This window comes from Streptomyces sp. NPDC090445 (assembly GCF_044769385.1).
Lineage (GTDB): Bacteria > Actinomycetota > Actinomycetes > Streptomycetales > Streptomycetaceae > Streptomyces.
Genome location: NZ_JBIVXV010000003.1, coordinates 54,716 through 110,117, shown reverse-complemented (window position 1 = coordinate 110,117; position 55,402 = coordinate 54,716). Strand labels below are relative to the sequence as shown.

Annotated in this window: 54 protein-coding genes (2 of these 54 cut by a window edge); 30 read left to right on the top strand and 24 right to left on the bottom strand. The window is 73.9% G+C overall.

Annotation, left to right across the window (positions count from 1 at the left end; all coding sequences use genetic code 11):
- From ACIQUT_RS08610 to ACIQUT_RS08595, 4 genes are all read right to left on the bottom strand, one after another.
- A protein-coding gene (locus ACIQUT_RS08610; protein WP_403561641.1) for an ABC transporter ATP-binding protein crosses the window boundary here: on the bottom strand, positions 1–315 show its start. The gene continues 669 nt to the left of window position 1, outside the view; the window shows 315 of its 984 coding nt (coding positions 1–315); its start codon is at positions 313–315; the stop codon falls past the left edge of the window.
- A gap of 134 nt (positions 316–449) precedes the next feature.
- Positions 450–1,406 carry an ABC transporter permease gene (locus ACIQUT_RS08605; protein WP_403560834.1) on the bottom strand — a complete coding sequence of 319 codons (957 nt, stop codon included), beginning with the start codon at positions 1,404–1,406 and terminating at the stop codon, positions 450–452.
- Entirely contained in the window at positions 1,399–2,364 is a 966-nt protein-coding gene (locus ACIQUT_RS08600) for an ABC transporter permease (protein WP_403560832.1), read from the bottom strand. Before ACIQUT_RS08600 ends, ACIQUT_RS08605 begins: the two co-directional genes overlap by 8 nt.
- 32 nt (positions 2,365–2,396) lie before the next feature.
- Positions 2,397–3,998 carry an ABC transporter substrate-binding protein gene (locus ACIQUT_RS08595; RefSeq protein WP_403560830.1) on the bottom strand — a complete coding sequence of 534 codons (1,602 nt, stop codon included), beginning with the start codon at positions 3,996–3,998 and terminating at the stop codon, positions 2,397–2,399.
- A gap of 241 nt (positions 3,999–4,239) precedes the next feature.
- Here ACIQUT_RS08595 and ACIQUT_RS08590 point away from each other — a divergent pair, with 241 nt between their 5' ends.
- Positions 4,240–5,208 (top strand): fibronectin type III domain-containing protein, encoded by a 969-nt coding sequence (locus ACIQUT_RS08590; protein ID WP_403560828.1) that lies wholly within the window; start codon positions 4,240–4,242, stop codon positions 5,206–5,208.
- A gap of 84 nt (positions 5,209–5,292) precedes the next feature.
- On the top strand, positions 5,293–7,392 hold the full coding sequence (locus ACIQUT_RS08585) for an ATP-binding protein (RefSeq protein WP_403560826.1): 2,100 nt from the start codon (positions 5,293–5,295) through the stop codon (positions 7,390–7,392).
- Between the two features lie 159 nt (positions 7,393–7,551).
- On the opposite strand, the gene ACIQUT_RS08580 is transcribed toward ACIQUT_RS08585, so the two are convergent.
- Positions 7,552–7,737, bottom strand: a complete 186-nt coding sequence (locus tag ACIQUT_RS08580; RefSeq protein ID WP_403560824.1) for a DUF5999 family protein — start codon at positions 7,735–7,737, stop codon at positions 7,552–7,554.
- 155 nt (positions 7,738–7,892) lie between these two features.
- On the opposite strand from ACIQUT_RS08580, the gene ACIQUT_RS08575 reads away from it, so the two are divergent.
- Together ACIQUT_RS08575 and ACIQUT_RS08570 are read left to right on the top strand one after the other, a co-directional pair.
- Positions 7,893–8,330, top strand: coding sequence for an SRPBCC family protein (locus ACIQUT_RS08575; RefSeq protein ID WP_403560822.1), 438 nt, complete (start codon positions 7,893–7,895; stop codon positions 8,328–8,330).
- 62 nt (positions 8,331–8,392) lie between these two features.
- A complete protein-coding gene (locus tag ACIQUT_RS08570; protein WP_403560820.1) occupies positions 8,393–9,256 on the top strand; it encodes a hypothetical protein in 864 nt (287 codons plus the stop codon).
- A gap of 69 nt (positions 9,257–9,325) precedes the next feature.
- On the opposite strand, the gene ACIQUT_RS08565 is transcribed toward ACIQUT_RS08570, so the two are convergent.
- Positions 9,326–10,555, bottom strand: a complete 1,230-nt coding sequence (locus ACIQUT_RS08565; RefSeq protein ID WP_403560818.1) for an acyl-CoA dehydrogenase family protein — start codon at positions 10,553–10,555, stop codon at positions 9,326–9,328.
- A gap of 191 nt (positions 10,556–10,746) precedes the next feature.
- Here ACIQUT_RS08565 and ACIQUT_RS08560 point away from each other — a divergent pair, with 191 nt between their 5' ends.
- Positions 10,747–11,391, top strand: a complete 645-nt coding sequence (locus ACIQUT_RS08560) for a TetR family transcriptional regulator (protein ID WP_403560816.1) — start codon at positions 10,747–10,749, stop codon at positions 11,389–11,391.
- Positions 11,392–11,453: 62 nt separating this feature from the next.
- Here the strand turns inward: ACIQUT_RS08560 and def are convergent, their stop codons facing one another.
- On the bottom strand, positions 11,454–12,017 hold the full coding sequence (def, locus tag ACIQUT_RS08555) for a peptide deformylase (protein WP_403560814.1): 564 nt from the start codon (positions 12,015–12,017) through the stop codon (positions 11,454–11,456).
- Between the two features lie 122 nt (positions 12,018–12,139).
- On the opposite strand from def, the gene ACIQUT_RS08550 reads away from it, so the two are divergent.
- From ACIQUT_RS08550 to ACIQUT_RS08525, 6 genes are all read left to right on the top strand, one after another.
- Positions 12,140–13,378 (top strand): MurT ligase domain-containing protein, encoded by a 1,239-nt coding sequence (locus ACIQUT_RS08550; RefSeq protein ID WP_403560812.1) that lies wholly within the window; start codon positions 12,140–12,142, stop codon positions 13,376–13,378.
- Positions 13,379–13,408: 30 nt separating this feature from the next.
- On the top strand, positions 13,409–14,137 hold the full coding sequence (locus tag ACIQUT_RS08545) for a type 1 glutamine amidotransferase (RefSeq protein ID WP_403560810.1): 729 nt from the start codon (positions 13,409–13,411) through the stop codon (positions 14,135–14,137).
- 226 nt (positions 14,138–14,363) lie between these two features.
- Complete coding sequence (locus ACIQUT_RS08540) at positions 14,364–15,389, top strand: 6-phosphofructokinase (protein WP_403560809.1); 1,026 nt, start codon at positions 14,364–14,366, stop codon at positions 15,387–15,389.
- 94 nt (positions 15,390–15,483) lie between these two features.
- On the top strand, positions 15,484–16,443 hold the full coding sequence (locus ACIQUT_RS08535) for a cytochrome c oxidase assembly protein (RefSeq protein WP_403560807.1): 960 nt from the start codon (positions 15,484–15,486) through the stop codon (positions 16,441–16,443).
- A 32-nt stretch (positions 16,444–16,475) separates the two neighbouring features.
- Complete coding sequence (locus tag ACIQUT_RS08530; protein WP_360633659.1) at positions 16,476–16,634, top strand: hypothetical protein; 159 nt, start codon at positions 16,476–16,478, stop codon at positions 16,632–16,634.
- A 117-nt stretch (positions 16,635–16,751) separates the two neighbouring features.
- Entirely contained in the window at positions 16,752–17,462 is a 711-nt protein-coding gene (locus ACIQUT_RS08525) for a lysophospholipid acyltransferase family protein (RefSeq protein WP_403560805.1), read from the top strand.
- A 78-nt stretch (positions 17,463–17,540) separates the two neighbouring features.
- Here ACIQUT_RS08525 and ACIQUT_RS08520 read toward each other — a convergent pair whose 3' ends face one another.
- The 7 genes from ACIQUT_RS08520 to ACIQUT_RS08490 all read right to left on the bottom strand — a co-directional run bounded on the left by ACIQUT_RS08520 (position 17,541) and on the right by ACIQUT_RS08490 (position 24,098).
- Positions 17,541–19,202 (bottom strand): alpha/beta hydrolase, encoded by a 1,662-nt coding sequence (locus ACIQUT_RS08520; protein WP_403560803.1) that lies wholly within the window; start codon positions 19,200–19,202, stop codon positions 17,541–17,543.
- Between the two features lie 205 nt (positions 19,203–19,407).
- A complete protein-coding gene (locus ACIQUT_RS08515; RefSeq protein WP_403561639.1) occupies positions 19,408–20,154 on the bottom strand; it encodes an urease accessory protein UreD in 747 nt (248 codons plus the stop codon).
- A gap of 101 nt (positions 20,155–20,255) precedes the next feature.
- Complete coding sequence (gene ureG, locus ACIQUT_RS08510; protein WP_403560801.1) at positions 20,256–20,951, bottom strand: urease accessory protein UreG; 696 nt, start codon at positions 20,949–20,951, stop codon at positions 20,256–20,258.
- A gap of 130 nt (positions 20,952–21,081) precedes the next feature.
- Positions 21,082–21,756 carry an urease accessory protein UreF gene (locus ACIQUT_RS08505; RefSeq protein ID WP_403560799.1) on the bottom strand — a complete coding sequence of 225 codons (675 nt, stop codon included), beginning with the start codon at positions 21,754–21,756 and terminating at the stop codon, positions 21,082–21,084.
- On the bottom strand, positions 21,756–23,477 hold the full coding sequence (locus tag ACIQUT_RS08500) for an urease subunit alpha (RefSeq protein WP_403560797.1): 1,722 nt from the start codon (positions 23,475–23,477) through the stop codon (positions 21,756–21,758). The genes ACIQUT_RS08505 and ACIQUT_RS08500 overlap by 1 nt, the downstream gene beginning before the upstream one ends.
- A complete protein-coding gene (locus ACIQUT_RS08495) occupies positions 23,470–23,781 on the bottom strand; it encodes an urease subunit beta (RefSeq protein WP_179177811.1) in 312 nt (103 codons plus the stop codon). The genes ACIQUT_RS08500 and ACIQUT_RS08495 overlap by 8 nt, the downstream gene beginning before the upstream one ends.
- Before the next feature lie 14 nt (positions 23,782–23,795).
- Positions 23,796–24,098 (bottom strand): urease subunit gamma, encoded by a 303-nt coding sequence (locus tag ACIQUT_RS08490; RefSeq protein ID WP_360637513.1) that lies wholly within the window; start codon positions 24,096–24,098, stop codon positions 23,796–23,798.
- 312 nt (positions 24,099–24,410) lie between these two features.
- On the opposite strand from ACIQUT_RS08490, the gene ACIQUT_RS08485 reads away from it, so the two are divergent.
- Positions 24,411–24,563, top strand: coding sequence for a hypothetical protein (locus ACIQUT_RS08485; protein WP_403560794.1), 153 nt, complete (start codon positions 24,411–24,413; stop codon positions 24,561–24,563).
- A 140-nt stretch (positions 24,564–24,703) separates the two neighbouring features.
- Here ACIQUT_RS08485 and ACIQUT_RS08480 read toward each other — a convergent pair whose 3' ends face one another.
- The gene (locus tag ACIQUT_RS08480; protein WP_403560792.1) at positions 24,704–25,153 is read right to left on the bottom strand and encodes an ATP-binding protein; all 450 of its coding nucleotides are present in this window, start codon (positions 25,151–25,153) and stop codon (positions 24,704–24,706) included.
- Positions 25,154–25,350: 197 nt separating this feature from the next.
- On the opposite strand from ACIQUT_RS08480, the gene ACIQUT_RS08475 reads away from it, so the two are divergent.
- Both ACIQUT_RS08475 and ACIQUT_RS08470 read left to right on the top strand, forming a co-directional pair.
- Complete coding sequence (locus tag ACIQUT_RS08475; protein WP_403560791.1) at positions 25,351–26,235, top strand: helix-turn-helix domain-containing protein; 885 nt, start codon at positions 25,351–25,353, stop codon at positions 26,233–26,235.
- Between the two features lie 12 nt (positions 26,236–26,247).
- Positions 26,248–26,469 (top strand): DUF397 domain-containing protein, encoded by a 222-nt coding sequence (locus tag ACIQUT_RS08470; protein ID WP_403560789.1) that lies wholly within the window; start codon positions 26,248–26,250, stop codon positions 26,467–26,469.
- 4 nt (positions 26,470–26,473) lie between these two features.
- On the opposite strand, the gene ACIQUT_RS08465 is transcribed toward ACIQUT_RS08470, so the two are convergent.
- A complete protein-coding gene (locus ACIQUT_RS08465) occupies positions 26,474–27,649 on the bottom strand; it encodes an 8-amino-7-oxononanoate synthase (protein WP_403560787.1) in 1,176 nt (391 codons plus the stop codon).
- Positions 27,650–27,803: 154 nt separating this feature from the next.
- Here ACIQUT_RS08465 and bioB point away from each other — a divergent pair, with 154 nt between their 5' ends.
- The 8 genes from bioB (at position 27,804) to mug (ending at position 36,718) form a co-directional block, all read left to right on the top strand.
- Complete coding sequence (bioB, locus tag ACIQUT_RS08460; RefSeq protein WP_403560785.1) at positions 27,804–29,090, top strand: biotin synthase BioB; 1,287 nt, start codon at positions 27,804–27,806, stop codon at positions 29,088–29,090.
- Positions 29,083–30,396, top strand: coding sequence for an adenosylmethionine--8-amino-7-oxononanoate transaminase (locus tag ACIQUT_RS08455; protein WP_403560783.1), 1,314 nt, complete (start codon positions 29,083–29,085; stop codon positions 30,394–30,396). The genes bioB and ACIQUT_RS08455 overlap by 8 nt, the downstream gene beginning before the upstream one ends.
- A 1-nt stretch (position 30,397) precedes the next feature.
- Positions 30,398–31,120 carry a dethiobiotin synthase gene (bioD, locus tag ACIQUT_RS08450; RefSeq protein ID WP_403560781.1) on the top strand — a complete coding sequence of 241 codons (723 nt, stop codon included), beginning with the start codon at positions 30,398–30,400 and terminating at the stop codon, positions 31,118–31,120.
- A gap of 340 nt (positions 31,121–31,460) precedes the next feature.
- Positions 31,461–32,801: a hemolysin family protein gene (locus tag ACIQUT_RS08445; protein ID WP_403560779.1), complete on the top strand. Its 1,341-nt coding sequence runs from the start codon at positions 31,461–31,463 to the stop codon at positions 32,799–32,801.
- The gene (locus ACIQUT_RS08440; RefSeq protein WP_403560777.1) at positions 32,798–33,823 is read left to right on the top strand and encodes a hemolysin family protein; all 1,026 of its coding nucleotides are present in this window, start codon (positions 32,798–32,800) and stop codon (positions 33,821–33,823) included. The genes ACIQUT_RS08445 and ACIQUT_RS08440 overlap by 4 nt, the downstream gene beginning before the upstream one ends.
- 29 nt (positions 33,824–33,852) lie before the next feature.
- Positions 33,853–34,644, top strand: a complete 792-nt coding sequence (locus ACIQUT_RS08435; protein ID WP_403560775.1) for an SGNH/GDSL hydrolase family protein — start codon at positions 33,853–33,855, stop codon at positions 34,642–34,644.
- 71 nt (positions 34,645–34,715) lie between these two features.
- Positions 34,716–36,149 carry an adenylosuccinate lyase gene (gene purB / locus ACIQUT_RS08430; RefSeq protein WP_403560773.1) on the top strand — a complete coding sequence of 478 codons (1,434 nt, stop codon included), beginning with the start codon at positions 34,716–34,718 and terminating at the stop codon, positions 36,147–36,149.
- Positions 36,146–36,718: a G/U mismatch-specific DNA glycosylase gene (gene mug, locus ACIQUT_RS08425; RefSeq protein WP_403561637.1), complete on the top strand. Its 573-nt coding sequence runs from the start codon at positions 36,146–36,148 to the stop codon at positions 36,716–36,718. The genes purB and mug overlap by 4 nt, the downstream gene beginning before the upstream one ends.
- Here mug and ACIQUT_RS08420 read toward each other — a convergent pair.
- Genes ACIQUT_RS08420 through ACIQUT_RS08410 form a run of 3 tightly spaced genes read right to left on the bottom strand, consistent with a single transcriptional unit; the run spans position 36,715 to position 38,889 of the window.
- A complete protein-coding gene (locus tag ACIQUT_RS08420; RefSeq protein WP_403560771.1) occupies positions 36,715–37,149 on the bottom strand; it encodes a hypothetical protein in 435 nt (144 codons plus the stop codon). The two genes, mug and ACIQUT_RS08420, sit on opposite strands and share 4 nt — an antisense overlap.
- Before the next feature lie 40 nt (positions 37,150–37,189).
- Positions 37,190–37,939, bottom strand: coding sequence for an ABC transporter permease (locus ACIQUT_RS08415; RefSeq protein WP_403560769.1), 750 nt, complete (start codon positions 37,937–37,939; stop codon positions 37,190–37,192).
- 38 nt (positions 37,940–37,977) lie between these two features.
- The gene (locus ACIQUT_RS08410) at positions 37,978–38,889 is read right to left on the bottom strand and encodes an ABC transporter ATP-binding protein (protein ID WP_403560767.1); all 912 of its coding nucleotides are present in this window, start codon (positions 38,887–38,889) and stop codon (positions 37,978–37,980) included.
- Between the two features lie 108 nt (positions 38,890–38,997).
- Here ACIQUT_RS08410 and ACIQUT_RS08405 point away from each other — a divergent pair, with 108 nt between their 5' ends.
- The 3 genes from ACIQUT_RS08405 (at position 38,998) to ACIQUT_RS08395 (ending at position 42,122) form a co-directional block, all read left to right on the top strand.
- Positions 38,998–40,170, top strand: coding sequence for a sensor histidine kinase (locus ACIQUT_RS08405; protein ID WP_403560765.1), 1,173 nt, complete (start codon positions 38,998–39,000; stop codon positions 40,168–40,170).
- Positions 40,171–40,174: 4 nt separating this feature from the next.
- Positions 40,175–40,825 carry a response regulator gene (locus ACIQUT_RS08400; RefSeq protein ID WP_403560763.1) on the top strand — a complete coding sequence of 217 codons (651 nt, stop codon included), beginning with the start codon at positions 40,175–40,177 and terminating at the stop codon, positions 40,823–40,825.
- A gap of 136 nt (positions 40,826–40,961) precedes the next feature.
- Complete coding sequence (locus ACIQUT_RS08395; protein WP_403560761.1) at positions 40,962–42,122, top strand: ROK family transcriptional regulator; 1,161 nt, start codon at positions 40,962–40,964, stop codon at positions 42,120–42,122.
- 163 nt (positions 42,123–42,285) lie between these two features.
- Here the strand turns inward: ACIQUT_RS08395 and ACIQUT_RS08390 are convergent, their stop codons facing one another.
- Positions 42,286–43,044 carry a GntR family transcriptional regulator gene (locus ACIQUT_RS08390; RefSeq protein WP_403560759.1) on the bottom strand — a complete coding sequence of 253 codons (759 nt, stop codon included), beginning with the start codon at positions 43,042–43,044 and terminating at the stop codon, positions 42,286–42,288.
- Between the two features lie 342 nt (positions 43,045–43,386).
- Here ACIQUT_RS08390 and ACIQUT_RS08385 point away from each other — a divergent pair, with 342 nt between their 5' ends.
- From ACIQUT_RS08385 to ACIQUT_RS08370, 4 genes are all read left to right on the top strand, one after another.
- Complete coding sequence (locus tag ACIQUT_RS08385; RefSeq protein ID WP_403560758.1) at positions 43,387–44,241, top strand: alpha/beta fold hydrolase; 855 nt, start codon at positions 43,387–43,389, stop codon at positions 44,239–44,241.
- A gap of 106 nt (positions 44,242–44,347) precedes the next feature.
- Positions 44,348–45,982, top strand: coding sequence for an alkaline phosphatase D family protein (locus ACIQUT_RS08380; protein ID WP_403560756.1), 1,635 nt, complete (start codon positions 44,348–44,350; stop codon positions 45,980–45,982).
- 147 nt (positions 45,983–46,129) lie between these two features.
- Complete coding sequence (locus ACIQUT_RS08375; RefSeq protein ID WP_403560754.1) at positions 46,130–47,587, top strand: GNAT family N-acetyltransferase; 1,458 nt, start codon at positions 46,130–46,132, stop codon at positions 47,585–47,587.
- 35 nt (positions 47,588–47,622) lie between these two features.
- Positions 47,623–49,347, top strand: a complete 1,725-nt coding sequence (locus tag ACIQUT_RS08370; protein ID WP_403560752.1) for a DUF885 domain-containing protein — start codon at positions 47,623–47,625, stop codon at positions 49,345–49,347.
- A gap of 93 nt (positions 49,348–49,440) precedes the next feature.
- On the opposite strand, the gene ACIQUT_RS08365 is transcribed toward ACIQUT_RS08370, so the two are convergent.
- On the bottom strand, positions 49,441–49,992 hold the full coding sequence (locus ACIQUT_RS08365; protein WP_403560750.1) for a rhodanese-like domain-containing protein: 552 nt from the start codon (positions 49,990–49,992) through the stop codon (positions 49,441–49,443).
- A 94-nt stretch (positions 49,993–50,086) separates the two neighbouring features.
- On the opposite strand from ACIQUT_RS08365, the gene ACIQUT_RS08360 reads away from it, so the two are divergent.
- Positions 50,087–50,533, top strand: a complete 447-nt coding sequence (locus ACIQUT_RS08360) for an Lrp/AsnC family transcriptional regulator (protein WP_403560748.1) — start codon at positions 50,087–50,089, stop codon at positions 50,531–50,533.
- Here the strand turns inward: ACIQUT_RS08360 and ACIQUT_RS08355 are convergent.
- From ACIQUT_RS08355 to ACIQUT_RS08345, 3 genes are all read right to left on the bottom strand, one after another.
- Positions 50,523–53,534 (bottom strand): AAA family ATPase, encoded by a 3,012-nt coding sequence (locus ACIQUT_RS08355; RefSeq protein ID WP_403560746.1) that lies wholly within the window; start codon positions 53,532–53,534, stop codon positions 50,523–50,525. The two genes, ACIQUT_RS08360 and ACIQUT_RS08355, sit on opposite strands and share 11 nt — an antisense overlap.
- A complete protein-coding gene (locus ACIQUT_RS08350) occupies positions 53,531–54,703 on the bottom strand; it encodes an exonuclease SbcCD subunit D (protein ID WP_403560744.1) in 1,173 nt (390 codons plus the stop codon). Before ACIQUT_RS08350 ends, ACIQUT_RS08355 begins: the two co-directional genes overlap by 4 nt.
- A gap of 119 nt (positions 54,704–54,822) precedes the next feature.
- Positions 54,823–55,402 carry the 3' portion of a YigZ family protein gene (locus tag ACIQUT_RS08345; RefSeq protein ID WP_403560742.1) on the bottom strand. 47 nt of this gene lie beyond the right edge of the window, so only the last 580 of its 627 coding nucleotides appear in the window; the start codon falls outside the window, past its right edge; its stop codon occupies positions 54,823–54,825.

Here is a 55,402-nt window from a genome sequence, read left to right as displayed (position 1 = left end):
GCGGACGGTCTCCTCCAGGTGGGCGCGGACGGTGCGGACCGGGGTGAGGTGGGCGGCGGGGCTCTGCGGGACCAGGCCGATGCGGCGGCCGCGGACGGTGCGGGCGAGGACGGCCTCGTCGGCGGCGAGCAGGTCGAGCCCGTCGGGGAGCAGGGCGGATCCGGTGGTCTCGGCGTTGCCGGGGAGCAGTCCGAGCAGGGCGGAGGCGAGGACGGACTTGCCGCAGCCGCTCTCCCCCACCAGGGCCAGGCAGCTGCCGGGCGCCAGCCGGAACGAGACGTCGCTGACGGCGGCCACGTACCGCCCGCCGGGCATCCGGAAGCGGACGCCGAGGCCGCGCACGTCGAGCACGGGCACACCGGCGCCGTCCACGGCGTCGGCACCGGGAACGGCGGCGGGAGCAGCGCCGGCGGCGGGCGCGACCCCGGAGTCGGCGGTGGGGGCGGCGGTCACAGCATCAGCTCCGAGCGGCGGCGGGGGTTGAGGCGGTCGCGCCAGGCTCCGGCCAGCCCGGCGATCGCGAGGGTGGGCACGATCAGGAACAGGCCGGGGAACAGGGTGGGCCACCAGTCCCCGGCGAGCAGGGAGCCGCGGCCGCCCTGCACCAGGCTGCCCAGGCTGGCCTGGTGCGCGGGCAGGCCGAGGCCGAGGAAGGACAGCGCGGACTCGTGCCAGATGGCGTGCGGCACCATCAGCACGGCGGCCAGCCCGGCCTGCGGGAGCACCCCGGGCAGCAGGTGGCGGACGGCGACCCGCCACCGGGAGGCGCCGCCGGAGACGGCGGCGTCCAGATACGGCCGGGACTTCAGCGAGAGCACCTCGGCGCGCACGATCCGGGCGGTGGACAGCCAGTGGGTGAGCGCGACGGACACCACCACCGGCCACACCCCGGGCCGGAACAGGGCCACGACGAAGATGCCGAGGAGCAGGTGCGGGACGGAGGCGAAGCCGTCCACGACCCGCATGACCAGTCGGTCGGTCCACCCGCCGAGCGTGCCCGCGGCGGCCCCGACGGCGGTGCCGATGACGGTGGCGGCGAGTGCGGCGACGAGCCCGACGAGCAGCGAGACGCGCAGCCCGTGGACGCAGCGCAGCAGCAGGTCGCGGCCGACGTCGTCGGTGCCGAACGGGTGGGCGGGGGTGGGCGGCAGGAGCTTCGCGGACAGGTCGACGGCCTGCTGGTCGAACGGCACCAGCAGCGGGACGAGCAGCACGGCGAGGACGGCGGCGGCGGCCAGGGCGGCGCAGACGGCCGCGCGCAGGCGGCGGGCGGGTCGCGGTCCGGTCCGGCCGAGGCGGCCGAGGCGGCCGAGGCGGCCGAGGCGGCCGCGCGGGCCTCCCCCGGCCGGCCGCCAGACCACGGCGACGGCCTCCGCGGCCCCGTCGGCGGGGCGCGGGTCAGCCATCGAAGCCCACCCTCGGGTCGGCGAGCCCGTACAGCAGGTCGGAGAGCAGGTTGCCGGCGAGGACGGCGGCGGTGGCGAGCACGGTGAGCGCCGCGAGCAGCGGGAAGTCCACGGAGGTCGCGGCCTGCACGGTGGCGGCGGCGATGCCCGGCCAGCTGAACACGGTCTCCACGAGCAGTGCTCCGGTGATGAGCTCCGGTACGCGCGAGCCGATCAGGGTCAGCATGGGCAGCATTCCGGCGCGCAGGCCATGGCCCAGCAGGACCCGCCGCTCGCTCAGCCCCCGCGCCCGGGCCCCGCGTACGGGGTCCTCGGCGAGCGCGTCGGCCACGCCCTGGCGGACGTACAGGATGAACCAGGGGAGCTGGGACAGGCCGAGGACGAGTGCGGGCAGGACGAGGTGGCGGGCGACCTGTCCGGCGGTGACGACGTCGCTGTCCGCGTCGGTCAGGCCGCCGGAGGGGAGGACGCCGAGGCGTACCGAGAACAGCCAGACGGCGAGGAGGCCGAGCCAGAACGCCGGGGCCGCCTCCAGGGTGTAGGCGAGCGCGGAGACCGCCCGGTCCAGGGGGCCGCCCGGGCGGCGGGCCGCGAGGGCGCCGAGGACGGTCCCGGCCAGGACGGCCGCCGCGAAGGCGGTGGCGGCGAGCAGGGCGGACCAGCCGACGCGTTCGGCGATCACGTCGGTGACGGGCTGGCGCAGGGCGGCGGAGGTGCCGAGGTCGCCGGTGAGCGCCGAGGCGAGCCAGTCCCACCAGCGGTCGGCGAGCGGCCGGTCGGCGCCCAGGTTGGCGCGGAGCCGGTCGAGTTCGGCCTGGGTGGCGGTGAGGCCGGCGGTGCCGGCGTAGGCCTTGACGGGGTCGAACGGGGACAGTGCGGCGACGGCGAAGACGGCGAAGGTGACGGCGAGCAGGACGGGGGCGGCGAGCAGGAGCCGCCGCCCGGCCATGCGTGCCATCGGCGCCCAGGGGAGGCGGCCGGAGCGGGGGGTCACTGCTTCTTGGGCTTCCAGTGCTCGATGTTCCACCAGGGGCCGGCGCCGAGGCCGTGGTCGTGCGGCTCGACCTGGGTGCTCGGGCCCTCCCAGCGGTCGGCCACGACGTACAGGTGGTCGATGTGGGTGAGGAAGACGTAGCCGGGGTTGGCCACGAGTTCGCGCTGGACGGTGTCGTACGCGGCCTTGCGTGCTGCCGGGTCGCCGCTCCTGCGGGCGTCGTCGAGGGCGCGGTCGACGGCCGGGTTCGCGTAGCGGGCCATGTTGTTGAAGCCGTCGCCGGCGAGGGAGGAGTGCAGGAGGGGGTACTGGTCGAAGTCGGGGTCGGCCGGGGAGCCGCCGCCGGCGAGGACGGCGTCCGTCTTCATCCTCGGTTCGATGACCTCCCAGGTCCCGGCCTCGGTCTTGACCTCGATGCCGGCCTTCTTGGCGTCGGAGGCGAAGGCGAGCGCGTGGTCCTGGCGGATCTTGTCGCCGGAGGTGTACCAGAGGGGGAAGGAGGCGCGGACGCCGTCCTTGCTGCGGATGCCGTCGCCGCCGGGCTTCCAGCCGGCGTCGTCGAGGATCTTCTTCGCCTTGTCGGGGTCGTACGGGCGCTCGGTGCCGGCGGTGAACCAGGGGCTGTCGGCGGGGACGGGGCCGTAGGCGGGCTTGCCGGCGCCCTCCAGCAGCTTGTCGACCATGGCCGTGCGGTTCACGGCGGCGTCCAGGGCCCGGCGGACCGCGGGGTCGCCGGTGACGGGGTGGGCGGTGGGCAGGGTGACGCTGCGGTGGTCGAAGGACGTGGCGGCGTGGGTCCTGCGGGCCTTGTCGCGGGCGAAGCCCTTGGCGAGGTCGGGCGGCAGGATCGCTGCGTCCAGTTCGCCGGAGCGGAGCCGGGTGGCGCGTACGTCGTCGTCCTTGACGACGGCCATGGTGAGCTTCTTCACCGCCGGCTCGCCGCCCCAGTACGAGGGGTTGGCCCTGAAGGTGAGCTTCTCGCCCTTGGACCAGCCGGTGAGCACGTACGGGCCGGTGCCCACGGGCCGGGTGGCGAACTCGCCGCTGTTGACGTCCTGGCGGCCCGCGATGTGCTCGGGGGCGATGGGCAGCACGGTGCGCTCGGCGAACGGGGCGTAGGGGTACTTCAGGGTGAAGAGGACCGTGTCGTCGCCCTGCTGCGCCACGTCCGCGATCGCGTCGAGCTCGGTCCGGGAGGCGTTGTTCGTCTTCGGGTCGAGAATCGTCCGGTAGGTGAAGACGACGTCCTTGGCGGTGAAGGGCGTGCCGTCGCTGAACTTCACGCCGGGGCGGAGCCGGTAGGTGTAGGTGAGCCCGTCCGCGGAGACCTCCGGGAGGGAGCGGGCCAGGGCGGGCTGCAGCTTCATGTCCGCGTCGTGGGTGAGCAGCCCGTCGAAGACCTTGGAGTTGCCGTCCTTGCCGTAGCCGAGGAGGGGGCTGAGGGTCTCGGGTTCGGTGGCGATGCCGAGGACGGCGGAGTCTCCGCCACCGGGTCCGGCCGCCGGGTCCGCGGAGGGGTTGGTGCAGGCCGCCGTCCCTGCGATGAGTGCGGCGGCCAGCGTTGCCGCGGCCGCTCCCCGTGCTGTCCGGGCCGTCATGCCGTACACATCCCTGGTGTTGCCGTTTTCGTTGTTGCCGTTTGCGGGCAGCTCTAGGTCAGCCGCTATTGCAAAGCGATCGCAATAATGCCAGAGGTGATCAGAGGACGACGAACCGGGCAAGGCGGCAGCCTCCCGCGGACCGCCTGCCGCACGGGTCTTGCCCGGCCGCCCGCCCGCATGCCATATATGTCTAGACCTTTACGAGGACCACGAGGAAGCGGAAGCCGAGGAAGGCCCCGTGCGACGCCCCGCCCCCCTGCCCGCCCTCGGCCTGGCCGTCTGCGCGGCCGCCTGTGCCGCCGCCGGGCTCACCGCCTGCACCTCCGCCGACACCACGCCCCCGGCCGCCCCCGCCGGGATCACCGCGCAGGCCGGCAGCGCCACCTCCGTGCACGTGATGTGGCAGGCGGCCCCCGCGGCCGACGGGGTCACGAACTACCAGGTCTTCGAGGCCGGGCGGCTCATACGCGAACTCCCGGCGGACAGGACCATGGTGGACGTCACCGGCCTCGCCCCCCGGACCGCGTACGCGTTCACGGTCCGGGCCCGCGACGCCGCCGGGAACACCTCCGCCCCCAGCGCCGAGGCCGCGGCCACCACCCCCGCCGCCCGCGCCGAGGACCGCACGCCCCCCACCGCCCCGGACCGCACCACGGCCCGCGCCGACGGCCCCCGCTCGGCCGTGGTCTCCTGGTCCGCCGCCTCCGACGACACGGGCGTGACCGCGTACGACGTCCACCAGGGCGGCGTCCGCATCCACACCGCCGGGCCCGCCGAGACCTCCACCACCCTCACCGGCCTCCAGCCGGACACCGCCTACACCTTCACCGTCCGGGCCCGCGACGGCGCGGACAACTCCTCCCCCGACGGCCCGGCGGCCGAGGTCACCACCGCGCCCGCGCCCGGCCGCGGCCCCGGCACCGCACCCGCGGACTTCACGGCCGACGCCTCCCCCGGCACCGTCACCCTCGCCTGGACCGCCCCCGACACGGGCCGGCCGACCACGGAGTACGAGCTCCACGTCAACGGCAGGCCCGTCACCGTCATCCAATTCGGTGCCGGTGCCGTGGCCGGCGGCCGCATGGAACACCGGCTCGGCGTGGCCGAACCGCCCGGCACGGCCTGGGAGCTGAAACTGAGGGCCCGCCTGCCGGACGGCAATTGGGGGGCGTTCTCGGTGCAGCGGCACGTCGTGCTGGCCGGGTGAGAGCGGAAGCACCCGTACCGGTGACGTGACAGCGATACGGACGGAACGGCACGTCGGGTAAGGAAGATCACGCACAATACTTCCGTGTTCGGAGAGTACTCGTTCAACAACAGACGGGCGGATTCCGCGGACGGCGACCCCGGTCCAGCGGGAAACCAGGCACCGGGCAGGCTGCCGCCGGAACCGGCCGGCTTCATCGGCCGGGAGGACGAACTCGGCGGACTCCACGCCCTGTTGCGCACCCACCGGCTGATCACGCTCACCGGCGTGGGCGGCGTCGGCAAGTCCCGCCTCGCCCTGCGCGCCGTCGCCGACAGCGAACAGGCCCGGCCCGACGGGGTGTGGTGGGTGGACCTCTCGCCGCTGCACGACCCCTCCCTGCTCACCATGACCGTCGCCCACGCCGTCGGGCTGGCGGACCACTCGGTGCGCCCGCTCGACGAGGAACTGTGCGCGTGGATGGCCGACCGGGAGCTCCTCCTCGTCCTCGACACCTGTGAGCACATGGTGGCCGAGTGCCGCCACCTCGTCGGCGAACTCCTGCAGTCCGCACCGGGCCTGACGGTCCTGGTCACCTCCCGGGAACCCCTCGCCAGCCCCTGCGAGCAGGTCGTGGAGATCTGCCCGCTGCCCTGCGAGGGCCCCGACAGCGACGCCCTCGCCCTGTTCCGGGCAGCCGCCCTCGCCGCGACCCCGGATGCCGCGGCCGCCTTCGACGACCCCGGCCGGGCCGCCCTGGCCGCGCAGGTGTGCCGGCGCCTCGACGGGATCCCGCTCGCCCTGGAACTGGCCGGGGCCCGGCTGCGGATGTGGACGCTGGAGCAGATGGCGCAGCGCCTCGGCGCACGGTTCGACGTGCTCTCCGACAACCGGACGTCCACGCTGATGCCCCGCCACCGCACGATGCGCACCGCGATCGGCTGGAGCCACGAGCTGTGCGAGCCGGTGGAGCGGCTGCTGTGGGCCCGGCTGTCCGTCTTCACCGGCGACTTCGACGTGGCCGCGGCCCGGACGGTCTGCTCGGGCGGCCCGCTGTCGGCGGCCCGCGTGGAGCGGGTGCTGGCCGGGCTGGTGGCCAAGTCGGTGGTCCGGCGGACGCAGGAGCGGGGCGCCGGCGCCCGCTACCGGATGCTGGACACGATCCGCGAGTACGGCCACGACTGGCTGGCCGAGCTCGGCGAGGTGCGCGCGGTCGCCGACCGGCACGCCCACTGGTACGCGGCGCTCAGCCGGGCCGCGGACCGCGGCTGGATGGGCCCGCGCCAGGTGGACTGGTACCGCAGGATGACCATCGAGCACCCGCAGCTGCGGACGGCGCTGGAACACCTGCTCGGCACCGACCCGGGGGCCGCGCTGGAGACGGCGGGGGCCCTGTGGTTCTTCTGGTTCTCCTGCGGACACGTCCACGAGGGCCGGGGCTTCCTGGAACGGGCCCTGCGGGCCGCCCCGCAGCAGGCGCCCGGGTACGTCCAGGGGGTGTGGGCGCTCGGGCTGACCGCCGTCCTCCGGGGGGACATGGCCACCGCCCGCGAGCTCGGCGAGGAGTGCACCCGGATCGCGGAGGCGACGGCGGACCAGGAGGCGCGGCTGCGGGCCGCCCACCTGCTCTCGGTGTCCCTGCTGCTGCCGGGGGACCCCGCGCGGGCGCTGGAGGTGGCGGGCCCCCGGGGGCGGGCCCGGATCGGGGGCCGGGAGGACAGCCCCGGCCTGCTGATGTGCCGGCTCGTGTCCTGCTACGCCCTGTGCGACCTCCAGCGGTACGAGGAGGCGGCCGAGGAGGCCCGGGGGCTGCGCGAGGCGTGCGCGGACCTGGACGAGCGGTGGCTGCGCGCGTACGCGGACTACGTGCTGGCCGTGGCGGCGCTCGGGCTGGGCCATCACGAGGAGGCGTCCCGGCACGTGCGGGCCATGCTGTCGGGGAAACGGCTGCTCGGCGACCGTATCGGCATCGCGCTCGGCCTGGACCTGCTCGCGGCGGCGGTCGCGGCGCTGGGCGACGGGGAGCTGGCGGCCCGGCTGCTGGGCACGGGGCACGCCTGGTGGCGCACGGTGGGGCGGCCCCAGATGGGCTCACCCTCGCTGACGGCCGTACGGGAACTGGGCGAGCGGCAGGCCCGCGCGGCGATCGGCGACGCGGCGTTCGAGAGCGCCTTCCGGGGTGGTGCGGCGGCTCCCACCGGCTGACCGGCAGCCGGCGGGCCGCGGACGTCCTGTGCTGCTGCTGTCGTGGGCTCCCGTCAGTACGGGAGGGTTCTGCCCGACGGTGTGCGCAGGTCCAGGTCTCGGGGTGCGGGCTTGGGGACGGGCTTGCGGATCAGCTGTTGGCGCATGCGGCCTCCTCGCTCAGACCAGGGCCGGGCGGCGGGGTTCCACCACGCGGCCGTCGGGGAGCAGCTCGCCGGTGTCGTCGAAGATCACCAGGCCGTTGCAGAGCAGGCTCCAGCCCTGTTCGGGATGGGAGGCCACAATGCGGGCGGCGTCGTGGTCCGGACTGTCGGCGGACGGGCAGGGGGGCTGGTGGGAGCACATGGCGCACCTCCTCGCTGTGTGGTGCGGGAGGGCCGGTGGTCACCCGGTCGATTCCGCGATCCACGGTGGCCGTGAGTATTACTGATCGCCGCCCCCGGACGGAACCCATATCGGCGGTCCAGTTCAGGGTGTGTATGCCCGGCTACCATGCGCTCATGCCCGGTATCCGGATCATTCACCGTACGTGTTTGCCGGCGTCGGAGGCGTGGCGGCGGCTGACGGACTGGGAACGGCACGGCGCGCAGGTCCCGCTCACCCGGACGATCATGGAAACGGTGCCGCCCACGCACGTCGGAACGCGCTTCACGGCCCGGACGGGAGTGGGCAGGATCACGTTCGACGACCCCATGGAGGTCGTGGTCTGGCAGCCCCCGGCCGGGACGGCCGCGGGACGGGCCCGGCTGGTCAAGCACGGGCGCGCGGTCCTGGGCTGGGCGGAGATCGAGGTGCGCCCGCTGGCCGCGGGCGGTACGGAGGTCCGCTGGCGGGAGGAACTGCGGGTGCGGGGGCTGGGCCGGGCGTTCGACCCGCTGGTCGCGGCGGCGGCCCGGCTGCTGTTCGCGCGGGTCGTGGCGCGTCTGCTGCGTACCTGACCTTCCGGGCTAGGGTTCCGTGATCACCGAACCCGTGTCACCGCCAGTCCGAGGAGAACCCCGTGGCCACTCCGCCCCCGCAGCACGGCGCGGGCCCGTACCCCCCGTACGACCCCCGGCAGGGCTCCCCCTTCGGCCCGGCCGGCCCCGCCGGCCCGGCCGGCCCCGCCGGCCCGGCCGGCCCCGCCGCCGGACCGTACGGGGTGCCGCAGCAGCCGGGCCCGTACGGCGTTCCGCAGCCGGGCCCCTACGGGCCGGGGCAGCCCGTGGTCCACGACTGCCGGATCTGCGGGTCGATGCCCGCCGCCCCCGGCACGGTGCGCGGGCACCAGGGGATGGTCGTCCTGATGCGGTTCCTGCGGACGGAGGGACCGCTCTGCCGCGACTGCGGGCTCGCCACCTACAGGCGGATGCAGTCGGACACCCTCTGGCAGGGCTGGTGGGGTCCGCTGTCCCTGTTCGTCACGCCCGTGACGCTGCTGATGAACCTCGGCCCGCGGGCGGCCTACTACCGGCTGGCTCCCCCGGCGGGGGCCATCCTGCGCCCGCTGGACCCGGGCCGGCCGCTGTGGCGGCGGCCGCCGGCGCTGACCGTGATCGCCGCGGCCGTGCTGGTCTCCTTCGCCTTCCCGACCCTGGTGCTGCTCGGCATCCTGGCCGGGGACGGGGACGACAAGCCGACACCGCTGATCGTCGGCAGCTGCGTCCGCAACGAGGGAGGCGACCTCCGCCACCAGAAGCTGCTGGTCACGGACTGCGGCTCGCCCAACGCCGAGTACCGCGTCAGCAAGCAGCCCACGGACCAGGACTGGTGCGGCCCGCGGGACTTCCTCGCCATGCCCGAGTACAGCGCCGACGGCACCAAGCTCCACTGCCTGACGCCGCTGCGCGAGAACGCGGGCACCGTGCCCCGAGCGCGCCCGTAGGGGCGCGGGGAACTGTGCGAGCGGCCCCCACCACCGGCCCGAGGCCGCAGGACCGGTGGGGGCGGAGCGCTAGCGAATCGGCATGCCGGAGAGGGTGCGGGCGATCACCAGCCGCTGGATCTCGCTCGTCCCTTCGAAGATCGTGTAGATCGCCGCGTCGCGGTGCATGCGCTCCACCGGGTACTCGCGGGTGAAGCCGTTGCCGCCGAGGATCTGGACGGCCTGCGCCGTGACCTTCTTGGCCACCTCGCTCGCGAACAGCTTCGACATCGAGCCCTCGGCCGAGGTGAACGGCTTGCCCGCGACGGCCATCCAGGAGGCGCGCCACACCAGCAGCCGGGCCGCGTCGATCTGGGTGCGCATGTCGGCGAGTTGGAAGGCCACGCCCTGGTTGTCGATGATCGGGCGGCCGAACTGGGTCCGGGTCCGCGCGTAGTCGAGGGCCACCTCGTAGGCGGCGCGGGCCGTGCCCACCGCCATCGCGCCGACCGCCGGCCGGGAGGCCTCGAAGGTGGCCATGGCCGCGTTCTTCACCCGGTCGCCGCCGGCCGCCTTCGCCTTCTCCCGGGCCCGGGCGAGGCGCTCGTCCAGCTTCTCCTTGCCGCCGAGCAGGCAGGCCCCGGGGATCCGTACGTCCTCCAGCACCACCTCGGCGGTGTGCGAGGCGCGGATGCCGTGCTTCTTGAACTTCTGGCCCTGGGAGAGGCCGGGGGTGTTCGGCGGGACGATGAAGGAGGCGTGGCCCTTGGTGCCGAGCTCCGGGTCGACGACGGCGACGACGATGTGGACGTTCGCGATGCCGCCGTTGGTAGCCCAGGTCTTGGTGCCGTTGAGAACCCACTCGTCCGCGGCCTGGTCGTAGACGGCCCGGGTGCGCATCGCGCCGACGTCGGAGCCGGCGTCCGGCTCGGAGGAGCAGAACGCGGCGACCTTCACGTCGTCCGGGGTGCCGTACATCTGGGGGATCCAAGTGCCGATCTGCTCCTCGGTGCCGTTGGCGAGGACGCCGATGGCGGCGAGCCCGGTGCCGACGATCGACAGGGCGATGCCCGCGTCACCCCAGAACAGCTCCTCCATCGCCATGGGAACGCCGAGGCCGGTCGGGTCGAAGAACTGCTGGGCGTAGAAGTCGAGGGAGTAGATCCCGACCTTGGCGGCCTCCTGGATGACGGGCCACGGGGTCTCCTCACGCTCGTCCCACTCCGCGGCCGCTGGCCGGATGACATCGGCGGCGAAGCCGTGGATCCAGTCCCGGACCTGCTTCTGGTCGTCGTTGAGCTCCATGGTGAACTCCGCCATGTCCCCTCCAACTGTGCATCCACCAGTGCGTTACTGGCGGTAACCCCAACGGTGGCGACAGTCTGTTACCGGCGAGTAGCGACTGTCAAGCGAGGCGGCCCGCGGCGCGGCCGATTCGGTGGCCGAGGTGCGTGGGGTGTTACGTTGCGTGGGCGTCACGCACCATCGCAAGGGCGGGGAGAGAACACGTCATGGAGACCACGCAACAGGCCGGCGAACCGGGAACGGCCGAGCGCCGCCGGCGGGAGCTGCTCGAAGCGGCCGACCGGGTCGTCCTCAGGGACGGCCCCAAGGCATCCATGAATGCCATCGCGGCGGAGGCCGGCATCACCAAGCCGATCCTCTACCGGCACTTCGGCGACAAGGCCGGCCTCTACCAGGCCCTGGCCGTCCGGCACACGGACGGCCTGCTCGACTCGCTGCGGGCCGCACTCGACGCGCCCGCCGAGCGCCGGCGCCGGGTCGAGTCCACCCTCGACACCTACCTCGCGGCCATCGAGGCCCGGCCCCAGGTCTACCGGTTCCTGATGCACCCCACCGAGGACTCGCACAGCGCCGAGCCCGGCTTCGACGTCGGCCGGCACTCGGCGCCGCTGCTGCGGCGGCTCGGCGAGGAGCTGGCCGAGGTGATCAGCGAGCGCGTGGACCTCGGGCCCGACGGGGAGCGGCTGGCCCGCATCTGGGGGCACGGGATCGTCGGCATGATGCACGCGGCCGGGGACTGGTGGCTCGGCGAACGCCCTTGCGGGCGCGCCGAGTTGGTGTCCGGCCTGACCGACCTGCTCTGGGGCCGGCTGGCCACGGCGGGCGACCGGGCCGACGGGCCCGGCTTCTAGCCGCCGCGGCCGACCGGCCGACGGGCGGCCGGAACGGAACGGGACGAAACGGAACGAGCGGGTCAGGCGTCCAGGGCGTGCGCGCCCCGCGCACCCCACGGCGTCCTGCGGATCGCGCGGCGCAGCCGCCGGGCCCGCAGCCCGGTGACCCGCTCCGCGTAGACCGTGCCGTCGAGGTGGTCGCACTCGTGCTGGAGGCAGCGGGCGAAGAACCCGGTGCCGGTGATCCGCACCGGTGCGCCGTCCGAGGTGACGCCCTCGACGACGGCGCGGTCGAACCGGGCCGTGCCCGCCTCCAGGCCGGGCAGCGACAGGCAGCCCTCCGGGCCGAGGAACTCGTCCCCGTCGGCCTCCACCAGGCGCGGGTTGACGATGTGGCCGACGTGCCGGACGTCCTCGTCGTCGGGGCAGTCGTAGACGAAGACCCGTTGCCCGACCCCGACCTGGTTCGCGGCGAGGCCGACGCCCTGGGCCGCGTACATCGTGGCGAACATGTCCTCGATCAGCCGGTCGAGGGCGGGGCCGAAGTCGGTGACCTCCGCGCAGGCCGAATGGAGCACCGGCTCGCCCAGGAGGCTCATGGTGCGGACGTTTCCGGTGGTCCCGGGGATGACGCGCTGTCGCATGGCCGTAAGGGTACGACGGGCGAATATATGAGGAGATCCGCGGCGACCTGGGGCGCCGCGGTCAGGGCCCCCGCCGGTACTGGATAGGCTGGGGCCGGTCGACGCAAGGAGGACAAGGGACGATGGCAGGCAACACAGAGCCGCTTTCGCCGCGGGCCAAACTGGCCGTGACGGCAGGCAGGGCCGCGGCGGCGGTGTCGCGGGCCGCGGGACGCGGAAGCGGATCGGTGATCGGCGGCAAGGTCGCACTCAAACTCGACCCCGATCTCCTCGGAGCGCTCGCGCAGCATCTCGACGTCGTCCTCGTCTCCGCCACCAACGGCAAGACCACGACGACCCGCCTGATCGCCGAGGCCCTGCGGGCCAGCGGCCCGGTGGTCTCCAACGCCCTCGGCGCGAACATGCCGGCGGGCATCACCTCCGCCCTCGCGGGCGGCTCGGACTCCAAGTACGGCGTCATCGAGGTCGACGAGAAGTACCTGGCCGGAGTGGCCCGGGACGTCACCCCCAAGGTGATCGCCCTGCTGAACCTCTCCCGCGACCAGCTGGACCGCGCCGCCGAGACCCGCATGCTCGCGGAGAAGTGGCGCGAGGGCCTCACGGGCTCCAAGGCGGTCATCGTCGCGAACTGCGACGACCCGCTGATCGTGTGGGCGGCCTCGTCCTCGCAGAACGTGGTCTGGGTCGCCGCCGGCCAGGAGTGGAAGGACGACGCCTGGTCGTGCCCCTCCTGCGGCGGTGTGATGCAGCGCCCCGGCGACGACTGGTTCTGCGGCGAGTGCGGCTTCCGCCGCCCCACCCCGACCTGGGTGCTCTCCGGCGACCACGTCCTGGACCCGCACGGCTCGGCGTGGCCGATCCACCTCCAGCTGCCGGGCCGCGCCAACAAGGCGAACGCGGCCACCTCGGCCGCCGTGGCCGCCGTCTTCGGCGTGCCGCCGCAGGTCGCGCTGGAGCGGATGTACCAGGTGCAGGCCGTCGCCGGCCGCTACGACGTGGTCTCCTTCCAGGGCCGTGAGCTGCGGCTGCTGCTCGCGAAGAACCCGGCGGGCTGGCTCGAAACGTTTTCGCTGATCGACGGGCCCCCGGCCCCGGTGATCCTGTCGGTGAACGCGCGCGGCGCCGACGGCACCGACACCTCCTGGCTGTGGGACGTGGACTACCCGCGCCTCGCCGGCCACCCGATCTTCGTGATCGGCGACCGCAGGCTGGACCTGGCGGTCCGCCTGGAGGTCGCGGGCCTGGACTTCCGGGTCTGCGACACCCTCGACGAGGCCGTGCAGCTGGCGCCGCCCGGGCAGATCGAGCTGATCGCCAACTACACCGCCTTCCAGGACGTCCGCCGCCGGGTCGGCAACTAGCACCGGGATCGGAACCCAGAGGACATGAGCATGAGCGACAACAGCCTGCGTCTGGTGTGGGTCTACCCCGACCTGCTCAGCACGTACGGAGACCAGGGCAACGTTCTCGTCGTGGAGCGCCGGGCGCGCCAGCGCGGCCTGGACGTGCAGCGCGTGGACGTGCGCAGCGACCAGCCCATCCCGACGTCCGGCGACATCTACCTGATCGGCGGCGGTGAGGACCGCCCGCAGCGCCTGGCCGCGGAGCGCCTGGTGCGCGACGGCGGTCTGGAGCGGGCCGTCTCGAACGGGGCGATCGTCTTCTCCGTCTGCGCCGGGTACCAGATCCTGGGCAACGAGTTCGTCAACGACATGGGCGAGCGCCAGCAGGGCCTCGGCCTGCTGGACGTCGTCACCGTCCGCGGCGAGGGCGAGCGGTGCGTCGGCGACGTGCTGGCCGACATCGACCCGCAGCTGGGCCTGCCGCAGCTGACCGGCTTCGAGAACCACCAGGGCGTCACCCACCTCGGCCCGTCGGCCAAGCCGTTCGCCCGCACCCGGCTGGGCCGCGGCAACGGCACCGGCGACGGCACCGAGGGCGCGTACAACGACACGGTGTTCGGCACGTACATGCACGGCCCCGTCATGGCCCGCAACCCGCTGATCGCGGACCTGCTGCTGAAGCTGGCCCTCGACGTCAACGCGCTGCCGCCCATCGACGACCGGTGGTACGACGCGCTCCGCGCGGAGCGCATCGCGTCGGCCACGCAGCCCGCGTAGCCGGCGCAGTCCGCACAGCCCCTCCGCGGCCCGCGCAACCCGCGCGCGAGCCTGCGTTCGGCCCGGATTCCCTTGGGGGGTCCGGGCCGAGGTGCGTTTGTACGACGATCATGACCAGCATGTGGAGCTTGGTTCAGCGGGGTGCCGATCCGCTAGTAGGGTGACGGGTAGTTCCAACCGGACGACGTGGTCCGGTCGTCGGCCCACGTTGCAAAGGTTCCCTGCCATGCGCATCGGCGTGCTCACCTCCGGCGGCGACTGCCCCGGCCTCAATGCCGTCATCCGTTCCGTCGTCCACCGCGCCGTCGTCGACCACGACGACGAGGTGATCGGCTTCCACGACGGCTGGAAGGGCCTGCTGGAGGGCGACTACCGCAAGCTCGACCTCGACTCGGTCGCGGGCATCCTGGCCCGTGGCGGCACCGTCCTCGGCTCCTCCCGTGTCCAGCCCGCCCACCTGCGGGACGGCGTGGAGCGGGCCCGCGGCCACGTGGCCGACCTCGGCCTCGACGCGATCATCCCGATCGGCGGCGAGGGCACCCTGAAGGCCGCGAACCTGCTGTCGCAGGCCGGGCTGCCGATCGTCGGCGTCCCGAAGACCATCGACAACGACATCGCCTCGACCGACGTCACCTTCGGCTTCGACACGGCCGTCGGCGTCGCCACCGAGGCCCTGGACCGGCTGAAGACCACCGCCGAGTCGCACCAGCGCGTGATGGTCGTGGAGGTCATGGGCCGCCACACCGGCTGGATCGCCCTGCACTCGGGCATGGCCGCCGGCGCCCACGCGATCGTCGTGCCGGAGCGCCCCTTCGACATCGAGGAGCTGACGCGGATCGTCGGCGAGCGGTTCTCCGCGGGCAAGCGCTTCGCGATCGTCGTGGTCGCCGAGGGCGCCAAGCCGCGCCCCGGCAGCATGGACTTCACCGAGGGCGGCACCGACCAGTACGGCCACGAGCGCTTCGCCGGCATCGGCAACCTGCTCGCCGTCGAGCTGGAGCGGCGCCTGGGCAAGGAGGCCCGCCCGGTCATCCTGGGCCACGTCCAGCGCGGCGGCACCCCGACCGCGTACGACCGGGTCCTCGCCACCCGCTTCGGCTGGCACGCGGTGGAGGCCGCGCACCGCGGCGAGTTCGGGATGCTGACCGCGCTGCGCGGCACCGACATCGTGATGGTGCCGCTCTCCGAGGCCACGTCCACCCTCAAGACCGTGCCCGCGCAGCGGTACGACGAGGCGCAGACCGTTCTGTGACCTTTTCCCCTCTTGTGGAACCGCCCCCGGACGCAGCCGCGTCCGGGGGCGGCACTACTGTGGTGGGGCACCACAGGTCAAGAGGAGTGGACAGATGGATCACAGCGGTCACGGCATGGACATGCACAACATGGACCTGCCGCCGTTCACCCTCGGGCGGGGCCTGGAGTTCTCCTTCGACGCGTTCTTCCTGATCGGCTCGCTGCTGGGCCTCGGCCTGTACGTGTGGGGCGTGGTGCGGCTGCGCAGGCGCGGGGACGCGTGGCCGGTGGGCCGGACCGTGGCCTTCACCGCCGGCGTGCTGAGCGTGGCCCTGGTGATGTGCACCAAGCTGAACGACTACGGCATGGTCATGTTCAGCGTGCACATGGTCCAGCACATGGTGATCAGCATGCTCTCCCCCATCCTGCTGCTGCTGGGCGCGCCGATGACGCTCGCCCTGCGCGCGCTGCCGCCGGCCGGGCGCGGCCGCAAGGGGCCCCGTGAGCTGCTGCTGATGCTGCTGCACAGCCGCTACATGCGGATCATCACCCACCCGGCGTTCACCATCCCCATGTTCATCGCCAGCCTCTACGCCCTCTACTTCACCCCGCTCTTCGACTTCCTGATGGAGAGCAAGCCCGGGCACATCGGGATGATGGTGCACTTCCTGGCCGTCGGCCTGGTCTTCTTCTGGCCGATCATGGGCGTGGACCCGGGCCCGCACCGCCCCGGCTACGTGATGCGGATGCTGGAGCTCTTCGCCGGCATGCCCTTCCACGCCTTCTTCGGCATCGCGCTGATGATGGCGAGCGAGCCGATGATCGGCACGTACCGGAACCCGCCGGCCTCCCTGGGCATCGACCCGCTGCTCGACCAGCAGTGGGGCGGCGGCATCGCGTGGGCCTTCAGCGAGATCCCCTCGGTGCTGGTGCTGATCGCCCTGATGTACCAGTGGTACCACTCCGAGCAGCGGGCGGCGAAGCGCGCCGACCGGGCCGCGGAGCGCGACGGCGACCGGGAGCTGGAGGCGTACAACGCCTATCTCGCCTCGCTGCGCACGCGTGGCCAGTAGCGCCCGACCCGCTTTCGGGGCCACCATGGGGCATGACCGGTTCCGTCAAGGCGATGGCCGTGATGACCTTCGCCGCCCTGGTGGCCGTCGCGACGTACTCCGTGGCGCTCGGCAGCAATGGCTGGCTGTGGTTCGGCTGGGTGGTGCTGGGCGTCCTCACCGCCGGAATGGCAGCCGCCGGCAACAACTGACCTGAACGCGGCGCGGCGCGGTCCGCGCGGCGTGCCCACCCGCGCGCGACCCCTCCGGTCCGGCGACTGCTGTCCGTACGATGGCGGTGACAACCGGACAGCGACGGGAGCGGCCTGGTGTTCTACCACTTGCTCAAGTACGTGTTCCTCGGCCCGCTGCTGCGGCTGCTGTTCCGGCCGCGGATCGAGGGGCTGGAGAACGTCCCGGCCGAGGGGGCCGCGATCGTCGCCGGCAACCACCTGTCCTTCTCCGACCACTTCCTGATGCCCGCGATCCTGAAGCGGCGGATCACCTTCCTCGCCAAGGCGGAGTACTTCACCGGGCCGGGGCTGAAGGGCCGGCTGACCGCGTTCTTCTTCCGCAGCGCCGGGCAGATCCCGGTGGACCGGTCGGGCCGGGACGCCGGGCAGGCCGCGCTCCGCGAGGGGCTGGGCGTGCTGGCCCGGGGCGAGCTGCTGGGCATCTACCCGGAGGGCACCCGCTCGCACGACGGTCGGCTGTACAAGGGCAAGGTGGGGGTGGCGGCGATGGCGCTGGGCGCCGGGGTGCCGGTCGTCCCGTGCGCGATGCTCGGCACCTTCGAGATCCAGCCGCCCGGGAAGAAGATCCCGAAGGTCCGGCGGGTCACCATCCGCTTCGGCCGGCCCATGGACTTCTCGCGGTACGCCGGGATGGAGGGCGAGCGGGCGGTGCTGCGGGCGGTCACCGACGAGATCATGTACGCCGTCCTCGACCTGTCCGGCCAGGAGTACGTCGACCGGTACGCCGGCGAGGTCAAGGCCGAGGAGGAGGAAGCACGGAAGAAGGCCCGGCGCAGAACGCGCTGAGCCTTCTCCCGTCACACCTGTTGCGCCCCGCGGCGGCGGGGGGACCGCCGCCGCGGGCCGCAGTGCCGTCCGCCGGGGTTACCGGACGGCCGGCAGCTCCTCGCGCGCCGGGAAGTCCGACGCCGGGGCCTTCGTCAGCGACTTCGCGGCGGCCGGGGCCGGCGCGACCGGGGCGGCGTGCGGATCGCACACCACGTCCTTGGCGTCGACCTTGCCCTGCAGCAGGTAGGCGTCCACCCGGGTGTTGATGCAGGGGTTCACCAGGCTGGTGACACCGTGCGAGCCGGCGGCCTTCTCGGTGATCAGGCGCGAGCCGGCGAGGCGGCGGTGCAGCTCGACACCGCCCTTGTACGGGGTGGCGGCGTCACGCTCGGCCTGGACGATCAGCACCGGCGGCAGGCCGCGCTTGGCGCCGACCTCGATCGGGGTGTGCTGCTTGGACTTCCAGGTCGCGCAGGGCAGGTTCATCCACGCGTTCGACCAGGTCAGGAACGGGTACTTCTTGTGCAGCTCGGTGTTGTCCCGGTTCCACTTCGACCAGCTGGTCGGCCACTTGGCATCGGCGCACTCGACCGCAGTGTAGACCGCGTTGCTGTTCTCCGAGGCGGCGTTGCCGGCGGTGTCGGACAGGTCCGGGGTGACGGCCTCGATCAGCGGCTTCTCGTCACCGGCGGCCCAGGCACTGAAGGCCTGCGCGACCGGGACCCACGAGGAGTCGTAGTACGGGGCGCTCTGGAAGAAGCCGATCAGCTCGGCCGGGCCGGCGACGCCGCCGAGCGGCTTGGCCTTGGCCTGGGCGCGCAGCTGCTGCCACTTCGCCTCGACCTTGGCGGGGGTGTCGCCGAGGTGGAAGGTCGCGTCGTTCTTGGCGACCCACGCCTGCCAGTCGTTCCAGCGCATCTGGAAGGCGACGTCCTGGCCGAGGTTGGCCTCGTACCAGATGTTGTCCGTCGACGGGTCGACGACGCTGTCGACGATCATGCGGCGCACGTGCGTCGGGAACAGGGTCGCGTAGACCCCGCCGAGGTACGTGCCGTACGAGACGCCGAGGTAGTTCAGCTTCTTCTCGCCGAGCGCGGCGCGGATGACGTCCAGGTCGCGCGCGGTGTTCGGCGTGGTCATGTGCGGCAGCATCTCGCCGCTGCGCTCCTTGCAGCCGTCCGCGTACTCCGCGGCGAGCTTGCGCTGGGCGGTCTTGTCGGCCTCGGTGTCCGGGACCGGGTCGGCCTTCGGAACCTTGACGAACTCCTGCGGGTCGACGCACGAGATGGGCGTCGAGTGGCCCACACCGCGGGGGTCGAAGCCCACGAAGTCGTACGCCTTGGCGGTGTTCACCCACAGCGCGGAGCCGGTGGTGGACCGGCGCGGGAAGCGCATGCCGGAACCGCCGGGGCCGCCGGGGTTGTAGAGGAGCGCGCCCTGGCGCTCTTCCTTGGTGCCGGTGCTGACGGCACGGTCCACCGCGATGTCGATGGTCTTGCCGAACGGCTTCGCGTAGTCGAGCGGAACCTTGACCCAGCCGCACTGGATGGGGGCGGCGAGGCCCCAGTCGGCAGGACAGTCCTTCCACTCGATGCCGGCCCGGGCGGCCCGCGCAGCGGCGATCTGGACGCCGAGCGCCTCCGGGACCGCGCTGTTGCCCGTGGTCGCCGCGGCGGCCGGCGGGGCCAGCAGCAGGCCGGCGGCGAGTGCTCCGGTGATCAGAGTGGCAGCGCTCCCCAGCGCTGCATTGCGTATCACGTGGTCGTTCCCCCTGGATCAGGTCCGGCCGGAAGCGGCCGGGTCACGTCGGGTTGGTCGTGCGTAGGTCGTGCGCATCTACAGGGGATCTTTTCGCCTGACCTACACCTGACAACAGGTCAAGGTCATGTTCTTTGCCAACCCGATAACCGGCACGGCATGTACCGCTCAGCGGTGTCTGGTTCGTCCCAGCTTCGCCCCGCGGTCACCAGCCGTACGTGCGACACGCCGCGTCGAGGAGACCGCGCAGCCGCAGCGCGTCCGGCGCAAGTGCCGTGACCAGCACGGCGGGTCCGGCCAACGGGGTGACCGCGGCGAACTCCCCCAGCACCGCGGCGGCCGGCGCCTCCCGGGCGAACCGCGGGTCCACGACCAGGAGCTGACCGACCGACCGGTGCCCCGCGAGCCCCGCCGGGCCGTCCCAGCCGCCGGGCGCGCCCGGGCCGCAGGCCAGCTCCTGGTCCAGCAGCGGGCGCCCGTCCCGGACCACGGTGAGCCGGCTCCGCAGCAGGCCCGACTCCTCCCCCGTACGGCCCAGCACCTGCTCCTCGCGCAGCAGCAGCCGGGCGCCGGGGGCGAGTTCGGCGCGGGTCCGCACCCGCAGGTCGCTGCCGCGCACCGAGACGAGCGGCTCGGGCAGCCAGCGCACCGCCGCGTCCTCGGCCGCGGTGATGCGCACGTCGTACCGCGCGGGCTCGCCACCGCGGCCGGGCAGCGCCAGGGTGGCGGCGGCCGAGGCCAGGGCGAGCTGTGCCCCGGGTCCGGCGTCGGCCTCCACCGCGAGGTGGTCGCCGCCCAGCGGGGCGCTCATGGCGCCGACCAGCATGACGCCCGCCTCGGCTCCGGTGCCCCGGGTGCGGCGCAGCGCGAGCGGCCCCTCGCCGGTGAGCACGGGCAGGGCGGTGCCGCCGCGGCCGTCGGCGGCGGCACGGATCCGGGCGGTGGCCCGCAGCCCGGTCGCCGCGGGCGGGGCGGGGGCTGTGGCGGGGGCTGTGGCAGGCGGGGCGGGGGATGCCGGAGGTGCGGCGGGCGGGGCGGCGGGGGGCGCGCTGGTCACCGTACGGCCCAGGCGGCGAGCCGCTCCCGCACCCAGGCGGCCACCGGGGCGATCCCGTCAGCGCCCCGCAGGGACTGGAAGGTGACGGGCAGTCCGCCGCGCTGCTCGGCGGCGTCGCGGGCCATCCGGTCCAGGTCGGAGCCGACGTGGGGGGCGAGGTCGGTCTTGTTGACGACGAGCAGGTCGGCCGTGGTGACGCCGGGCCCGCCCTTGCGCGGGATGTCGTCGCCGCCCGCCACGTCGATGACGAAGACCTGGGCGTCGACGAGTCCGCGGGAGAAGGTGGCGGTCAGGTTGTCCCCGCCGGACTCGACGAGGATCAGGCCGAGCGGGGCGGTCTGCCGGTGGGCTTCCTCCAGTTCCTCCACCGCCTCCAGGTTGGCGGAGATGTCGTCGCGGATGGCGGTGTGCGGGCAGGCGCCGGTCTCCACGGCGGTGATCCGCTCCGGCGGCAGCACGGCCTCGCGCAGCAGGAACTCGGCGTCCTCACGGGTGTAGATGTCGTTGGTGACGACGGCCATGGACACTTCGGCGCGCAGGGCCCGGCAGAGGGCGGCGACGGTGGCCGTCTTGCCGGAGCCGACGGGTCCGCCGAGCCCGATGCGCAGGGCGCGGCGCGAGCCGTCCGCCCGGCGGGGCGCGGCGCTGTGGGTGTGGCGCTCGGGGTAGGCCGTGCCGTGGTCGAGGTGCATGGGTGGGTCTCCCGGTGGTCGTGGAGGTGGTCAGGTGGCGTGGGGGACGCCCGGGGCGGCCGGTGCGGCCGGGGCGTAGGAGCCGGTGGAGCCGGTGAAACCGATGGAGCCGTCGCAGCCGTCGGGTCCCTCAGGACGCGAAGAGCCGTACCGGCCAGCCGGCGTGGATCTCGGCCGCGATGTCCAGCAGCGGCGAGGAGGCCGCGGGCAGGGCGTCCGGTCCTTCGGCCCGGGCCCGGTGCGCGGCCCGCGCGGCCCGGTCGGCCACGTCGTCGAGCTCGGGGGTGAGGCGGGCCAGGACGCCGCTCGCCTCGAAGGGGTCCAGGCCGAGCAGCCGCACGGTGGCGGTGGCCGGCCCGCCGATGCTCTCGTACGCCGCCACGTGCGCGGCGTCCAGCGGCCCGAGCCCGGCCGCCCGGGCGGTGAGCCCGAGCACCACGGGCTGGTGCGCCCCGCGCGGGAACGCCGCGGCGAGGGATTCGAGTTCGGCGGCGGGCCAGGTGGCGCGGGCGGCCCGCAGCAACTGCCGGCCGAGCCGCCGGGCGGCGGTGCGCAGCGCGGGCGAGGGGGTGCGGGCGTCGGCGGCGGCGTCGAGCACGGCCGGGTCGAGCCCGAGGGCGGCGGCCGCGGCGAGGGCGGCGGCGGTGAGCCCGGCCGTGTGGAGGCGGCCGCGGCAGAAGTCCTCCAGGGAGGCGGCGTCGTGGATCCGGCCCGCCTTGCAGGCGGCCTCCGCCCCGCCGGAGTGGGCGTGCCCTCCGGCGGGGAAGCGGCCGTCGGCGAGGACGAGCAGTGCGGCGCGTCCCATCAGAAGAGGAAGTACCGCTGGGCCATGGGGAGTTCCGCGGCGGGCGCGGGCTCCACGGCCTCGCCGTCGATGGTGACGGTGAAGGTGTCGGCGTCGACCTCGACCCTCGGCATGGCGTCGTTGTTGCGCATGTCTGCCTTGGTCACCTTTCTGGTCGTCTCGATGGGGACGAACTCCTTGCCGAGTGCGAGCCGTTCGGGCAGGGCGTCGTCGAGGGCGGCCTGCGCGGTGAAGTTGACGGAGTTGCGTCCGGGCGCCAGGCCGCGGCCGCCGAACATCGGGCGGGGCAGCACCGGCTGCGGGGTGGGGATGGAGGCGTTGCCGTCGCCCATCTGCGCGTACGCGATCTGGCCGCCCTTGATGACGGTCTCGGGCCGGACCCCGAAGAAGGCCGGGTTCCACAGCACGAGGTCGGCGAGCTTGCCGGTCTCCACCGAGCCGATCTCGCGGGCGAGCCCCTGTGCCACGGCCGGGTTGATTGTGTACTTGGCGACGTAGCGGCGGGCCCGGTGGTTGTCGGCGGGCCCGTCGCCGGGCAGGAAGCCGCGCCGGCGCTTCATCACGTGGGCCGTCTGCCAGGTGCGCAGCACGACCTCGCCGACGCGGCCCATGGCCTGGGAGTCGGAGGAGATGATGGAGATCGCGCCGAGGTCGTGCAGGACGTCCTCCGCGGCGATGGTGGAGGGCCGGATCCGGGACTCGGCGAAGGCGAGGTCCTCGGGAACGGCCGGGTTGAGGTGGTGGCAGACCATCAGCATGTCGAGGTGCTCCTCGACGGTGTTGACGGTGTGCGGCCGGGTCGGGTTGGTGGAGCTGGGCAGCACGTTCGGCTCGGAGACCACGGTGATGATGTCGGGGGCGTGGCCGCCGCCGGCGCCCTCGGTGTGGTACGCGTGGATGGTCCGTCCGGCGACGGCGGCGAGGGTGTCGCCGACGAATCCGGCCTCGTTGAGGGTGTCGGTGTGGATCGCGACCTGGGCCCCGGTCTCCTCGCAGACGCCGAGGCAGGCGTCGATCGCGGCCGGGGTGGCCCCCCAGTCCTCGTGGATCTTGAAGCCGAGTGCGCCGCCGCGCAGTTGGGCGTGCATCGCCTCGCGGGAGGTGGTGTTGCCCTTGCCGAGCAGGCCGATGTTGACCGGGTAGGCCTCCAGCGCCGCGAACATGCGGGCAAGGTGCCAGGAGCCCGGGGTGACGGTCGTGGCCTTGGTGCCCTCGGCAGGTCCGGTGCCGCCGCCGACCAGGGTGGTGATGCCGGAGGAGAGGGCCTCCTCGACGACGGTCGGGGAAATGAAGTGGACGTGGGCGTCGATGGCCCCGGCCGTGACGATCTTCCCGTTGCCCGCGATGACCTCGGTCTCGGGGCCGATGACGAGGGCGGGGTCGATGCCGTCCATGGTGTCCGGGTTGCCGGCCTTGCCGATGCCGCAGATCCGGCCGTCGCGGATGCCGATGTCGGCCTTGACGATGCCCCCGTGGTCGAGGACCACGGCTCCCGTGATCACCGTGTCGGGGGCGCCCTCGGCCCGGGTGGTGCGGGCCTGCCCCATGGATTCGCGGATGACCTTGCCGCCACCGAAGACGGCCTCGTCGCCCGAGCGCCCCGGGCCGCCGCAGAGGTCCTCCTCGATCTCGACGAAGAGGTCGGTGTCGGCCAGCCGGATCCGGTCCCCGGTCGTGGGCCCGAAGAGGTCGGCGTACGCCCCGCGTTCCAGCTCAGCCATCGAGCGGCCCCCCGGTCTCCCCGCGCAGCCCCCACACGGCGCGCAGTCCGCCGAGCGGCACGAGTTCCACCTCGACCGGGATGCCCGGCTCGAAGCGGACGGCGGTGCCGGCGGCGATGTTCAGCCGGAGCCCGCGGGCGGCCGGGCGGTCGAAGTCGAGGCCGGGGTTGGCCTCGGCGAAGTGGTAGTGCGAGCCGACCTGGACGGGCCGGTCGGCGGAGTTGAGGACGGTCATGCGGGTGACGGGGCGGCCCTCGTTCAGGCGCACCGGGCCGTCCCCGTGGACGATCTCGCCGGGGATCATGCGGCTGCTGCCCTTCAGACGATCGGGTCGTGGACGGTGACGAGTTTGGTGCCGTCCGGGAAGGTCGCCTCGACCTGGACGTCGTGGATCATCTCGGGGATCCCCTCCATCACGTCGGCGCGGCCGAGCACGGTGCGGCCGGAGGCCATGAGCTCGGCCACGGTCCGCCCGTCCCGGGCCCCTTCGAGGATGTGCGAGGTGATCAGGGCCACCGCTTCGGGGTGGTTGAGGAGGACTCCGCGCGCCTTGCGCCGCGCGGCCACGTCCGCGGCCACGTGGATGAGCAGTCTCTCCTGCTCGTGCGGGGTGAGGTGCACGCGTATCACCAGCTTCCGGGAAGGGTCGGGCGAGGGGCCCAGGCGACCCTAACGGCCGTCAACTCTCTGTTGACCTGCACATTTCCGAGCCAAGCGGGTCTTGCCCCATACAGAGGAAGGCTTTCCGTCCCGAGTACCGGCTCTTTGCCGGCGGATGGGTGATCATTGACGGAAGGCCGCGGCCGCCCACGCTAGGCGGCGCGCTTTTCCGTCGCGTTAACCCACGTTTCGTGCAGGCACCCGGTTCGCCCTGCGGGTCGGCTACGGCCGGTTCCGTATACGGGCACCCGGGAGCCGCCCCGGAGGAGTCGCATGTTCCGCAATCCGGTACGCCACATCACCTCCGACGCCCTGGACCCTTACGCAACCGCCTCGTTCTGGTCCGCCGTGACGGGCTGGGCGGTGCTCGCCGACCCGGAGGGCAACGAGCTGTGCATCGAGCGGAGCGCCTCCGAGCGCGGCTGAGCGGTCGCGGCGGAGTCGGCTGCGGTTCGGCAGCGCCCCGAAGGGGCGCGGGGAACTGCGCGACCGGCCGCAACGGGCCCGCAGGCGACCGCCGGCCCATCGCAGCCCCTCCCGCGGAGCGCTCAGGGCACCGGCCGGCGTCAGCACGTGCCGGCGGTGCGGGCCGGGGCCCCGGCCGGCCAGGGCAGGGCGATCCACACCGTCTTGCCGCCGTCCTCGGTGGGGCTGACCGAGAGCCGTCCGCCCGCCTCCGCGGTGAGCCAGCGGATGATGACCATGCCCCGGCCGTTGTCCTGCTGGACGGCGGCCGGGAGCCGCCGCGGCCAGCGCGGGTGGCTGTCGGTGACCCCGACCCGGAGCCACTCGCCCCGCTCCAGCCGGACTTCGACGGTGAAGGTGGGCGACTGCCCGAAGGTGTGCTGCACGGCGTTGGTGGCCAGCTCCGAGACGATCAGCCGGACGCTGTCGGCGGTGTCGGCACCGTCCGGCAGCCCCCATTCGAGGAGGACGTCCGCGACGTAGCGGCGGGCGGCGGCGACCGAGGCGGGATCGCTCGGCAGAGTGACGGATGCTTCCTGGTGGTCTGCCATGGCGACGGTCCCTTTCCCACCGGAGCGGAACCGCCCCGGGTCTGTGCTGGACGCCAGAGTGCCACCCATCGTCCCGTGGGAGCGGCCGTTCACCCAAGATATGCATATATCTGTCGCCCAATGCGGTGAACTCTGCTACGGAAGAGCGTATTTGGACGGCAGACTGGTGCGAGCTGTGCCGGTGGAAGGAGGCGGGTATGCAGCATGGCCCCGCGGTGCGTCGGCGCAAGCTCGGCGAGGAACTGCGCACCCTGCGCGACCGTACCGGACTCACCAGTGGCGAGGCGGCGCGCATCATGGGCTGGCACCAGTCGAAAATCAGCCGCATCGAAACCGGCCGGAGCGGCGTGAAACCGGAGGACATCGGCCGCCTGCTCGACGCCTACGGAGAGGTCGTCAGCCCCGAGCAGCGCGCCCTGCTGGAGGCCCTCTCGGTCTCGGCCGCCGGTCCCGGACCCGGCGGCGGCAACGGCCGCGGCCGCCAGTGGTGGCACGACTACCGCGGCCTGCTCCCGCAGGAGTACCGGGACTTCATCAGCCTGGAGGCGGGCGCCCGGGCGGCCCGCACCGTGGAGCTCTCCGTGGTGCCCGGCCTGCTGCAGACCGCCGAGTACGCCCGGGCCGTGACCCGCGCCGCGCTGGGCGGGCTGCCGGAGCCGAAGGTGGACGCGCTGGTCGACGTACGGCTGGCCCGGCAGGCGGTGCTGCGGGCCGATCCGCCGCTGGAGCTGAGCGCCGTCCTGGACGAGGCGGTGCTGCGGCGGCAGATCGGGGGGCCGGGGGTGATGGCGGCGCAGCTGCGACACCTGGTGGAGGTGACGCGGTTGCCCCAAGTGCGGCTGCAGGTGCTGCCGTTCAGCGTGGGGGGCCATCTCGGCCTGACCGGACCGTTCGTCATCTTCTCATTTCCGAACATTGCCGATCTGGATGTGGTGGTACTCGACCATTTGACGAGTAGCCTCTATCTGGAGCGGAAGGAAGACCTCGAGGCGTACAGCGCCGCGTTCCGCACCATCCAGGCGCACGCCCTCCCGCCCCAGGACTCGTCGGATCTCATCAGCTCCCTGGCTGACGACGCGTAAGGAGGCACCCCCGTGTCCGCAACCCCCCTCTCCCCCGGCGGACTTCTGACCAGAGCCCGGTGGCGGCGGAGCAGCCGCAGTACCGGAATGAACAACTGCGTGGAAACCGCCGTCCTCGGCGGCGGCCTGCTGGCCGTCCGCGACTCCAAGAGGACGGACGGCCCGGCTGTGCTCTTCACCGGGCCGGCCTGGGCGGGTTTCCTCGCCTCGGTACGGGCCGACGTGCCCGTATGACGCCCTAGGGCGCGTCCGTCGCCCCGGCCGGGGCGGTCCGCAGGATCGTCTCGACGGCCCGGTCGATCTCGTCCCCCGTGAGATCGGCCCGGGCGGTCAGCCGCAGCCGGGAGATGCCGTCCGGCACCGACGGCGGCCGGAAACACCCCACGGACAGACCCGCCTCGCGGCAGTCGGCGGCCCAGCGCAGTGCCGCCGGGGCCGACGGGGCCCGCACCGACACCACGGCCGCGTCCGGCCGGGCCGCGGTCAGGCCGGACGCGGTGAGCCGCCCGTACAGCAGGCGGGCCACCTCGCGGGCCTGCCCGGCGCGCTCCGGTTCGCGCCGCAGCAGCCGCAGGCTCGCCAGCGCCGCGCCCGCGGCGGCCGGGGCCAGACCGGTGTCGAAGATGAAGGTCCGGGCCGTGTTGACCAGGTGCCGGATCACCTTGGCGGGGCCGAGGACGGCACCGCCCTGGCTGCCCAGGGACTTCGAGAGCGTCAGCGTGGCGACCACGTCGGGCGCGCCCGCCAGTCCGGCGGCGTGCAGCGCGCCGCGGCCGCCCTCGCCCAGCACGCCCAGGCCGTGGGCGTCGTCCACGACCAGCGCCGCACCCTCCTCGCGGCAGGCCGCGGCGTAGCCGGCGAGCGGCGCCGCGTCCCCGTCGACGGAGAACACCGAGTCGCTGACCAGCAGCGCCCGTCCCTCGTGCGCGGCAAGCGTCTTGAGCGCGGCCTCCGGGTCCGCGTGCGGGGTCACCGCGGTCGCGGCGCGCGAGAGCCGGCAGCCGTCGACGATGGAGGCGTGGTTCCCGGCGTCGGAGACGACGAGGGTGCCGCGGTCGCTGAGCGCGGTGACGGCGGCGAGGTTGGCCGCGTAGCCGGAGGACAGCACGAGCGCGGCCTCGAAACCGCAGAAGTCCGCGAGTTCCCGCTCCAGCTCCCCGTGCAGCTCGGTCGTACCGGTGACCAGGCGCGATCCGGTGGCCCCGGCGCCCCACCGGGCGGCCGCCTCACAGGCCCCGCGCACGGTCTCCGGGTGCCGGGACAGGCCCAGGTAGTCGTTGCTCGCGAGGTCGAGCAGCGGCGAGTCGGCGGGACGCGGGCGCAGGGTCCGCACGAGCCCGGCCTGCTCCCTGGCCCGTTCGGCGGCATCGATCCACGCGAACACGTCCTCGGGCTCGCGGCTCTGCTGGGGCATCTGGTCCTCGCGATTTGTCGGCTGTCCACAGGCGTCGCCCGACCCTAACGGCCGATACCCGAGTGTCTGGTGTGGCAATACACACACTCCGTTCCGGCCATGTTGTGCGATCTCTCCTTGGCCGGGAGTGGTCGCGTGGTCCAGGATCGCCCTCATGGATCTGCTGAACACCCTGGTGGACAAGGGACTGCGGCGCGAGCTGCCGACCCGCGAAGAGGCCCTCGCCGTACTGGCGACCTCTGACGACGAACTGCTCGACGTGGTGGCCGCGGCCGGCAAGGTGCGCCGCCGGTGGTTCGGGCGTCGGGTCAAGCTGAACTACCTGGTCAACCTGAAGTCCGGGCTCTGTCCGGAGGACTGCTCGTACTGCTCCCAGCGCCTGGGCTCGAAGGCGGACATCCTCAAGTACACCTGGCTGAAGCCGGACGAGGCCTCGAAGGCCGCCGCGGCCGGTGTCGCGGGCGGCGCCAAGCGCGTGTGCCTGGTGGCGAGCGGGCGCGGCCCGACGGACCGGGACGTGGAGCGCGTCGGCAAGACCATCGAGGCCATCAAGGAGCAGAACGAGGGCGTCGAGGTCTGCGCCTGCCTGGGCCTGCTCACGGACGGTCAGGCGGAGCGCCTGAAGGACGCGGGCGCCGACGCCTACAACCACAACCTCAACACGTCCGAGGCGACGTACGGACAGATCACCCAGACCCACACCTATGCGGACCGGGTCGACACCGTGCAGAAGGCGCACGCCGCGGGCCTGTCCGCCTGCTCCGGCCTGATCGCCGGCATGGGCGAGACGGACGAGGACCTGGTCGACGTCGTCTACTCGCTGCGCGAGCTGGACCCGGACTCGGTGCCGGTCAACTTCCTGATCCCGTTCGAGGGCACGCCGCTCGCCAAGGAGTGGAACCTCACCCCGCAGCGCTGCCTGCGCATCCTCGCGATGGTGCGGTTCGTCTGCCCCGACATCGAGGTCCGGCTCGCGGGCGGCCGCGAAGTGCACCTGCGCAGCATGCAGCCGCTGGCCCTGCAGGTGGTGAACTCGATCTTCCTGGGCGACTACCTCACCAGCGAGGGCCAGGCCGGCCAGGCCGACCTCGACATGATCGCCGACGCGGGCTTCGAGGTGGAGGGCGCCGGCACGCAGACCCTCCCCGCGCACCGGGCGGACGCGGCGGCCCCGGCGCACGGACCGTGCGGTTCCGTGGCCGCGGAGGCCGGCTGCGGCTCGGCGTGCGGCGGCTGCTCCGGCCACGCACACGAGCCCGCGGCCGAGGCCGAGGCCGGTGCCGCTGCCGGTGCCGGCGGTGAGGCCGGTGGTGAGGCCGAGCCCGCCGCCCCGGTCGAGGCCGATCCCGTCCTCGCGCAGGCCCCGGCCGGCGAGCTGCGCTCGGACCTGGTGACGGTGCGCCGCCGCGGCGCGGGGACGGACCTCGCCCCCAATGCCTGACCCGCACGTCCCGCTGCCGGCCGCCGAACTCCTCGCGCTGGACCGGCAGCACGTCTGGCACCCGTACGGCCCGATGCCGGGGCGGCAGGAGCCGCTGGTCGTCTCCTCCGCCTCGGGCGTGCGGCTGCGGCTCGCCGAACCCTCGCAGGGGCAGGACGAGCTGGTCGACGGCATGTCCTCCTGGTGGTCGGCGATCCACGGCTACAACCATCCGGTGCTCAACGCGGCGGCGGCCGACCAGCTCGGACGCATGTCCCACGTGATGTTCGGCGGGCTCACCCACGAGCCCGCCGTCCGGCTGGCGGCGAAGCTCGTCGAGATCACCCCGGCCGGCCTGGAGCACGTCTTCCTCGCCGACTCGGGCTCCGTCTCCGTCGAGGTCGCGGCGAAGATGTGCCTGCAGTACTGGCGCTCCACCGGCCGGCGGTCCAAGACCCGGCTGATGACCTGGCGGGGCGGCTACCACGGGGACACCTGGACGCCGATGGCCGTCTGCGACCCCGACGGCGGCATGCACGAGCTGTGGTCGGGGGTCCTGCCGCGGCAGGTGTTCGCGGACGTCCCGCCGGGCGGCTTCGACGCGCCGGTGGACCCCGCCTACGTCGCCCACCTGCGCTCCCTGATCGCCGCGCACGCCGACGAGCTGGCCGCGGTGATCGTGGAGCCGGTGGTCCAGGGCGCCGGCGGCATGCGCTTCCACAACCCGGGCTACCTGCGGGTCCTGCGCGAGCTGTGCGACGAGTACGACGTCCTGCTCGTCCTGGACGAGATCGCGACGGGCTTCGGCCGCACCGGCGCCCTGTTCGCGGCCGGCCACGCCGGGATCACCCCGGACGTGATGTGCCTGGGCAAGTCCCTGTCCGGCGGCTACCTCACCCTGGCGGCCACGCTGTGCACGGAGCGGGTGGCGGCCGGCATCTCGCGGGGCGAGGTGCCGGTCCTCGCCCACGGGCCGACGTTCATGGGCAACCCGCTCGCCACCGCCGTGGCGCTGGCCTCGGTCGAGCTGCTCCTCGGCCAGGACTGGCAGCGCGAGGTCAAGCGGATCGAGGCGGGGCTGCTGGAGGGCCTCGCCCCGGCCCGGGAGCTGCCGGGCGTCCGGGACGTACGCGTGCTGGGCGCGATCGGCGTGGTCCAGCTGGACCACGAGGTGGACATGGCGGCGGCGACGGCGGCCGCGGTCCGCGAGGGCGTGTGGCTGCGCCCCTTCCGGGACCTCGTGTACACGATGCCGCCGTTCGTGACGGGTGACGCCGACGTCGCCCGGATCTGCCGTGCGGTGTGCGCGGCCGCGGAGGTGGGCTGAGGTGTCCGTGATCGTGGTGTCCGGAACGGGCACGGAGATCGGCAAGACCGTCGTCACCTCGGCGATCGCGGCCTGCGCCGCGGCCGCCGGGCGGTCGGTGGCGGTGCTCAAGCCCGCGCAGACCGGGCTGGAGCCGGGCGTGCCGGGGGACGCCGCCGATGCGGTCCGCCTGGCCGGGCCGTCCGTCACCGCCGTGGAGCTGGCCCGCTATCCGGAGCCGCTGGCCCCGGACACGGCGGCGCGCCGGGCGGGGCTGCCGATGCTCTCCCCGGGCGGGATCGCGGAGGCCGCGGAGAAGCTCGCCGCCTCCCACGACCTCGTCCTGGTGGAGGGGGCAGGCGGCCTCCTGGTCCGCTTCGACGAGGCGGGGCACACCCTCGCCGACGCGGCACGGCTGATGGACGCCCCCGTCCTGGTGGTCGCCCCCGCGGCCCTCGGAACGCTGAACTCCACGACCCTGACGGCCGAGGCACTGCGGGCCCGGCAGCTGACCGCCCTCGGCGTGGTCATCGGCAGCTGGCCCGCCGACCCCGACCTGGCCTGCCGCTGCAACCTGGCGGACCTGCCCTCCTCGTCCGGGCTGCCGCTGCTGGGCGCGGTGCCGGAGGGCTCCGGAGCACTGGCCCCGGAGGAGTTCCGGGCCGCGGCCCCGGCCTGGCTGGACCCCTCGCTGTGGGGCGCGTGGTCGGCGCCGTCCTTCCTGGCCGCCTGGCCGGCCCTGTAGCCCCGGCAGGCCCGTCCGCCCCGGCAGGCCATGCCATGCCGCGACACCGAGCGCCCCGTCCCCGGACGGGGCGCTCCGCGTTGCGCCATCGCGGCGGCGCGCCGTCCCCGGCGCCGTCGGATCCGGCGATCACTCCGCCGAAAGGATGACGCTGTCACTTTGCCTTTCCTTTACCATGGTGGGCATCCGGCTGCACTCCGACGAGATCCCGTGAAAGGTGTGAGCGTCCGCCCATGGACGAGCCTCCCAGTAACCCACACCGCCGTATCCGGCACCGCGCCGTGCGACATCGCGCGCTGCCCCTCCTCCTGACTGACCATGGGACGGAGGTGAGGGATCGATGACCGAAGTGCTCCTGCTCGTCGTGGCGCTGCTGCTCTGCCTTGCCTGCGGGGTGTTCGTCGCGGCCGAGTTCTCCCTGACCACCGTCGAGCGCAGCGAGCTCGAACAGGCTGCCGAGCGCGGTGAGCGCGGTGCCGAGAGCGCCCTGGCCGCCGTGCGCAGCCTGACCTTCCAGCTGTCCGGCGCCCAGCTCGGCATCACCGTGACCGGCCTGATCATCGGCATGATCGCCAAGCCGTCGATCGCCGCCCTGCTCCAGGGCCCCTTCGAGGCCATCGGCCTGTCGGCCTCTGCCGCCTCCTCGACCGCGCTGGTCCTCGGCACCGTGCTGTCGACCGTCGTCCTGATGGTCGTCGGCGAGCTGGTGCCCAAGAACTGGGCGATCTCCTCCCCGCTGGCCATCGCCAAGCGGGTGGCGACCATGCAGCGGGTCTTCACCCGGGCGTTCCGCCCGTTCATCAGCCATCTGAACCGCACCGCGAACCACCTGGTCCGCCGGCTCGGCCTGGAGCCGGCCGAGGAGCTCGCCTCCGCGCGCTCCCCGCAGGAACTGGTGGCCCTGGCCCGGCACTCGGCCAAGGCCGGCGCCCTGGAGCGGGAAGCCGCCGAGCGCTTCGTCCGGACCCTCAACCTCGCGGACCTGACCGCGGAGAACGTCATGACCCCGCGCGTCCAGGTCACCGCGCTCGACGTGCGGACCACCGCGGGGGACGTGGCCAACGCGACCCTGGCGACCGGCCTGTCGCGGTTCCCGGTGTACCGGGGGAGCCTCGACACCGTCGTCGGCACCGTCCACATCAAGGACGTCCTCGCCCTGCCGGCCGAGGCCCGGCACCGCCACCCCGTCGCGCAGCTGCTGCGCCCGCCGCTGTTCGTACCGGAGTCGCTCACCGTGGACCGGCTGCTGGACCGGCTCTCCGGCAAGCAGACCATGGCCGTCGTGATCGACGAGTACGGCGGCACCGCCGGCGTCGCCACGCTGGAGGACATCATGGAGGAGGTCGTCGGCGAGGTGCACGACGAGCACGACCCGCTCGAAACCCCGGACCTGGCCCCGGCCGGCACGGACACCTCCGGGCGGCAGCTCTACGCCGCCGACGGCGCCGCGCGGACCGACCAGCTCCGGCAGATCGGGCTGCGCGTCCCCGACGGCCCCTACGAGACCCTCGCCGGGCTGATAGCGACCGAGCTGGGCAGGATCCCGGCCGCCGGCGACAGCCTGGAGCTGGAGGGCTGGCAGCTCGACGTGGTCGATGCCGGCGGGCGGCGCGCCGCGCGCGTACTGCTGCGCGCTCCGGCCGCTCCCGGGCACGAGCCCGGTGGGGAGGCCGACCGATGACCGTGCTGCAACTGCTGATCGGCCTGGCGACCCTCGTCGTCAACGCCTTCTTCGTCGGCGCGGAGTTCGCGCTGATCTCGGTCCGGCGCAGCCAGATCGAGCCGTACGCCGAACAGGGCGACCGGCGGGCCCGCTCCGTGCTGTGGGGCCTGGAGCACGTCTCCGCCCTGATGGCGGCGGCGCAGCTGGGCATCACCCTGTGCACCCTGGTGCTGGGCGTGGTGGCCGAGCCGGCCATCGCCCACCTGCTGACCCCGCTGTTCGACCTCGTCGGCGTGCCGTCAGGGCTGACGCACATCATCTCGTTCGTGGTGGCGCTGACGCTCGCGACGTACCTGCACATGCTCTTCGGCGAGATGGTGCCGAAGAACGTGGCCCTGTCCGAGCCGGTGCGCACCGCGCTGCTCCTCGGCCCGCCGCTGGTCGCGGCCACCCGGGCGCTGCGCCCGGTGATCTTCGCGGTGAACGCCTTCGCCAACCTGCTGCTGCGGCTGCTGCGGGTCGAGGTGAAGGGCGAGGTCTCCGCGACGTTCTCCGACGACGAGCTCGCGCGGATCGTGAAGGACTCCAGCGCGGCGGGGCTCATCGACGACCGGGCGAGCGAGCGCCTGTACGACGCCCTGGAGCTGGGCCGGCGGCCGGTCACCGACGTGGTGCTGCCCGCGGACCGGGTCGTCGCGGCCCGGGTGGGCATCACGCCGTCGGAACTGGAGCAGCTGTCGGCCTCGTCCGGGTACTCCCGCTTCCCGGTGGTCGACCCGCAGTCCAGGATCCTGGGGTACCTGCACGTCAAGGACGCCCTGGACGCGGACGGGCCGGAGCGGGAGGAGCCGTTCCCGGTGCCGGCGCTGCGGCCGATCGCGCAGGTGCGGGCGGAGACCCCGCTGGACGACGTGCTGACCGCGATGCGGCGCAGCCGGACGCACCTGGCGGCGGTCCTCGGCCCGGACGGGACGATGGCGGGGCTGGTAACGATGGAGGACGTGCTGCGCGAGCTGTTCGGGCGCCCGGCCTCCACATGATCCGTACCGCGCGGTAGCATCGCTGCGCCATGAAGATGAATGCGTCTTACACCAGTTTCGTCGCGGTCGGCGACTCCTTCACCGAGGGCATGTCCGACCTGCTGCCGGACGGCTCCTACCGGGGCTGGGCCGACCTGCTGGCGGCCCGGCTCGCCGCGCGCGAGCCGGACTTCCGCTACGCGAACCTCGCGGTCCGCGGAAAGCTGATCGGGCAGATCGCCACGGACCAGGCACCGGTGGCGGCGGCGATGCGCGCCGACGTGGTGACACTGGTGGGCGGGCTGAACGACGCCCTGCGGCCCAAGGTCGACATGGGCCGGGTCCGCGGCCACCTGGAGGAGGCCGTCGGCCTGCTGGCCCCCTCCTGCAAGACGCTGGTGCTGATGCGCTCGCCGGGGCGCCACGGCCCGGTGATGGAGCGCTTCCGACCCCGGATGGAAGAGCTCTTCGGCATCGTCGAGGAGCTCGCCGCCCGGCACGGCGCCCTGGTGGTCGACCTGTACGGGGCCGCCGTGCTCGGCGACCCCCGCCTGTGGGACGTGGACCGGCTGCACCTGACACGCGAGGGCCACCGGCGGGTGGCCGAGGCCGTCTGGCAGACTCTCGGACTGCCGGCGGAAGAGGACTGGCGCGCCGCGCTGCCGCCCGCCGAACAGCCGGGCTGGGGCGTGCGCCGCTCCCGGGACCTGAGCTTCGCCCGGGAGCACCTGCTGCCGTGGATCGGCCGCCGGCTGACCGGCCGCTCCTCCGGTGACGGCCGCCCGGCCAAGCGGCCGGAGCTGCTGCCGTACGAGGCCTCCGCGGGCGAGCGGCTCTCGTAGCAAGGCACAATCCGGGGCGGGCGCCCGACCTGCGCAATCGCACAGCATCGGCCCCAGTAGAATCCCTACACGTGACAGCCAAGCCCCGCATCCCCAATGTCCTGGCCGGCCGCTACGCTTCCCCGGAGCTCGCCGTCCTGTGGTCCCCCGAGTACAAGGTGACGCTGGAGCGGCGGCTGTGGCTCGCCGTGCTGCGCGCCCAGAAGGACCTCGGCATCGAGGTCCCGGACGCCGCCCTCGCCGACTACGAGCGCGTCCTGGAAACCGTCGACCTCGCCTCCATCGCCGAGCGCGAGAAGGTCACCCGGCACGACGTGAAGGCCCGCATCGAGGAGTTCAACGCCCTCGCCGGCCACGAGCACGTCCACAAGGGCATGACCTCCCGCGACCTCACCGAGAACGTCGAGCAGCTGCAGATCCGGCTCTCCCTGGAGCTGGCCCGCAACCGCACGGTCGCCGTCCTCGCCCGCCTCGGCAAGCTCGCCGGCGAGCACGCCGAGCTGGTCATGGCCGGCCGCTCCCACAACGTCGCCGCGCAGGCGACCACCCTCGGCAAGCGCTTCGCCACCGCCGCCGACGAGCTGCTGGTCGCCTTCGACCGCCTGGAGGACCTGCTCGGCCGCTACCCGCTGCGCGGGATCAAGGGCCCGGTCGGCACCGCCCAGGACATGCTCGACCTGCTCGGCGGCGACGCCGCCAAGCTCGCCGACCTGGAGCAGCGCATCGCCGACCACCTCGGCTTCGGCCAGGCCTTCACCTCCGTCGGCCAGGTCTACCCGCGCTCGCTCGACTACGACGTGGTCACCGCCCTGGTGCAGCTGGCCGCCTCCCCGTCGTCCATCGCGAAGACGATCCGCCTGATGGCCGGCCACGAGCTCGTCACCGAGGGCTTCAAGCCGGGCCAGGTCGGCTCCTCCGCGATGCCGCACAAGATGAACACCCGCTCCTGCGAGCGTGTGAACGGCCTCATGGTCATCCTCCGCGGCTACGCCTCGATGACCGGCGAGCTGGCCGGCGACCAGTGGAACGAGGGCGACGTCTCCTGCTCCGTGGTCCGCCGCGTGGCGCTGCCGGACGCGTTCTTCGCCTTCGACGGCCTGCTGGAGACCTTCCTGACGGTCCTCGACGAGTTCGGCGCCTTCCCGGCCGTCGTGGCCCGCGAACTCGACCGCTACCTGCCGTTCCTCGCGACCACCAAGGTCCTGATGGGCGCGGTGCGGTCCGGCGTCGGCCGCGAGGTCGCCCACGAGATCATCAAGGAGCACGCGGTGGCCTCCGCGCTCGCGATGCGCGAGCAGGGTGCCGAGCGCAACGAGCTGCTGGACAAGCTGGCCGCGGACGAGCGGATGCCGCTGGACCGGGCGCAGCTCGACGCCCTGATGGCCGACAAGCTGTCCTTCACGGGCGCCGCCGGCAGCCAGGTCTCGGCGGTGGTCTCCCGCATCGAGGCGATCGCCAAGCAGTACCCGGAGGCCGCCGGGTACGCGCCGGGGTCGATCCTCTGACCCGCGCGGATCTCGAAGCCGCCCGCGACCGCGTCGTCCCCGACGTGGTCGCGGGCGGTCTGCGCGTGCTGTTCTGCGGAATCAACCCGAGTCTCCTCTCCGCCGCGACGGGGCACCACTTCGCCCGTCCCGGCAACCGCTTCTGGCCCGTCCTGCACCTGGCCGGCTTCACGCCCCGCCGCCTGGCCCCGGCGGAGCAGGAGGAGCTGCTGACCTACCGGCTCGGCATCACCAACGTCGCCGCCCGCGCCACGGCCCGCGCCGACGAGCTGAGCACGGAGGAGCTGATCGAGGGCGGCCGCATCCTGAGGGCCAAGGTGGAGCGCCTGCGCCCCCACTGGCTGGCCGTCGCCGGCGTCACGGCCTACCGCACGGCCTTCGGCGAGAGGCGTGCCGCCATAGGCCCGCAGGAGCGGACCATCGGCTCCACCCGCATCTGGGCCCTCCCCAACCCCAGCGGTCTCAACGCCCACTGGACCGCGGAAACCATGGCCCGGGAGTACGCCCGCCTCCGCGCGGCCGCCGAATCCGCAGCCGAGGCCGCACCCGGGGAACGGCCGGACGCCTAGGGCGGGTCGATCACGGTGACCGCGGCCATCAGCTGCGGCGAGTGGTCGGCCCCCCAGGCCGCGGCGTAGACGGCCACCCAGCGGTCCCCGGCCCGCCACAGGTGCAGGTGGTCGGTGGTGGCGGCGATCTCCGACCACGGCTGCGCAGGCTCATCCCCGCCTTCCCGCAACCGCAGGCTGTCGAGGCTGAACATGGCGGGCGGCCCCCAGCGCTCCTCCAGCCGGTGCACCAGCGCACCGTACTCGGCCGACACCTGCTCCTCGCACTCGGCGCGGTCGGCGGCGTCCTCGTCGCCGTACCACCGGCTGCCACCCAGCTCGGCGAGGTGGTAGCCAGGCCCGCTCGTGCCCACCTCGGTCCTCCCCCGGGCCTCGGGGAAGTCACGCGTCAGGAGCCGGTCGATGGTCTCGAGATGCTGTGCCGTGGTCATGGCGTCAGTATCCCGGGGGCCACTGACAATTGGCCCGGCGTCACGCGTCCCTGCGACGCAGCGACAGCCAGCCGAGGCCCAGCGCGGCCGCCGCCCACAGCGCCGTCACAGCGAGGCCGCTCCAGGGGCCGAGGCTGCCGGTCGCCTGCTGGTGCAGGACCACCTGCCCGGCCTGGTCGGGCAGGTACCGGCCGACGCTCGAAGCAGCGGCGCCGATGACGAACGAGGCGATCAGCACGAAGGGTATGAGCAGGCTCAGCACGACCGCCGCGCTGCGCAGGACCGCCGTGAGGCCGGCGGCGAACAACGCCATCAGCATGAGGTAGAGGCCGGAGCCGACGACCGCCCGGTAGGTGCCGGGGGCGCCCAGGTCCAGGGCGTACGACCCCATGAGCGCCTGGCCCCCGAGGAACGTGGCGAGCCCGGTGAGCTGCCCGACCACGAACATGAGCCCGGCCACCACGGCGATCTTCGACAGGTACAGGCGGGTCCGGTTCGGCACCGCGGTGAGCGAGGTGCGCAGCCCGCCCTGGTGGAACTCCGCGGACACGGCGGTCGCGCCGAACGCGATGGCCGCCACTTGGCCGAAGTTGATGCCGTAGAACGCCCAGAACAGCGGGTCGCCGCCCAGGTTGTCCGCTTCGGCCTGGCCGACCGTCGCGGAGACGAGTGCCTGGATGCCGGCAGTGGCGGCGAGGACGGCGGCGAGTGAGCCCACGGTGCCGCGCAGGGATCGTATCTTCAGCCATTCCGAGTGCAGGACGGGGACGGTGGGCAGCACGGAACTCATGGTGGACGCCTCCTTGACGGGGTCGGTGGGGTGGAAGGTCAGCGGGTCGCCGAGTGGCGGGCGTGGCCGGCGGTGAGGTCGAGGTAGGCCTGCTCCAGCGAGGCCCGCTCGTCGGTGAGTCCGAGCACGGGGATGCCCTCGCGGGCGGCCATGATGCCGAGCCGCTCGGCCTGGATGCCCTCGACGGTCCAGTGCCCCTGGTCGGCGGTCGCCATCTCGAAGCCTTCGCGGGCCAGCATCGCCCGCATCCGCGACGGGTCCGAGGTGCGCAGCCGTACCCTCGGGGTGCTGCGGGCGTCGATGAAGTCCTCCACCGGGCTGTCGGCCAGCAGCTTGCCCTTGCCCATGACGATCAGGTGGTCGGCCAGTGCGGCCGTCTCGGACATCAGGTGGCTGGAGACCAGGACCGTCCGCCCCTGGGCGGCGAGTTCCCGCATCAGGCCGCGGATCCAGATGATGCCCTCGGGGTCGAGCCCGTTCGTGGGCTCGTCCAGGAGGAGCACCCCGGGATCGCCGAGGAGCGCGGCTGCGATGCCGAGCCGCTGGCGCATGCCCAGGGAGAAGGTCTTGATCCGGCGCCCGGCCGCCGAGGCCATCCCGGTCCGCTCCAGGACCTCCTCCACCCTGGAGGCCGGGATCCGGTTGGTCGCGGCGAGGATGCGCAGGTGGTCCCGGGCGGTCCGGCCGCCGTGGGCGGCCTGGGCGTCCAGGAGGGCGCCGACCTGCCGCAGCGGTGCGGGAGAGTCGACGAACCGCCGGCCGCCGATGGTGGCGGTGCCCGAGGTGGCCCGGTCCAGTCCCAGCAGCAGGCGCATCGTGGTGGACTTCCCGGCGCCGTTGGGGCCGAGGAACCCGGTGACCAGGCCCGGCCGCACGGTGAAGGTGAGGTGGTCCACGGCACGGGTGGCGCCGTAGTCCTTCGTCAGTTCTCGGATCTCGATGCTGTTCATGGCTCAAGGTTCGCCGTCGGCCCCACCCCGTTCCCTCCCCCGTGCGGGGGTCCCGTCTCCCCCGTGCGGGGGAGACGGGACCGGCGCGGGCGCTGCGACCATGAGGGCATGTACCGACTTCTCCGTGCCGTGCGCCAACCGGTCACGTATTCACGCTGGTTGCACCTGTGCATGCCCATCCTGGCCGAGGCGCTGTGGCTCTTCATCGCGCCCAAGGCCCCGTGGGTCCCGCTGCTGCTCGCCGTGCCCGTGGCTCTGATGCCGTGGATGCGGCAGGCGGAGGGAATACAGGCGCGGTTCCTGCTCACGCCGGGGGAGGACCCGGCCGGGAGCGGTATCAGCACCGCCAGGTCGACGCTGTGGGTGGACCGGTGGCGGACGCTGCTGTGGGTGGAGATCCGGCTCGTCCTCTCCGCGATCGCGACACTGCTGTCGTCGTGGCTCCTGATCTTCACCACGGAGCTGGTCATCGCCGCGTCCGGCGCGGCGCCGGGATCCGACGCGATGCTGCCCGTGGTTCCTCCGGCCTGGGCGGCCGCGCTGCTCGCTCCGCTTCCGCTGGTCGTACTGCTCGCGCTGGTGGTCGGCCTGGGCGAGCTGATCACCGCCATCGCGCGCCGGCTGCTGGGGCCTTCGGCCGCCGAACGGGTCAGCGAGCTGGAGGCGCGGACCGAGCAGTTGCTGGAACGGGCGCGGATCGCACGCGAGTTGCACGACTCGATCGGGCATGCGCTGACGGTGGCCGTGGTGCAGGCGGGGGCGGCGAGGGCCGCGGGTGATCCGGAGTTCACCGAGCGGGCGCTGGCCGCGATCGAGGACATCGGCCGGGCGGCACTGGAGGATCTGGAGCGTGTCCTGATCGTGCTGCGGGAGTCGTCGCAGCAGCCTTCGCAGCGGCCGACGCTCGCGGAGGCGGACCGGCTGCTGGAGTCCGCCCGCGCGTCCGGGGCCGAGGTCGACGCCCAACTGTCCGGGGCACTGGAGAAGTTGCCGGGCCCGGTCACCCGGGAGGGTTACCGGATCCTGCAGGAGGCGCTGACCAATGTGCTGCGGCACTGCGGTCCGGTACCGGTCCGGGTCCGGGTCGAGATGTCCGCCGACAGCCTGGACCTGGAGGTCACGAACCCGCTGCCGACACGGTTGGCGTTCATGTCCGGGAGCGGGACCGGGCTGCGCGGGATGCGGGAGCGGGCCGCACTGCTGGGCGGGGAGGCGGAGACCGGACCGTTCGAGGGCAACTGGAGGGTGCGCGCGCGGCTTCCGCTGGACCGAATACGCTGACGGGGTGCCGGTTACCGTACTTCTCGTCGACGACGAACCCCTGGTGCGCGCGGGTCTGCGCGCGGTCCTTGACTCCCAGCCCGACATCGAGGTGGTGGGCGAAGCGGCCGACGGAGCCTCCGTCGTCCCGCTCGTGCGGCAGCTCCGGCCGGACGTGGTGGCGATGGACGTGCGCATGCCGCTGCTGGACGGGATAGAGGCGACCCGGGCGGTGCTGCGCAGCGTGGAGGCGCCGCCGAAGATCCTGGTGGTGACCACCTTCGAGAACGACGAGTACGTGTACCAGGCGCTGCGGGCCGGGGCGGACGGGTTCCTGCTGAAGCGGGCCCGCCCGTCGGAGATCGTGCACGCGGTCCGGCTGGTGGCCGAGGGCGACACCCTGCTCTTCCCCGCGGCCGTCCGGTCCCTGGCCGCGGAGTACGGGAACCGGGCGGCGCGCGCGGTCCTGGAGCGGGCCGCGCTGACCGAGCGCGAGGAGGCGGTGCTGCGGCTGATGACGCGCGGGCTGACCAATATGGAGATCGCCCGCGAGCTGATCGTCGGGGCCGAGACCGTGAAGTCGCACGTGAGCGCCATCCTGAGCAAGCTGGGGGCCCGGGACCGGACCCAGGCGGTGATCACCGCGTACGAGTCGGGGTTCGTCTCCCCGGCGTGACGGGAAGGCCTGCATCCGGATACGGCTCCCCTGCGTGACGGGGAGGCCGACGTCCGACGGCGGGGCCGGTTCTCGCCGTCTGACCTGGGGCGCAGTACCATCCGGCAGACAGGCTCGCCAGCTGGGAGGACAGACGTTGGGGCAGCTGACCGGCGGAGATCCTTCTCTGCTCCGGCGGATCAACTCGGCCGTGGTGCTGCGCGCGCTGCGCGCCGCCCAGTCGCCGACGCTCACCGACCTCACCCGGGCGACGGGGCTGTCCCGGCCGACCGTCGAGGGCGTCGTGGAGGGGCTGATCGGCACCGGGCTCGTCGTCGAGGCGGATGCCGCGGAGGGCGCCCGCCGCCAGGGCCGGCCCGCCCGCCGCTTCCGCTTCCGCGCCGAGGCCGGACACCTGCTCGGCATAGAGATCGGCTCCCACCGGATCGCGGTGCTGCTGTCCGGGCTGGACGGGCGGGTGATCGGCGCCGGCACCAAGGACGTCGCCGAGACCGCGACCGCCGACGAGCGGCTGGAGCGCGTACGGGCCGCGGTGGCCGATCTGCTGCGCCGGGCGGGCGTACCGCGGGACTCGCTGCGGGCCGTCGGCGTCGGCAGCCCCGGGATCGTGGAGGCGGACGGCACGGTGCGCCTGGGCACGGCGCTGCCGGGCTGGACCGGGCTGCCACTCGGGGACCGGCTGCGGCGGTCCTTCCGCTGCCCGGTCCAGGTGGAGAACGACGCCAACGCGGCGGCCCTCGCCGAGCACTGGAAGGGCGCCGCGCAGGACGCCGACGACATGGTGTTCGTGATGGCCGGGCTCAGCCCGGGGGCCGGCTCGCTGATCGGCGGCCGGCTGCACCGCGGGTTCGGCGGGGCCGCCGGCGAGATCGGCGCGCTCCATCTGCTGGGCCGCGAGGCGACGCCCGAGCGGCTGCTGTCGACCACCGGCGAGCCGCTGCACCCGCTGGACGAGCAGGCGGTGGCGGACGTCTTCGCGATGGCCGAGCGGGGGGACGAGCGGGCCGTGGCCGCGGTGCAACGATTCATCCAGCGCCTGGTCCACGACGTGGCGGCCCTGGTCCTGGCGATGGACCCGGAGCTGGTGGTGGTCGGCGGCTGGGCGGCCGGCCTGGACGGTGTACTGGACCCGCTGCGCCGGGAGCTGGAGCGCTACTGCCTGCGTCCCCCGCGGGTGGCCCAGTCCCTGCTCGGCGAGGCGGCGGTGGCCACCGGAGCGCTCCGGCTGGCGCTGGACCAGGTGGAGGAGGAGCTCTTCGCCGTGGAGAAGACGGTCACCTCGCGCCGCCGCCGCTGAACAGCACTTCCTACACGGCCGTAGACGGCGGTACACGGCGGGCCCGTACCCGCGAGGCCCCGTGCACACGTGTCCGGCCGTACGCGTACGGCCCCCGTCCCGGCGGGTGCCGGGACGGGGGCCGTCGGGTGCGGGGCGGCGCGCGGGAGGTGCGCGCCTCGGGTCAGGAGGCGGCGCGGGCCTCGTGCGCTATCTCCACGTCGCCCGAGTCGCCGAACGTGAGGCGGCAGGTGTCCGCGCGGTACGTGGCGACCGATACGGCCGCCGTGCCCGCGGCGGTGAAGTAGCGGGTGGTGACCACCAGCACCGGGGCTCCGGGCAGGCGGTCCAGCTCCTTGGCGTCGTCGGCGCGGGCCGAGCCCAGCTCGACCGAGCGGTCCTGGCCGTCGAGGGCGAGCCGCTGGAGCTCGCGCAGCACTGCGCGGGCGCGGGCGGCCCCGGCCGGCGCGTCGATGGCGGACAGGCCGGGCACGGAGGCGGCGGGCACGTACAGCAGCTCGGCCGCGACGGCCTGGCCCTGGGTGACCCGGGTGCGGCGCACGGTGTGGACGGGCTGGTCGGCGGAGCCGCCCAGCAGCTTCAGGGCGGCGGCGGGCACCGGCGCGTCGACGGCGTCGACGACCTCCCAGCCGTCGGCGGCTTCGCCGGGCCAGCTGTGGCGGGGGGTTCCGACGGCGACGCCGACCCGGGGCGGGGCGACGGTGGTGCCGACTCCGCGGCGGCGCTGCAGGCGGCCTTCCAGTTCGAGCTGCTCCAGCGCCTGGCGCAGGGTCGCGCGCGCCACGCCGAAGCGGGCGGCGAGCTCCCGCTCGTTCGGGAGGACCTCACCCACGGCGAAGTCCTGGTCGAGCGCCTCGCTCAGGACGGTCTTCAGGTGCCAGTACTTCGGCTCCGGCACCGTTTCCAGCTGCGTGGTCCCCACCCTGACTCCTCCTGCCATCGCTGCAATCGCCGTGTTCCAGCGGCAGTTACGCGCCTTTGTTTATTAAAGGTTCCTGCACTATCCCTGCGACCATAGGGTCGGTGCGGGACCTTGGTCAAGACCAATCCTCACCTCTTTACCGGGCACATCGGGCATACGGATCAAGCCGTTCATACGATGTTCGTGCCACCCACAAGGGCATGCAATGCGAGGTGAGGCGATCCGGACTCCGCTGCTCCGACACGCGCCACAGGCTTGTAGTCAAGGCCTACCGGACGGTAATCATGACCATAGCGATTACTGACAGCCTGTCTCACACGCGTCCACCCGACGAGGAGCAGCATGACCGCCACGGTCTCCTTCCCGATCGACTCGCCGCTGGGCCCGCGCACGGCCACGGTCGCCTACGAGCGCAGGGGCTCCGGCGAACCGCTCCTCCTGCTGCACGGCATAGGCCACCACCTCCAGGCCTGGCACCCGGTGACCGACATCCTGGCCGCCGAACACGACGTCATCGCCGTCGACCTGCCCGGCTTCGGCATCTCGGAGCCCCTGCCCCACGGGGTCCCGTACGACCTCGGCACCGTCGCCTCCGCCCTCGGCTCGCTCTGCGCGGCCCTCGGCGCCGAACGCCCGCACGTCGTCGGCAACTCGCTCGGCGGCCTCCTCGCGCTGGAGATGGGCCGCAGCAGCCTGGCCCGTACGGTCACCGCGCTCTCCCCCGCCGGCTTCTGGACCGAGGCCGAGCGCAGGTACGCCTTCGCGACCCTGCGCGCGATGCGCGTCGGCGCGCTGGCCCTGCCGCTGTCCACCCTGGAGCGGCTCTCGCACAGCGCCGCCGGGCGGACCGCCCTCACCGGCACCATCTACGCGCGCCCGGCCCGCCGTTCGCCCGAGGCAGTGGTCGCCGAGACCGTCGCCCTGCGCGAGGCGACGGGCTTCGAGGAGACCCTGGCGGCGGGCCGCTCCGTACGGTTCACCGAGGACGTCCCCGGCCTGCCGGTCACCATCGCCTGGGGATCCCGCGACCGGCTGCTGCTGCCCCGCCAGGGGGTGCGGGCCAAGCACGTCGTGCCCGATGCCCGGCTGGTACGGCTGCCCGGCTGCGGCCACGTCCCGATGAACGACGACCCGGCGCTGGTGGCGCGGGTGGTCCTGGACACGGTGCGGAAGGCGGCGGACACCGGGGCGGGATGACCGTCCGGCGGCTGTTCATCCGGGGTTCGCGTGTGCGACGCGGGCGGGCCGGGGTGCCTCGGCACACTGGTCCGACCCTTCCCCGGCCGGCCCTGGAGACGCTCCGATGGCACCCATGCCGTACACCCGACGGTCCCTGCTCGGCGGTTCGCTCGCCGTTCCGGTGGGCCTTGCCCTGTCCGGCGCGGCCGGCACGCGGGCGTTCGCCGTGTCCACCGCCACCGCCGGTTCACCCCTGGGCTCCGCCGGACCGGCCGCCGCCCCGGCCTTCACCCGCTCGGGCCGCCCGAGCGCGCCGTGGGGCGTCCAGTCCGGTGAGATCACCGCCCATTCGGCCACCGTCTGGACGCGCTCCGACCGCCCGGCGCGGATGCACGTCCACACCTCCCCGAGCGAGTCCTTCCGCTACGGGGTCCGCCATCACGGCGGCCCCTACCTCGCCCCCGGCACCGACTGCACCGGGACCGTGACCCTGCGCGACCTGCCCCCGGGGCAGCAGATCCACTACCGCGTCGTCCTGGCCGACCCGGACGACCCGCGCCGCTGCAGCCGGCCCGTGCAGGGCTCGTTCCGGACCACTCCCGTCTCGCGCCGCCGGAACGTGCGCTTCGTCTGGTCCGGGGACCTGGCGGGCCAGGGCTGGGGCATCAACCCCGACCTCGGCGGCTACCGCGTCTTCGACGAAATGCGGCTGCGCGACCCCGACTTCTTCCTCTTCAGCGGGGACACCGTGTACGCCGACGGGCCGATCCAGGCCTCCGTCCCGCTGCGCGACGGCGGGATCTGGCGCAACGTCACCACCGTGGAGAAGTCGAAGGTCGCCGAGACCCTGGACGAGTTCCGCGGCAACTTCCGCTACAACCTGCTCGACCGCAACCTGCGCGACTTCAACGCCCAGGTGCCGGTCCTCGCCCAGTGGGACGACCACGAGGTGCGCAACAACTGGTACCCCGGCCAGCTGCTGGAGGACCCCCGCTACACCGTCCGGGACGTCGATGCCCTCGCCTCCCGCGCCCGCCGGGCCTTCGGCGAGTACTTCCCCGTCACCGACCTCCGCGGCGGCCGCGCCGAGGGCCGGATGTACCGGGTGATGCGGTACGGCCCGCTCCTCGACGTCTTCGTGCTCGACATGCGCACCCACCGCAACGCCAACTCCCCCGGCCGCCAGACGGACGACCCGATCGGCATCCTGGGCACGGAGCAGCTCGCCTGGCTCAAGCGCGAGCTGTCGCGCTCCCGCGCCGCCTGGAAGGTCATCGCGGCCGACATGCCGCTCGGGATCGTCGTCGCCGACGGTGCCGTGAACTTCGAGGCCGTGGCCCAGGGCGACCCGGGCGCGCCGCTGGGCCGTGAGCTCCAGATCGCCGAACTCCTGCGCCACATCAAGCACCAGCGCATCACGGGCACCCTGTGGCTGACCGCGGACGTCCACTACACGGCTGCGAACCACTACGCCCCCGAGCGGGCCGCGTTCGGCGACTTCGCACCGTTCTGGGAGTTCGTCTCCGGCCCGATCGGTGCGGGCGGATTCCCGGCCGGGAAGCTGGACCCGACGTTCGGTCCCCGGACGGAGTTCGTGCAGTCGGCCCCGTTCGCGAACATGTCGCCGTCCGAGAACCCCCCGTACTACGGGGAGGTCGAGATCGACGGCGGCTCCGGGGAGCTCACGGTGCGGTTGCGGCGCCAGGGAGGCGGCGTGCTCTTCACCAGGACGCTCCAGCCCGGCCGCGTGGGCCAGTAGGGCGAGGGGGGCAGGAGAGCGAGGGGGCGGGCCAGGAGGGCAGGCACGGGGCGCGGAAATCAGGGCGAAATCGACCAGACGGACGCTTAACCAGTCGGTCACAGATCGTTCGTGACCACGCAACACCCCTGCGTCACAGTGGCATGCATGACTGAACGCCTGCACGCCCCCGCCCACCGCCCCCACCGCCACCACCACTGGCGCCGCGATGTCGTCGAGCTGGCCGCGCTCTTCTGCGCCGTCGCGGTCGCCGACGGCATCGCCAACCTCGTCGTGCACGGCCCGAAGGGCCCCGTCCTGCTGGTCGCCTCGGCCGTCGCCCTCCTGGTGACGGCGGCGTTCCACACCTGGTGGGCGCGCCGCCACAGCCACGCGCCGCCGCCCGCGAGCACGGCCCCCTCCGATACGGGTGCCGCCGGCCCTGCGGCGACCCCGGCGGCGGGCACCCCCGGCGACGGCCCGTCCGCCACGGCCTCGCTGTGGCGGATGCGGACGACCGTGCGCGACGAGCCCGGCAGCCTGGCCGCCCTGTGCAGCGCGCTCGCCGCCCGCGCGGTGGACATCCTGACCCTGCAGACGCATCCGCTGCCCGAGGGCGGCACCGTGGACGAGTTCCTGCTGCGCGCCCCGCAGCTGCTGCCCTCCGCCGAGCTCGCCCGCGCCGTCTCCGGCGCCGGCGGCAGGGACACGTGGATCGAGCGGGCCGACGCGCACGACCTCGTCGACACCCCGACCCGGCTGCTGGGCCTGGCGACCCGTACCGCCCTGGACGCCGCCGAACTGCCGCTCGCGCTGCGCCAGCTGCTCGGCCGCTGCACCATCCACTCCATCCCGGCGACCAGCCTCTCCGGCCGTCCCAACGCCGGCGCCGACGCCCCGGTCGAGGGGGTGCTCGAAGCGACCGTGATGCGGCTGCGCGACCCCTCGGGCGGTGCCCTCACCGTGGAGCGGCCCCATCTGCCGTTCACCCCGACCGAGTTCGCCCGCGCCCGGGCCCTCGTCGAGCTCGACGCCCGGCTCGGCCCGCGCATCCCGCGCAGCCAGGACGTGCTGACCCTGCCCGAGGGCAACGACCTCACCGTGCGCCGCGCCGACCAGGCCGACCTGCCGGCCGCCCGGGCGATGCACGACCGCTGCTCCGAGCGCACCCTGGGCCTGCGCTACCACGGCCCCGTCGCCGACGCCGACCGCTACCTCGACCACCTGCTGAGCCCCCGCTTCGGCCGTACGCTGGCCGTGACCACCGCCTCCGGCAAGCTCGTCGCCCTCGGCCACCTGCTGTGGGACGGGGACGAGACCGAGGTCGCGCTGCTGATCGAGGACGACTGGCAGCGCCGCGGGATCGGCTCCGAACTGCTGCGCCGGCTCGTCGCGATGGCCGTCGAGGCGGGCTGCGCCAGCGTGTACGCCGTGACCCAGTCCTCCAACACCGGCATGGTCGCGGCCATGCGCGGCCTCGGCCTCCCCCTCGACTACCTGGTCGAGGAGGGCACGCTGGTGATCACCGCCCGTCTCGCCAGGGCAGCCGTCGGCAGCCGGCTCCCGTACGGGCGGCCGGGCGCCGGCCGGTCCACACAGCGTCAGCAGGCCGACAGCGAACGGTGATGACGCGGACCCTCCGCGCGTACGAAGATGTCCGCATGTCAGACACCCTCCGCAGCGACATCGCGTCCCGGCTGCCGCGCCAGGTCGCCGATGCCTACGTCGACGACCTCATCGCTCTCGACCCCATCACGGGCACCTACCTCGGTGTCGTGGCGAGCTCGGGCAGCCTCCCGGACTTCTCGCCGGCCGGCCGTGCGGCCGTGGCCGACCTGGCCCGCTCCACCCTCGCCCGGCTCGACGCCGCCGAGCGGCTGCCCGGCGCGGACAGCGACGCCGAGCGCCGCTGCGCCCGCCTGCTGCGCGAGCGCCTCACCGCCGAACTCGCCGTGTACGAGGCCGACGAGGACCTGCGCACCGTCAGCAACATCCACTCCCCCGCGCACGCGATCCGGGAGGTCTTCCCGCTGACCCCGGCGGACACGGACGAGGACTGGGCCGCGATCGCCGAGCGGATGCGCGCGGTCCCCGCCGCCCTGGCCGGCTACCGCGAGAGCCTTCAGCTCGGGCTCGACCGCGGCCTGTACGGCGGCCCGCGCGCCACCGCCACCTTCATCGGCCAGCTCACCACCTGGGCCGGTGAGGACGAGGACGCTTCCGGCGACGGGAGCACCGCGGGCGGCGGTTTCTTCGGCGAGTTCGCCGCCCACGGCCCGGAGGCGCTGCGCGGCGAGCTGGAGCAGGCGGCCGGCACCGCCACCGCCGCCCTCGCCGCCCTGCGCGACTGGATGCGCGCGGTGTACGAACCGGCGGTCTCCGGCGCTCCGGACGCGGTGGGCCGCGAGCGCTACGCCCGCTGGTCGCGCTACTTCAACGGCACGGACCTGGACCTGGACGAGGCGTACGCCTACGGCTGGTCGGAATACCACCGGCTGCTCGCCGAGATGAAGACCGAGGCGGCCAGGATCCTGCCCGGCGCCGGCCCCTGGGAGGCGCTCCGGCACCTGGACGAGCACGGCACCCACATCGGTGTCGATGAGGTCCAGGCCTGGCTGCAGGGCCTGATGGACGAGGCCATCGAGAACCTGGACGGCACCCACTTCGAACTCGCCGAGCGGGTCAAGCGGGTGGAGTCCCGGATCGCCCCGGCGGGCGGCGCAGCGGCCCCGTACTACACGAGTCCCTCCGAGGACTTCTCCCGTCCCGGCCGGACCTGGCTGCCGACGATGGGCCTGACCCGATTCCCGGTGTACGACCTGGTCTCCACCTGGTACCACGAGGGCGTTCCGGGCCACCACCTCCAGCTCGCGCAGTGGGCGCACGTCGCGGACCGGCTCTCCCGCTACCAGGCGTCCGTCGGCCTGGTCAGCGCCAATGTCGAGGGCTGGGCGCTGTACGCGGAGCGCCTGATGGACGAGTTGGGCTACCTGAAGGACGCCGAGCAGCGCCTGGGCTACCTCGACTGCCAGATGATGCGGGCCGCGCGGGTCATCGTGGACATCGGCATGCACCTGGGCCTGGAGATCCCGGCGGACTCGCCGTTCCACCCCGGTGAGCGCTGGACGGTGGAGCTGGCGCAGGAGTTCTTCGCGCAGCACAGCAGCCGGCCGGCGGACTTCATCGAGAGCGAGGTGACCCGCTACCTGTCGATGCCGGGCCAGGCGATCGGCTACAAGCTGGGCGAGCGCGCGTGGCTGCTGGGCAGGGGCAATGCCCGAGCCGCGCACGGCGAGGCGTTCGATCTGAAGGCATGGCACATGGCGGCGCTGTCGCAGGGCTCGCTGGGCCTGGACGACCTGGTGGACGAGCTGTCGCAGCTCTGATCCGGACCCGGGCCCGCGGCACCCCGGTTGCTTGGACGGGCCGCCCGCCTCCCCTCGGGGAGCGGGCGGCCCGTCCGGCTGTCCGCGGCGGTGTCAGCAGCCGCAGTCGTCGGAGTCGGTGGGGGCGGTCAGCGGGTCGGCCTCGCCGCGCTGCTGCCTGCCCTGCCGGGTCTCGACCTCGAAGCCCTCGCGGATCCAGTACTCGATGCCGCCGAGCATCTCCTTGACCTGGAAGCCGAGCCGGGCCAGGGCGAGCGCGGAGCGGGTGGCTCCGTTGCAGCCGGGGCCCCAGCAGTACGTGACCACGGGGAGGCTCCTGTCCAGGAGCTGCTCGGCCTGCTCGGGGATCAGGGCGGTGGACAGGTGGATCGCGCCGGGGATGCGGGCTTGGTCCCAGGCGGGGGTGGAGCGGGAGTCGATCAGCTGGAATCCGGGGTCGGCGCCCTGCTCGCGGTGGGCTTTGAGGGCGGTGGCGACGTCCGACACGTCCGCGTGGAAGGCGAGGCTCGCGGCGAAGTAGGCGGCGGCCGCGGCCGGGGTCGCCGGGGGAACGCGGAGTACGGGGTTCTCGGGCGCCGCGGAAGGGGCCGGGGCGGCGGCAGCGGCCGGGGCAGTGGGGGCGTCGGGGTGCTGTGTCGTCGTCATGTCACCGAATCTATGAGCCTATTGATCACCCAGGAAGGGTGATTCCCCGGCCCTCCTCTTGTTTCACCGGGGATTCCCCTGCTACACCTGCCGGGTGACCGAGTATTCCCCCGACGCCACCGACTGGCGCATCCTGGCCGCCCTCCAGGAGGACGGCCGGGCCAGCTTCGCCGACCTCGCCCGCGCCGTCTCCATGTCGGCCAGCGCCGTCACCGAGCGGGTGCGCCGCCTGGAGGAGACCGGCGTGATCACCGGCTACACGGCCGTGGTGAACCCGGAGAAGCTGGGCAAGTCGATCCTGGCGCTGGTGCGGCTGCGCTATCCGCACGGCAACTACAAGCCGTTCCACGATCTGCTGGAGGCGACTCCGGAGATCCTGGAGGCCCACCACGTCACGGGCGACGACTGCTTCGTGCTGAAGGTCGCCGCCCGCTCGATGGGCCATCTGGAGGAGGTCGCCGGCCGCATCTCGGGGCTCGGCGCCGTCACCACGAGCGTCGTGTACTCCTCGCCGCTGCCCCGCCGCCCGCTCAGTCCGTGACGGCGGCGGTGCGGTGGCGGACCGCCGAGCCGCCGCGCTGTTTGACGACCTCCAGCTGGGCCTGCACCCGGGTCCTCAGATCGGCGACGTGGCTCACGATGCCGACGCTGCGGTCCCGCTCGCGCAGCGAGTCCAGTACGTCGAGGACCTCGTCCAGCGCCTGATCGTCCAGGCTGCCGAAACCCTCGTCGATGAAGAGGGTGTCCAGGCGTACGCCGCCCGCCTCGTCGGAGACCACGTCGGCGAGTCCGAGGGCGAGGGCGAGCGAGGCGAAGAACGTCTCGCCGCCCGACAGGGTGGCGGTGTCGCGCTCGCTGCCGGTCCAGGCGTCCACCACGTGCAGCCCGAGACCGGAGCGGCCGCGTCCGCTCGCCTTGGCGTCGGAGTGGACGAGGGTGTAGCGGCCGCCGGACATCTTCAGCAGGCGCGCCGTCGCCGCGGCCGCGACCTGCTCCAGGCGCGCCGCCAGGACGTACGCCTCCAGCCGCATCTTGCGCTCGTTGTCGGCGGAGGTGCCCGCGGTGAGGCCGGCCAGCCGGGCCACCCGCTCGTAGGCCTCGCGCAGCGGGCCGAGGGCGCGCAGTTCCTGCTCGGCCTGCCGGGAGAGCCGGTCCAGCTCCGCGCACCGCACCCGCGCCGCGTCGGCGGCGGAGGCGGCGGAACGCACCAGTACCTCGGCCCGCCCCGCCTCGGCCTCGGCGGCGTGCGGATCGGCCGGGGGCAGGGCGGCGGCGGCCGCGGTGTCGCTCTCGCCGCGGCGGTCGGCCAGCGTCGCCTCCTCGGCCTGCCAGGCGTCCAGGCGGCGCTGGAGCGCGCTGCGTTCGTAGTCCGGGAGCACGGCGTCGGCCGCCGCCTCGACGGTGTCGAAGCCGGCCTTGAAGGCGGCGTCGGCGAGCTGGCCGTCGGCCTCCTTGAGCCGGGCGGCGGCGGTCTCGGCGCGGCGCAGTGCGGTGGCGGCGGCGGAGACCATGCGGACCCGGTCCTCCAGGGTCCGGGCGCGGGCCGCGAGGGTGGGCGCGTCCCCCCGGAGCAGGGCGAGCTCGGCCTCCAGCGAGGCCTGCTCCCCGTCGAGGGCCTCGCGCCGGGAGGCCCGGGCGGCGGCCCGGCGCTCGGCGTCCAGCCGGTCGGCGCTGCGTACGGCGTGCTCCCGCTCGGCGCGGTCCAGCTGCTCGCGGGCGGCGTGCAGTCCGGCCGCGGCGGCGTGGGCTGCGGCGTGCCGGGAGCCGATGTCCGAGGTCAGGGCGAGGAGGTCGGCGGTGGTGGCGTCCCCGGCGGCGGCCGCGGCTCCGGCGCGGGCCTCCTGCACGGCGGCGAGGGTGCGCTCGACGGCGGCCCGCCGCTCCTCGGCCTGCTCGTAGCGGGCGTGGGCGGCGTCCTCGGCGGCCCGGTCCACGTGCCCGGGGGCGGGCCGGGCCGGGGCGGGATGCTCGGCCGCGCCGCACACCGTGCACGGCTCGCCCGCGACCAGCGCGGCGGCCAGCTCGGCGGCGATCCCGCGCAGCCGGGCCTCCTTGAGCTCCAGCCAGCGCTCCCGGGCCGCGGCCGACTCCTCGCGTACGGCCGCCAGTTCGCCCGCGGCGCGCTGCGCGTCGGCATCCAGCGCATCGCGCCGGCGGGCCGCGTCCAGGCGGATCCGGGCGGGCTCCAGCTTCCCGGCGAGCTGCTCGGCCAGGGTCGCGGCCTGCTGTGCGGCGTCCGCGCGGCCCGTGAGCACGGCGCGGGTGTCCTCCCAGCGGGCCAGCCACTCGGCGGACTCCCTCAGCTGCTCCTCGGCGTCGCGGGCCTCCCGGTCCAGGGCGGCCCGCTCGCGGCCGATCTCGGCGCTGCGCTGCTCGGCGCGGCGGCCCGCGCCCAGTGCGCCGAGGTCCTCCCGCAGCCGCTGTTCGACGCCGGCCAGCTGCTCCGGTCCGGCATCGGCCAGGGCCGGGGGCAGTTCGGCGCGGGCGGCAGCCTCCGCGTGGGCGGCGGCGAGGTGGGCGGAGGAGGCGGCTCCGCGCAGGTCCAGGGCGGGGGCGACGAGGGCGGCGCGGCCGGCCCGGTCGAGGAGTTCCCGGATCCGCTGCCGCTCGGGGGCGGCCTCGGCGAGGAGGGCGGCCCGGCGGGCGGTCTCGGCGTGCCGGCGCTGCAGCCGGTCGAGCTCGCGGGCCTCCTGCGCGGCCCGGCGGGCGGCGGCGTGCCGACTTTCGACGGCGGCCAGCGCGTAGTCGGCGACCGTGAGCCGCTCCCGGGCGTCGCACCGCGCGACGGCGGCCCAGGCCCGGACGGCTCCGGCCAGGCCGGGGTCGCCGGGCTGGTGGCCGGGCATCGGCCAGGCCCGCAGGCCGGCGCTGTCCCCGGCGGCCTGGGCGAGGCGCTGCGCGGTGCCGAGGACCTTCTCGTCGCCGGCCCGGACCCTGGCCTCGGCGGCCCGGCGGCGCTCGGCGAGCAGGGTTTCGACGGCGGCGAAGCGGCGGGTGTCGAAGAGGCGGCTCAGGAGGCGGCTGCGGGCCTGTTCGTCGGCGCGCAGGAAGCGGGCGAACTCGCCCTGCGGCAGCAGGACGACCTGGCAGAACTGCTCCCGGCTCATGCCGAGCAGCTGCTCGATCTCCTCGCCGATCTCCTGGTGGGAGCGGCTGAGGGCGGTCCACTGCTGCCCGTCGTACTCGCGCAGCCGGCTCTGCGCCTTGTCCTTGGTGGTGCCAGTGCCGCGCTTCTTCGGCCGGTCCTGTTCGGGGCGCCGGGTGATCTCCAGGCGCCGTCCGCCGGCGGTGAGTTCGAGGGTGACCTCGGTGGGGGTGCCGGGCGCGGCGTGGTCGCTGCGCAGGGCGGCGCCGGGGGCCTGGCGGGCGCCGGGCACGGATCCGTACAGGGCGAAGCAGACGGCGTCCAGGACGGAGGTCTTGCCCGCGCCGGTGGGTCCGTGCAGCAGGAAGATCCCGGCGGCGGACAGTGCGTCGAAGTCGATGTCCTGGGGTTCGGCGAAGGGGCCGAAGGCGGTGATCCGGAGCCGGTGCAGCCTCATCGGCGGGCCTCCTGTCCGCCGTCGGCGGCCGCGGTGGTGCGCACGTCCTCGAAGGCGGCCTGGAGCACGGCCCGTTCGGCCTCGTCGGCGCCGCCGCCGCGCACGTGGGCGACGAAGTCCTCGGCGATCTCCTGGTCGCTGCGGCCGCGGAGCCGCTGGGCGTAGGTGGCGCCGCCGTCCTCCTCGCGGCCCTCGGGGTCGAAGGCGAGGCTGAGGGTGTGCGGGAAGCGGGCGGTGAGGCGGGCCATGGGGTCGTCGGGGCGTACGGGGTCGGTGAGGGTGGCCTCGATCCAGGAGTCCTCGTGCGCGGTGTGCGCCGGGTCGTCGAGCAGCGCGGCGAGGGGGCCGCGGAGCCGGGCAAGGGGCCGCGGGACGGGGGTGTCGATCCGCTCGGCGGAGATCTCCCCGGCCGGGCCGAGGTCGACGAGCCACACGGTCTTGCGGTGGCCGGCCTCGGAGAAGGAGTAGGCGAGCGGGGAACCGGAGTAGCGGACCCGTTCGTTGATGGTCTGGCAGCCGTGGAGGTGGCCGAGGGCGGCGTAGTCGACCCCGTCGAAGACGGAGGCGGGTACGGCCTCGACGCCGCCGACGGCGATGTCGCGTTCGCTGTCGCTGGCCTGGCCGCCGGTGACGAAGGCATGCGCGAGGACAACGGAGCGGGTGCCGGGGGCGCGCCCGGCCAGGTCGGCCCGGATGCGGTCCATGGCCGCGCCGAGGACGGCCTCGTGGCTGACCCGGTCGGCTCCGATGTGGTCCTTGACCAGGGCCGGCTCCAGGTAGGGCAGCCCGTACAGCGCCACGTCGCCGTGTGCGTCGGCCAGCACCACGGGGTCGGCGCAGCCGTCGGGGTTGGTCCTGAGGTGGATGCCGGCCCGGCCGATCAGGCCGGCCCCGACGCCCAGGCGGCGGGCGGAGTCGTGGTTCCCGGAGATCATGACGGTGGGCACGCCGAGGTCGGCGAGGCGGTGCAGGGCCCGGTCGAAGAGCTCGACGGCGGGCAGCGGGGGCACGGCCCGGTCGTAGACGTCGCCGGCGACGAGGACGGCGTCGACCTCGTGCTCGCGGACGGTCTCCACGAGGTGGTCGACGAAGGCGGCCTGGGCGCCGAGCAGGTTGACGCGGTGGAAGGACCGGCCGAGGTGCCAGTCGGAAGTGTGCAGGAGCCTCACTCGCCGGCCCTGCCGGCCGTCTCTCCGCGCATGCCCGTCCGCCCCCTGAATCGCATGAATCGCCTGAATCGCCGTGGCCGCCCGATGGCCCCCTCTACGCTAACGCCTCGCCGGCGTGCTCAGGGCGCGTACGTCTCACCGCCGAGCGCGAGGGCGGCGGTGCCGGCGGAGACGTCGGCGAGCCAGGCCTCGAAGCCGGGCAGGTCCGCCTCGGGGAGGGCGACCTCGATCTCGACGGCGGCCCCGTAGCGCAGGTCGACCACGGTCCGGCCGGTGGACCGCAGATCGTTCTGGATCTTGCCGGCGCGCTGGTGGTCGGCGGTGACGGTGGCCAGCCGGTAGCGGCGGCGGGTGACGGTGCCGAGCGTGTCGAGGGCCTCGCCGACGACGCCCCCGTAGGCGCGGATGAGCCCGCCGGCGCCGAGCTTCACGCCGCCGTAGTAGCGGGTGACGACGGCCACCGCGTACCGGATGTCGCGGCGCATCAGCATCTGCAGCATGGGGACGCCGGCGGTGCCGCCGGGCTCGCCGTCGTCGCTGGCCTTCTGGACGGAGGCGTCGGCCCCGATGACGTAGGCGTAGCAGTTGTGCGTGGCGGTGGGGTGCTCGCGGCGGATGCGCGCCACGAACTCCTGGGCTTCCTGCTCGGTCGCGGCGGGCGCGAGCGAGCACAGGAACCGCGAGCGGTTGATCTCGGAC

Bases quoted from the DNA above. Each gene is read 5' to 3' on its own strand.
- ACIQUT_RS08405 (WP_403560765.1), top strand. From the start codon at position 38,998: ATGTACCGACTTCTCCGTGCCGTGCGCCAACCGGTCACGTATTCACGC.
- ACIQUT_RS08595 (WP_403560830.1), bottom strand. From the start codon at position 3,998: ATGACGGCCCGGACAGCACGGGGAGCGGCCGCGGCAACGCTGGCCGCC.
- ACIQUT_RS08465 (WP_403560787.1), bottom strand. From the start codon at position 27,649: ATGCCCCAGCAGAGCCGCGAGCCCGAGGACGTGTTCGCGTGGATCGAT.
- ACIQUT_RS08580 (WP_403560824.1), bottom strand. From the start codon at position 7,737: ATGTGCTCCCACCAGCCCCCCTGCCCGTCCGCCGACAGTCCGGACCAC.
- ACIQUT_RS08385 (WP_403560758.1), top strand. From the start codon at position 43,387: ATGACCGCCACGGTCTCCTTCCCGATCGACTCGCCGCTGGGCCCGCGC.
- ACIQUT_RS08415 (WP_403560769.1), bottom strand. From the start codon at position 37,939: ATGAGTTCCGTGCTGCCCACCGTCCCCGTCCTGCACTCGGAATGGCTG.
- ACIQUT_RS08505 (WP_403560799.1), bottom strand. From the start codon at position 21,756: ATGGGACGCGCCGCACTGCTCGTCCTCGCCGACGGCCGCTTCCCCGCC.
- ACIQUT_RS08355 (WP_403560746.1), bottom strand. From the start codon at position 53,534: ATGAGGCTGCACCGGCTCCGGATCACCGCCTTCGGCCCCTTCGCCGAA.
- ACIQUT_RS08485 (WP_403560794.1), top strand. From the start codon at position 24,411: ATGTTCCGCAATCCGGTACGCCACATCACCTCCGACGCCCTGGACCCT.
- ureG (WP_403560801.1), bottom strand. From the start codon at position 20,951: ATGCACCTCGACCACGGCACGGCCTACCCCGAGCGCCACACCCACAGC.
- ACIQUT_RS08545 (WP_403560810.1), top strand. From the start codon at position 13,409: ATGAGCGACAACAGCCTGCGTCTGGTGTGGGTCTACCCCGACCTGCTC.
- def (WP_403560814.1), bottom strand. From the start codon at position 12,017: ATGCGACAGCGCGTCATCCCCGGGACCACCGGAAACGTCCGCACCATG.
- ACIQUT_RS08565 (WP_403560818.1), bottom strand. From the start codon at position 10,555: ATGGCGGAGTTCACCATGGAGCTCAACGACGACCAGAAGCAGGTCCGG.
- ACIQUT_RS08410 (WP_403560767.1), bottom strand. From the start codon at position 38,889: ATGAACAGCATCGAGATCCGAGAACTGACGAAGGACTACGGCGCCACC.
- ACIQUT_RS08455 (WP_403560783.1), top strand. From the start codon at position 29,083: ATGCCTGACCCGCACGTCCCGCTGCCGGCCGCCGAACTCCTCGCGCTG.
- ACIQUT_RS08550 (WP_403560812.1), top strand. From the start codon at position 12,140: ATGGCAGGCAACACAGAGCCGCTTTCGCCGCGGGCCAAACTGGCCGTG.
- ACIQUT_RS08530 (WP_360633659.1), top strand. From the start codon at position 16,476: ATGACCGGTTCCGTCAAGGCGATGGCCGTGATGACCTTCGCCGCCCTG.
- ACIQUT_RS08445 (WP_403560779.1), top strand. From the start codon at position 31,461: ATGACCGAAGTGCTCCTGCTCGTCGTGGCGCTGCTGCTCTGCCTTGCC.
- ACIQUT_RS08370 (WP_403560752.1), top strand. From the start codon at position 47,623: ATGTCAGACACCCTCCGCAGCGACATCGCGTCCCGGCTGCCGCGCCAG.
- ACIQUT_RS08560 (WP_403560816.1), top strand. From the start codon at position 10,747: ATGGAGACCACGCAACAGGCCGGCGAACCGGGAACGGCCGAGCGCCGC.
- ACIQUT_RS08600 (WP_403560832.1), bottom strand. From the start codon at position 2,364: ATGGCACGCATGGCCGGGCGGCGGCTCCTGCTCGCCGCCCCCGTCCTG.
- ACIQUT_RS08375 (WP_403560754.1), top strand. From the start codon at position 46,130: ATGACTGAACGCCTGCACGCCCCCGCCCACCGCCCCCACCGCCACCAC.
- ACIQUT_RS08605 (WP_403560834.1), bottom strand. From the start codon at position 1,406: ATGGCTGACCCGCGCCCCGCCGACGGGGCCGCGGAGGCCGTCGCCGTG.
- ACIQUT_RS08475 (WP_403560791.1), top strand. From the start codon at position 25,351: ATGCAGCATGGCCCCGCGGTGCGTCGGCGCAAGCTCGGCGAGGAACTG.
- ACIQUT_RS08440 (WP_403560777.1), top strand. From the start codon at position 32,798: ATGACCGTGCTGCAACTGCTGATCGGCCTGGCGACCCTCGTCGTCAAC.
- ACIQUT_RS08500 (WP_403560797.1), bottom strand. From the start codon at position 23,477: ATGGCTGAGCTGGAACGCGGGGCGTACGCCGACCTCTTCGGGCCCACG.
- ACIQUT_RS08480 (WP_403560792.1), bottom strand. From the start codon at position 25,153: ATGGCAGACCACCAGGAAGCATCCGTCACTCTGCCGAGCGATCCCGCC.
- ACIQUT_RS08420 (WP_403560771.1), bottom strand. From the start codon at position 37,149: ATGACCACGGCACAGCATCTCGAGACCATCGACCGGCTCCTGACGCGT.
- ACIQUT_RS08435 (WP_403560775.1), top strand. From the start codon at position 33,853: ATGAAGATGAATGCGTCTTACACCAGTTTCGTCGCGGTCGGCGACTCC.
- ACIQUT_RS08380 (WP_403560756.1), top strand. From the start codon at position 44,348: ATGGCACCCATGCCGTACACCCGACGGTCCCTGCTCGGCGGTTCGCTC.
- ACIQUT_RS08540 (WP_403560809.1), top strand. From the start codon at position 14,364: ATGCGCATCGGCGTGCTCACCTCCGGCGGCGACTGCCCCGGCCTCAAT.
- ACIQUT_RS08535 (WP_403560807.1), top strand. From the start codon at position 15,484: ATGGATCACAGCGGTCACGGCATGGACATGCACAACATGGACCTGCCG.
- ACIQUT_RS08495 (WP_179177811.1), bottom strand. From the start codon at position 23,781: ATGATCCCCGGCGAGATCGTCCACGGGGACGGCCCGGTGCGCCTGAAC.
- ACIQUT_RS08365 (WP_403560750.1), bottom strand. From the start codon at position 49,992: ATGACGACGACACAGCACCCCGACGCCCCCACTGCCCCGGCCGCTGCC.
- bioB (WP_403560785.1), top strand. From the start codon at position 27,804: ATGGATCTGCTGAACACCCTGGTGGACAAGGGACTGCGGCGCGAGCTG.
- ACIQUT_RS08575 (WP_403560822.1), top strand. From the start codon at position 7,893: ATGCCCGGTATCCGGATCATTCACCGTACGTGTTTGCCGGCGTCGGAG.